This window comes from Paenibacillus sp. P4_E11 (genome assembly GCF_056401635.1).
Window position 1 is genome coordinate 1 of the sequence record NZ_JBFUIX010000039.1, and the last position, 56,613, is coordinate 56,613.

Below are 56,613 nucleotides of genomic sequence, written 5' to 3' on the forward strand. Positions count from 1 at the left end.
GCCTGGCGCCTCGCCCGCGCGTCCCGCGGTCGCGCTCGCACCGCCTCCGCGGCTTGCGCCTGCTGCGCCGCCCGCAGCGTCGCTCCGCCCGGCTGCGCCTCCGCGGCCGCTCTTGCGGCGCCCACCGGCTCCGCCGCCGCCACGGCTGCTGCCGCCAGCGCCGCCACCCGCACGACCGCGTCCAACGCCGCGGTCCGGCCATTCCACCCCGCCGCGACGCTCACCTTGTTCGCCGCCACTGCGCTTACCCCGACCGCGGCCACCACCCCCGCCGCTGACGAAGTTCATCTTGTTCTGACGCGGCTTAATGTCCACCAGCTCGAAATCGATCGTATGCTCCGCCATATTGACGCGGGCGATCCGAATCTTCACGCCATCGCCGATGCGATAAACCTTGGACGTACGCTCCCCAATAAGAGCATGCTGCATTTCATGGTGATGGTAATAATCATCGTGCATGTCGCTCAAGCGGATAAGCCCTTCAACGGTATTATCCAACTCCACGAACATCCCGAAGCTCGTCACGCTGCTAATGATGCCCTCGAATTCTTCGCCCACTTTGTCCAGCATGAATTCAGCTTTCTTCAAGGCATCGGTATCCCGCTCCGCATCTACAGCGACACGTTCACGTTCCGAGGACTGCCGAGCATATTCATCCATCCGGCTTGCCAAATACTCATGTCGCTTGTCACTTAGTGCCCCTTGCTCCAGCACCTCACGCATGACGCGATGGATGATCAAATCCGGGTAGCGGCGAATCGGCGAAGTGAAGTGGGAGTAGAATTCTGCGGCCAGCCCGAAATGTCCCAAGCTGTTGGCGTCATACTTCGCTTGCTTCATCGAACGCAGCATCACCGTACTAATAACAGTCTGCTCCTTGGTGCCACGAATGTCCTCCAGCAAAGTCTGCAACGCTCGCGGTGTCACCGATTTGCCTTTGCCGCCACGCACCGCATAGCCGAAGTTCGTAATAAACTCCATGAAATGCATCAGTTTTTCCGCATCAGGTTCTTCGTGAATCCGGTACAGGAAAGGCACCTTCAACCAATGAAAATGCTCCGCAACCGTCTCATTCGCTGCCAGCATGAATTCCTCAATGATCTGTTCGGCAACGGACCGCTCGCGCTTAATAATATCAATCGGCTTGCCTTGTTCATCCACGATCACTTTGGACTCCTGGAAGTCAAAGTCGATTGCACCACGCTTCATCCGTCTGTTCCTCAGCTTCATGCCGAGCTCTTCCATCAGCTTGAAATCATCGACCAATCCAGCATAACGTTCGAGTAGGTCCGGGTCTTGATCGACCAGGATTTTGCGAACATTCGTATACGTCATCCGTTCCTTCGTCTTGATTACACTGGTGAACACCTCATGCCGTACCACATTCGCATCCGCATCCAGCTCCATCTCGCACGACATCGTAAGTCGATCCACCTGTGGATTCAAGCTACAGATCCCGTTAGACAGCCTATGCGGCAGCATCGGAATGACGCGGTCAACCAAATAAACGCTGCAACCGCGATTGTAAGCTTCCTTATCCAGTTCCGAGCTCTCGCGCACATAATAGCTGACATCGGCAATATGGACGCCTAACAGATAGTTGCCGTTCGGCAGACGCTCCACGTTAACCGCATCATCCAAATCCTTGGCATCTTCGCCATCGATGGTAACGATCGTCTTCCCGCGCAGGTCGCGCCGTCCCACAAGTTCTTCTTCCCGGATCGTGTCAGGCGCTGCATCTGCTTCTGCCAGCACTTCATCGGCGAACGCCTCAGGCAGCTGATACTTGCGAATAATGGATAATATATCGACGCCTGGATCATCCTTATGCCCTAGCACCTCGACCACTTTACCCTCAGCAGCAGCACGCCCCTCTGGGTATGTTACGATATGTACGACAACCTTCTGCCCATCCACAGCCCCGTTAAAAGCGTGAGAAGGCACGAATATGTCTTTCACGATCCGCTTATCATCCGGAATTACGAACGCATACGATTCCAGGCTTTGCAGCGTCCCCACAATTTGCGTATTCGCCCGAGTGACGACCCGTGCCACTTCTCCCTCAAGTCTGCCACCCGCAGCACTCTTGGACGTAAGACGCACGAGAATAATATCTCCGTTCATCGCCCCGTTCATATCATTGGCATGAATATACACATCCGGGTGACCGACTTCTTCTGGCAGCAAGAACCCGAAGCCCTTGGCATGCGCCTGCAGCTTACCCCGTAGTAAATTCATCCGTTCTGGAACGCCGTAACGCTCAGTCCGCGTGCGGATGATCGCCCCTTCATGTTCTAACTGATTGAGCATTTTCAAAAATAACTTATAATCATCGGCGTCCTCTACTTCAAAATGCTTGGCCAGCTCCTGATAAGTCATCGGTTTATAAGCTTTTTCCCGTACAAATTGCAATAATTGCTCGGTTGTTATCATACAATCCCCTTCCACTTCCATAGACTTTCCGTTATTACATTTAGTATTAACCTTTTATTCAGCAAAAATAACCCCAAAGTGACGTGGGGCTACCATACCATGCGACCTGCAACAAAAAACAGCAGGAACAAGCCCTGCTGCATATTTTCTAATATTCACGATTAACTTTTCACCACATAGGCCACGATTAAGGATAAGATGAAGAAAGAAGCAGCAAATCCAATAGTCACACGGGACAGAAGCAGTTCCAATCCACGAGCTTTTGTTTTACCGAAGAGGTGTTCCGCACCGCCGGAGATCGCACCGGACAGCCCTGCACTTTTACCCTTTTGTAAGAGAACGACGGCGATTAAGCCCAGAGAAGCAATCGCAAGCAATATTTTGAAAAATATTAACACAATCCAACCTCCTAAAAACTTGTCGAAGAAAAGTTGCTTCGAAAGCAACAGCGCAGTACGTTACGCAACACATTTCTAAAGCAAAATTTATTATAGCACAGAAAAGGCCGCAATTCAACCAAGCCTACCTGTCAAATTCCATCATTGTGCTCCTCACCGGAACCCGTCTTACTAGCTGGTAAACCTGCTTGCCGACGGGAGTCGTCCTTGCCTGCGAGGATTCGATTTGCGACCCAGGAAGTACCCGATTGCCACCCTTGCGCACAGCAGGGCAATTATCGAGAATAGGATCCCCCAGCCGACAGCCGGAACAACTGTAGACACGGCCAACCCTGTAGCATCGCCAGCCTTACTTGGATTATTAAGTGCCATTACGGTTAACCCGATCGGCCCTACCACAGACTCCTCCAGGGAAACGAAGGCAATGAGCAAGTAATAGGCATGCTGCAGCCACTTAACCGGCAACAACATCACAACCGCGTTGACCACCATGAATCCTGCAATCCACGCCATCCCGTAGCCGTTACGAACGAACAGCGCGAGACTGAGCGCCGCAATGATCGTACATACCATCAACCCCTGAGCGAGCCGCCCCCTGCTATAAGCGTAGAATAGATACACCGAGAACAGAGAAGCCGATACATACCCGGCCATCGCTACCGGTATCATCCGCCATCCGGAGGTAATGTAGGAGTACGTCACTCCGCTATGATCCGCGAACAAATAAATATATAGCACCTTGCCCGAGACAATCAGCGTCACAACGGCATGCCCGAACTCATGGACCATCGTATCCAAGTTGCGAAAAAAAGAAGAGAACGGGATCCAATGATTCAGTATGGCGGACCCGATCAACAACACTATCGTTACCATCCATCTGCTCATTGCGATCCCCTTCTCTCTTAACCTAAGGAAATTTTACAGGTTCTTCAAGTTGTAGAAAGCTTTCTTGCCGCCATATTGAGCCGTGCTGGACAGCTCGTCTTCAATGCGGAGCAATTGGTTGTACTTGGCAACACGGTCCGTACGGGACGGAGCACCTGTCTTGATCTGGCCTGCATTCGTAGCGACCGCGATGTCCGCGATGGTGCTATCTTCGCTCTCACCGGAACGGTGGGAGATGACGGCTGTGTAGCCAGCGCGCTTAGCCATTTCGATAGCATCGAAAGTCTCGGTCAATGTACCAATTTGGTTCACCTTGACGAGAATGGAGTTACCGATACCTTGAGCAATACCTTGGCCCAAACGCTCAGTGTTCGTTACGAACAGGTCGTCGCCCACGAGTTGAACTTTGTTACCCAATTTCTCGGTCAACAGCTTCCAACCTTCCCAATCGTCTTCTGCGCAACCGTCTTCGATGGAGATGATCGGGTAACGGTTCGCCCAATCGGCCAGGAAGTCTACGAACTCAGCCGATGTGAGGGACTTGCCTTCGCCTTCCAGATGGTACTTGCCGTCCTTGTAGAACTCTGTGGAAGCTACGTCCATACCCAGGAATACGTCTACGCCCGGCTTGTAACCCGCACGCTCGATAGCAGAGATAATCGTCGTGATCGCCTCTTCGTTGGAGCTCAGGTTTGGCGCGAATCCGCCTTCGTCACCTACTGCTGTGTTCAAGCCTTTTTCCTTCAGAACGGACTTCAGGTTGTGGAAAATTTCTGCGCCGATGCGAAGCGCTTCTTGGAAGTTCTCCGCTCCAACTGGAAGCACCATGAATTCTTGCACGTCCACGTTGTTGTCGGCATGTGCGCCGCCGTTGATGATGTTCATCATCGGAACAGGAAGCTGCTTCGCATTGAAGCCGCCTAGGTATGTGTAGAGCGGAAGATCAAGCGCGTCAGCCGCTGCACGAGCTACTGCCATGGATACCGCCAGGATTGCGTTCGCGCCAAGCTTCGCTTTGTTCGGCGTTCCGTCGATTTGAATCATTTTGCTGTCGATGCCGACTTGATCCAGTGCGTCCAGTCCAATCACTTCAGGAGCAATGATCTCGTTCACGTTCTCGACTGCTTTCAATACGCCCTTGCCCAGGTAACGGGATTTGTCGCCGTCACGAAGCTCTACGGCTTCATAAGCGCCTGTCGAGGCACCGGATGGCACGATGGCACGGCCTTTGCCGCCGGATTCCAGATACACTTCTACTTCAACTGTCGGATTACCGCGGGAGTCCAGTACTTCGCGTGCATAAACGTCAGAAATAATTGTCATGATTGTTGTAACACTCCTTATTCATATGATGGTTTAGTCTTACGATATGATGGATGTTCCGGTCATTTCTGCCGGCTGCTTCAGTCCAAGCAATTGCAGCATCGTTGGAGCGATGTCAGCCAGAATGCCGTCTTCCCTAAGTGTAACAGAAGAAGCGGTCACAATGAAAGGAACCGGGTTCGTCGTATGTGCTGTGAACGGACGATCCTTATCGTCCAGAACCAGATCCGCATTGCCGTGATCCGCCGTGATAAGCGCTACCCCGCCTTGAGCGAGAACGGCTTCCACCACACGACCCAGGCAAGCATCGGTCGCTTCAACTGCCTTGATCGTCGGTGCCAGCATGCCGGAATGACCGACCATGTCGGGATTGGCGAAGTTCAAGATGATCACATCCTGAGTGCCCGCTTCAATCTCCTTCACCGCTGCTTCCGCTACTTCGTAGGCGCTCATCTCCGGCTGCAGATCGTATGTGGCTACCTTCGGTGAAGGGATCAATATACGTGTCTCACCAGGGAGCTCCGCATCGCGTCCGCCGCTGAAGAAGAACGTGACGTGCGGGTATTTCTCCGTCTCGGCAATCCGTAGCTGCTTCAGCCCGTTCTGCACGAGCACTTCACCGAGCGTATTGTCCAGATTCTTCGGTTTATACGCAACGAATCCGCCTACGGTTTCACTGAACAGGGTCAGACAGACATAGTACAATCCCGTAGGGTGCTGCTCGCCCCGGTCGAAACCGCGGAAATCTTCATTGGTGAATACTTGCGACAACTGAATCGCCCGGTCTGGACGGAAGTTGAAGAAGATCACGGCATCGCCAGTCTGTACGAGCCCTGCCGGTTTGCCATCGGCTCCAACTATAACTGTAGGCATGACGAATTCATCGAACACCGATTTCTCGTAAGATTCGCGAACCGCTTGAATCGGATCCTGGTAGGCAGGCGCGTCGCCATACACCATAGCGCGGTACGACTTCTCCGTACGCTCCCAGCGCTTATCACGGTCCATCGCATAATACCGCCCTTGTATGGTGGCGAATTGTCCGACACCGTTCTCGGCGATATGCTGCTGAACCCGCTCGATGTAACCAATGGCACTGTCCGGCGCTACGTCGCGGCCATCCAGGAAGGCATGAATGTATACTTCCGTTAGTCCTTGGCTCTTCGCCAGGTCCAGCAACGCCAACAGGTGGTCGATGTGGCTATGTACGCCTCCATCGGATAGCAAGCCATACAAATGCAGCTTCTTGCCATTGTTCTTGGCGTACTGAACGGCACCGAGCAGGGTCTCGTTGTTGAAAAAGTCTCGGTCGCGAATCGACTTGGTGATGCGGGTCAAATCCTGATATACGATTCGTCCCGCGCCGATATTCAGATGGCCGACTTCAGAGTTGCCCATCTGACCTTCCGGCAAGCCGACGGCCTCGCCGCATGCCGTTAAGGTTGTGTGCGGGTAAGTCGCCATATACCGGTTATAATTCGGCTTATTCGCTTGGGCCACGGCATTGCCGTGGACTTCCCCGCGAAGACCGAAGCCGTCCAGGATGATCAACGCGACCGGTTTCGGTCTCCCGCTGTTGCTGCTGCTGTTGCTGCTGCTGTTCCCGCTTCCGTTGCCCGTGTTAGTCCCGGCCATCTTAGCGAGCCCCCTCGACCAACTGGATGTACGATGCCGGCTCCAGGCTCGCACCGCCAACCAACGCGCCGTCGATATCCGACTGCGCCATGAACTCGCGCACGTTGTTCGGCTTGACGCTGCCGCCGTACTGGATGCGTACGGCTGCGGCCGCTTCCGCGCCATGCTGCGCGGCAATACGTTCACGGATGTAGCCGATCACTTCGTTCGCGTCATCCGCGGTTGAAGTCTTGCCCGTCCCGATCGCCCAGATGGGCTCGTACGCGACGACGACCTGCGCGGCTTGTGCCGCGGTCAGCCCTTGCAGGGCCGCTTCCGTCTGCACGCGGCACACATCCTTGGTTTTGCCTGCCTCGCGTTCCTCCAGGCTCTCCCCGACGCACACGATTGGCGTCAGGCCGTGCTTGAACGCGGCCAGTACTTTGCGGTTCACGGTTTCGTCCGTGTCCGCGAAGTAAGCTCTGCGCTCGGAGTGGCCGATGATCACATAGTCCACACCAAGGTCCTTCAGCATGCCTCCGCTGATCTCGCCCGTAAACGCACCGTTGTCTTCCCAGTGCATATTCTGTGCACCGACCTTCAACGTAGTGCCTTGTACAGCTTGTACAAGCGCTGGCAAGCTCACGTAGGGCGCGCAGATAACGCTCTCTACGCCGTCTACTTCAGCCGCGCCTTTAGCCGCTTCTACGAACGCTACCGCTTCGGATACCGTCTTGAACATTTTCCAGTTCCCTGCAATAATCGGTTTTCTCATGGGAATGTAATCCCCTTTCCGCACATTAAGTATCGTTATATGGATCGATTATTTATCGTTAAGCGCGACTACGCCTGGTAATACCTTGCCTTCCATGAACTCTAACGAGGCTCCGCCGCCCGTTGAGATATGGTCCATCTTGTCGGCCAGGTGGAATTTCTCTACGGCCGCTGCCGAATCCCCACCGCCAATTACTGTGTAGGCTGCGGTCTTCGCACAAGCTTCTGCCATGGCACGCGTTCCGTTGGCAAATGGCTCTAGCTCGAATACGCCAAGCGGGCCGTTCCAGACGATCAGCTTGGAATTCGCGATCACATCCGAATAAATCTCACGTGTCTTCGGTCCGATATCGAACCCTTCCCAGTCGGCCGGAATTTCGTTGATCGGCACGATGCGTGTATTCGACTTGGCACTGAAATCATCGCCTACAACAATGTCGACCGGAATCAGGAAGTTAACCCCCTTCTCCTTCGCTTTGCGCAGGAATTCAAGAGCTAGGTCGAGCTTCTCGTTATCCACAAGCGACTTGCCAATCTCATAACCTTGCGCCTTCAGGAACGTATAGGACAGCCCGCCGCCGATTAGGATGTTGTCCGCTATGTTCAACAAGTTCTCGATGACGCCGATCTTGTCCTTAACCTTCGAGCCCCCGACAATAGCCGTGAACGGACGATCTGGATCGCGAAGTGCTTTACCCAGCACATCCAGTTCCTTCTCCATCAACAACCCGGATACTGCAGGCAGCTTATGTGCGATTCCTTCTGTCGAAGCATGCGCCCGGTGCGCTGCTCCGAAAGCATCGTTCACATACAAATCCGCTAACTCTGCGAATGCAGCAGCCAGTTCAGGATCGTTCTTCTCTTCACCTGCGTAGAACCGTACATTCTCCAGCAGCAGTACGCCGCCAGCAGGCAACGCCGCCACTTGCGCTTGCACGGCTTCTCCGATCGCTTCGGTCGCACTGATAACCGACTTCCCAAGCAATTCCGACAAGCGAGCAGCTACTGGTATAAGGCGAAGCTCTTCGACAACTTGTCCTTTGGGACGGCCCAAGTGGCTCGCCAGAATGACCTTGGCACCTTTTTCAATCAAGTATTGAATCGTCGGCAATGTTTCCCGGATGCGGGTATCGTCGGTGATCGCGCCATTCTCGAGTGGTACGTTGAAGTCCACGCGGACGAACACCCTTTTACCAGCAACATCTACGTCACGGACACTTTTCTTGTTCATAGGGACCCTCCTGGGTGAAAGTTTGTTCGTTTCTTCGAAACGCTGTAACAGGCAAAGAGGAGAATCGCTTCTCCCCTCATACCCTCTCTATTGTAGAGCTTACAGACCTTTGCTCGCAATGAATGCAGCCAAGTCAACAACGCGGTTCGAGTAACCCCACTCGTTGTCATACCAGGACACTACCTTCACCAGGTTGTCACCCACGACCATCGTGCACAACGAATCGATTGTAGAGGAAGCTGGGTCACCATTGAAGTCGCTGGATACGAGCGGCTCATCGGTGAAGTTCATGATGCCTTTCAGCGGGCCGTTAGCTGCTTCTTGCAGTGCAGCGTTGATGTCTTCTACCGACACGTTAACTTTCAGCTCAGCAACCAGATCCGTAACGGATACGTTCGGAGTAGGCACACGGAATGACATACCGTTCAGCTTGCCCTTCAGCTCAGGCAGTACCAAGGATACCGCTTTGGCTGCGCCAGTCGAGGAAGGAATGATGTTCTCTGCTGCTGCACGAGCGCGGCGAGCGTCTTTGTGAGGCAGGTCAAGCACGCTTTGGTCGTTCGTGTAAGAGTGAACCGTTGTCATCATACCTTTGACGATACCGAACTTGTCGTTCAATACTTTGGCGAAAGGAGCCAGACAGTTCGTCGTACATGAAGCGTTAGAGATTACAGTGTGAGCGGCTGGATCGTACTTGTCTTCGTTCACGCCCATAACAATCGTGATGTCTTCGTTCGTTGCTGGTGCGGAGATGATGACTTTCTTCGCGCCGCCTTTCAAGTGAGCTTCTGCTTTTTCCTTCGCTGTGAAAATCCCTGTGGATTCTACAACAATCTCAACGCCGTATTGGCCCCATGGCAAGTTGCCAGGATCGCGCTCTGCGAATACTTTCACTTCTTTACCATTCACGATCAGGGAGCCTTCACCGGCTTCTACTGTCGCGTCCAGACGGCCATGAGTTGTATCGTATTTCAACAAATGAGCCAGCATGTTCACATCAGTCAAATCGTTGATAGCGACAATCTCTACTTCTGAATTGTTCAGCGCTGCGCGGAACACATTGCGGCCGATGCGGCCAAATCCGTTAATACCTACTTTTACCATGGTTAGTTCCTCCTAGTATTGTGTGTTGTAATCTATTTTCAAAACGCCGGTTAAGGCGTCATGACAACGAAGCTATGGTATAATCTTAAGTACTTCCTGTGCAGCGGCCTCGTCTGTAACGAGAACGTCGTTATGCCCGAATCTCATCACCGCGGCGATCGCCTCACCCTTACTGCGTCCACCTGCTACCGCAATTACGACTTCTGTATTCTGAATATCTTCGAGCCGCAAGCCAACGGTTGGCATCTTATGAACGACCTTACCTTGCCTGTCAAAATAGTAACCGAACGCTTCTGCAAGCGCGCCTTCTAGTTGCAAGCTCGCGATCGTCTGCGGATCAACCTTGCGCCGTTTGGCCATCACCATAGCATCTCCGATTCCGTGAACGACGATGCGACAATGGCGTATGACTTCAACCAGCTCTTGAATGGTCGCATCCTGCATCAGAGATTGATAGGCTTCTTCGCCAAGATGGTCGGGGACGTGCAGCAGCCGGTATTGGCCGCCAGTCTTCTTGGCCATCGTCGAGGCAATCGTATTAGCCTGAAGCTCGACGCTCTCTCCGAGCCCACCACGTGCCGGAACGAATAAGCCGCCCTTGAGCGTAGATGCGCCAGTAAGGAACCCCGCGATCTCTGCTAATGTCGAACCACCCGTTACGGCGATGACATCGTCCTTGGTCGCATACTTGCGAAGTGCTGCTGCACCTGCACGACCGAGCTCCTTCTTAGTGAACACCGAGTGATCCCAATCGCCGGGAACGACTACAACATGATTCAGGCCAAAGCGCTGTTTCAATTGTTCCTCGAGGTCAGACAGCCCGAACAAGTCCTTGATCAGCGGTTCCATATCGTCGAGCAATCTTCGTCCGCTCTCGCTCAGCTTCATGCCTGAGGCCTCAGACTCCAGCAGACCTTGCTCCCTGAGAAAATCGACCTCAGCACGCAGCACCCGCTCCGTCAAATCGAGATTGGCCGCTAACGTGCGACGTCCGATTGAACCGGAAATGTGAATATGGTGCAGAATGGAGTACCGCTTCTTCAACACATCGGTCAAGTCCGGCAAAAGTTGTTTCTGTATGTCGAGGATTTGCCTCATGGCAATCGTCACTCCTGCTTCAGACTTGCTATCGCGAGACATGCATTGGGACTCATTACGTCCCGCATAAACATTTTGTGTCCCGCTTATATTTTCATTATAGTCATATTTACAGACAATTGCAACTCGTTTACGGACCCATTCGGGCCCATTTACAAACTCTTGATTTTTGTTCCGATATACACTATAATAATTTTTGCTGCACAAAAAGTTTATATGATGCGCTCGTGGTCCAAAGGATATGACGTAGGCCTCCGGAGCCTGAGATCGAGGTTCAATTCCTCGCGAGCGCGCCACTTACCTTTTCCATCGATTACATACCCAGACGTCCCGAGAAGATCGGAGACGTTTTTATTTTGAATAACGTTTGACCTTCCTTGACCTTTGACGTTTTTTTCGATATGATGGGTTTAATTCCAATTCAATTTGGAGCATACTTGTTCCATAAAGGAGGCATTGCCATGAGTTTTATTCCAATGGTTGTCGAACCGGATGCACGAGGAGAACGCGCTTACGACATCTACTCCCGTCTGCTGAAGGACCGCATTATTTTTCTAGGTACGCCTGTCAATGATGCCGTGGCGAATGCGATTATTGCGCAATTGCTGTTCTTAGCGGCCCAAGATCCGGATAAAGATATTTCCTTGTACATCAACAGTCCTGGCGGTTCCATAACGGCGGGCATGGCTATCTTCGATACGATGCAATTCATCAAACCCGATGTGTCGACTATCTGCGTAGGTATGGCAGCTTCGATGGGCGCATTCCTGCTCGCAGCCGGCGCCAAAGGCAAACGACACGCTCTGCCTAACAGCGAAGTTATGATCCATCAGCCGCTCGGCGGCGCCGAAGGTCAAGCTAGCGATATCGAGATTCGCGCCAAGCGGATCATCAAGCTGCGCGACAAGCTGAACGGTATTCTTGCGGAACGCACAGGCCAGCCGCTATCTCGGATCGACAAGGACACCGACCGCGACTACTTCATGAGTGCGCAAGAAGCGGTAGAATACGGCTTGATTGATAAGGTCGTTACATCGATTTAATATGTACCCCTGAAGTCAGAAGCTGTTCTCTTTCTAGAGACAGCTTCTTTTTTTGTATGGACAGCAAAAACGCCGTCTGCCCCAAAGGAGACAAACGGCGTATACAACTTCTACTTCACATCATCCAGTGGATAAAAGATCAGGTCCATCGGGAATGCCGACCCTGCCGGTGGAATGAACTCAATATCGAGCGACGGCTCAGTCCCGTCCGTTCGATACAGCACCTGCACGCGATCGAAGGCGGTAACGACCCCAGATGGCGGCGCCAGAACAAACTCACTGTTGAATTTGAACGGGCCTTTGAACGCCCCGCCCCGGGCAAGCAGCAGGACGACCATCTTGCGCGGCTTATCCGCATGGATTTTATACAGAACCCCATAGTTGCCATCCTCGAATACGTTCTCCTTCCGGAACACATCATACCCCGGCTGGAACGGATCACTCTTGTTATCGCCGAATACGAGGCGCGATGGCTTCGTGAACGTACTGGCATCAATATCCCAACGCTTCTCAGACATCGGGAACGTTCCGCGTACATGGCCGTCGAACGGCAGCGGCGCATACAAACTCGGATACAAAGAGGTCGGCGTCTCGATTACCGCATCCATGGCCATGAAGGAGAACTGGATCGGACCGTCCGTCTCGACGTCATAGAATACGTTCACCCCTTGCCCCGGTTGAACATCCGGCATCTGGATATATGCGAGCGTCTGCCCCGCAGGAATCGTCAGCTTCTCGTCAATCTTGTCGTTCAGCATGAACTGTACGGCTGCTTCATGCCCGATCAGATGCGCGTAGATCGAAGGATACACTTCGCCCTTGTTCGTGGTGCGAATGGTAACCGGCTTCGAGCTCGTGTTAGTCGCCATGATCACGAATTGTACCTTCTCGTCCATCCCGTTCATATGGTCTGCATACAATCGACCTTTCCCATTCACTACGTCCTGGTACAAGATCCCCTTGGCCTTGAACGTCTCCGGGCTGTCACTCATGAGCAGCGGCCGACTGCGATCTTCGGTCACTTTCTTCGGAAGCTCGGGAATTTCCAGGAAATGCGCGTACAGCGTCGGCCAATCCGTCTTGATAAACGAGTTCAAGGGAGCTGTATACAGCTGACGATCCAGCTCGGTGACGAACATCGTCTTGTTCTCGATCTCTATATATCGAGAATACACGTCACTAACTAAACCTTTACCATCCGTAACCTTTAATGTGATCAAATGTTTACCCGGCTTATAAAATGCCTCATTATTCCCTGTCCACGTATAGGAGAGACCCTCTGCATCCGGATCGTAGCTCAGATCGATATATTTCACGGGCTCCCCGATCCGATATACCGGCTTCGCGAACGTGAATTGGGCAACAGGCCTGGAATTGCTAGTCGCATCGTTCGTAAGGGCAGGCGGGCGCTTCACGTACATGATTTCGATCTGCTTGGCAGCAGCATTATAGGTATACTTAGCTCCCATGAAATCGTACAGCCATGTGACGCTAACCATCAGCCGCTCATTCACGAGCTTCGCCGCTGAGTCATAAGGGACCGAAACGCCGTTTACCGTCACCGTTTTGTTAGCGGAATCGATCTCTGCCTTCGCTTTGGCCATCCCCATCTCGACCCGATTCGTCTTGCCGTTGTACTTCACATCGAGCCCCATATGCTGTGCCAGGAACATGACGGGCACGAACCACTTGTTGCCTTCCTTCAATGCCGCAGGTGTATCCAGATCGAACTTGTGCCCGTCCACGGTTGCCGTGGGCAAGTCCTCACTTAAGGTAATCGCGATCGTGGTCGCACCAATTCCGGCCGTCGCGCGTGTTGACACGACGTTCAATGTCAACAGCACCGCCACAAGCGCCCACGGTACGACAAGCATCCATTTGCGTAATTTCAATGTTCTCTCCACTCTTTCCATTTTTCTATGTATATGTTCACTTAAATTAAACGCATAGATACCCAAAAGGTTGCACGGTTCGACACGAATACCAAACACCGCTGGAGATCGGTCTCCAGCGGTGTTGGTCAACTATAGATTTAGCGGGAGTCGAATGCGTTGCGCAGTCCGTCTCCGATGAAGTTGAAACACATTATCGTAAGGAATATCATGAAGCCCGGAATAATCGGCACCCATGGCGCCTTAGTCATAATCGTCAAGTTCTGRGCGCTTTGCAGAATGTTCCCCCAGCTCGCGAACGGAGGCTGAATCCCCAGACCCAAGAAGCTCAAACCCGATTCGGCCAAGATCATTCCACCCATTTGCAGGGTTGCCGATACAATAACCGGAGCGAGGGAGTTCGGCAGAATATGCACGAAGATGATACGAATATCGGACATCCCGATCGTGCGGGCCGCGTCCACATACTCCCGGTTTTTGACCGACATGATCTGCCCTCGCAGCAGCCTCGATTTGCCCATCCAACCAAAGGCGATGAACACCACAATGATGTTGAACAAGCTAGGCTTGAACAAGGTTACGACGGCGATGAGCAGAAAGAACTGCGGGAAAGCAAGCATCATATCGACAAACCGCATCAGAATGCTATCCGTCTTGCCGCCATAAAATCCAGCGAGCGAGCCGACGATTACACCGATGATGACGTTGAACAAGACCGAGAAAATCCCGACGGAGAGCGACACCCGAGCACCGTACAGAACACGGCTGAACAAGTCCCGTCCCAAATCGTCAGTCCCGAACCAATGCGCACTGCTCGGGGGCTTCAGCCTTTGCAATAAATCCTGTTCCGCCGGATCATGTGGAGCAATAACCGGGGCAAGAAGTGCCAGTAGGATGAGCGCAACCATGATGATCAAGCCGACAACAGCCATTTTATTCCGCTTAAAACGGCCCCAAGCCCGATATTTGTTCACAACTGTTGCTGTTTGCGCTGTATTGTTGGAAACGGCTACGTTCATCGCTACACCTTCACTTCCTTCTTACTGAAACTGACGCGCGGATCCAATATCCCGATCAATATGTCAGCTACAATGTTACCCAATACGGTTAGAATGGCCCCTAACGTGACCAGTGCAGTAATAATTGGATAGTCCCTCTGGAAGGTCGCCTCAATCAAGAGACGTCCAACCCCCGGAATGCTGAATATCGATTCCAGAATAACGGAGCCCGCGAAGAATCCTGGGATAGCTAGACCGAACAAGGTTGCTAGCGGAATCAGGGCATTACGAAGACCGTGCAGTCCCAAGATGCGACCAGACAGAAGACCCTTCGCTTTGGCCGTACGCATGTAATCCTGATTAATAACTTCCAGCATGCTCGACCGTACATACCGGGTCCAGACTGCCGCTTCCGCGATCGCAATCGTGGCTACCGGCATGATTAGATGCTTGATCCGATCGACAAGACTGAATTCCATATTAATCGTTTGAAGGCCTCCTATCGGCAGCCAACCGAGCTTAACCCCGAATACCATCATCAAGATCAGCGCCAGCCAAAAACCCGGTATAGCAAGACCTATGTTCGAGAATGCAGTCACGGTCTGGTCCAGACGGGAGTTTGCCTTTAATGCGCACAGGATGCCAAGAGGCACGGCAATCAAGAGGGACAGCAGAAAACTGGTAATCGTCAGCAGCAGCGTATTCGGCATGTTTTCCCGGATTAATTTCAAGACCGGCTCGCTCTTATGGAAGGAAGTTCCAAAGTCCCCCTTCATCATTCCGCTAACCCAAATCCAGTACTGTGTATAGATCGGTTTATCCAAGCCAGCCGCTATGATCATATTCTGCTTATCTATTGTCTTGATGGTCGGGTCTTCCAGAAACGCCGATAGCGGGCTCCCTGGTGCCAAATGGATGATCGCAAAGGAGAGAATCGTGATGCCGATCAGGATCGGTATGGCGTTAAGCAAACGCCGCAGCGCATAGAAGACCAACGGATGTCACTTCTTTCTGTACAAAAATTTGCCCAACGTGCGCGAATCTCGAGCGCACGTTGGAAAGTAATTATTTCGTGAAATACCATTTCGCGATTTCCTTCAAGCTGTCGCGGTTCGGGTTGTACCCTTCCAGGTTGGCAGGATACGCCATAACAGTTGTAGGAGAATACATGAAGCTGTACGGCTGGTCTTCGGCGATTAACGCATCGATTTTACCCAACAGCTCTTTACGCTTGTTCAAATCAAATGTCTGCAGGTCTTCGTCGATCAATTTATCCACTTCCGGATTTTTATAAGAAACGGTATTCAGACCCAATTCGATTTCAGAAGAATGCCAGATTCCTTTTGGATTCGGATCGCCGGAGATGCTCCAAGCATAGTAGATCGCTTCGAATTGCTTGCCTTGGAAATTCTTCGTGAAGGCTGAGCTTTCTACGACGCGTGGAGTTGCCTTGATGCCGACTTTTTGCAACTGCTGTTGGATAACGGTTACTGCTTTCTCACGAACCGTGTTCCCTTGGTTCACTTGCAGTTCGAATTCAAAGTTTTTGCCGTTTTTGTCAATAAGTCCGTCGTTGTTCGTATCTTTCCAACCGGCTTCGGCCAACATCTGTTTAGCTTTATCCACGTTGTAGTCGAACTTCGGCACATTGCCATTGAAGGACCAGTAGCTAGGAGCTGTTTGACTGTTGACGATTACGCCCAGACCCTCGGCTACGTTGTCTACGATCCCCTTGCGATCGATCGCCGTCGTCAGCGCTTGACGTACTTTCTTATCCTGGAACAGCGGGTTATTCAGGTTCCAACCTACGAACATATAGCTGGAAGAATTAATCCCTTTTTGCAGCTTGATCTTGCCTGACGTCTTAGCGAACGGTTCGATGGCTCCCAATTGGTCGGCAGGCACACCAATAACGTTAATCTCGCCGGTCTGCAGCTGTGCCATCATGGCATTCGCATTCGGAACGATCTTCGCGGTTACTTTCTCAATAGCAGGCTTTCCACTGTAGAAATTCTCGTTGCGGGTAAAGCGCAAGAATTCGCCTGTCTTCCATTCATCCAGCTTATACGGACCGGAGGTCACTGTAGGTTTTTTGTAGTACTCGGATTTGTCCATGTCTTTGACTGCTACGTCTTTCAGCACGTGCTGAGGCAAAATGTTGTAGATCACGGTATCGATATAGCCAGCAAACGGTTTCTTCCACACGAATTTGACTGTGGCATCGTCCACTTTCACGACTTTATCCAGTTCGGTGAACGTACCTTTCCGTGGTCCTTTGTAATCCGGGTTGATCGGAATGCTGTAAGTGAACACTACATCGTCTGCCGTAACTGGCTTACCATCTGTCCATTTGGCGTCCGTACGGATCTTCATCGTCATCTCTTTCTTGTCTTCAGAAAATGTCGGTTGGCCAACTGCGAGGTCAGGTATGAGCTCTTGCTTCTCATTCAGCTTGTACAGGTAGCTGGATGTCAGCTCGATCACTTCGGATGAAGTAGTCGTAGTAGCCCAGAAACGGATAAAGCCTTGCGGATCGCCCAAGTAAGCGGTGATGATCTCGCCACCGTCTACTTTCTCCTTCTTCGGCGCTGTAGTTGCTGCTGGAGTTGGTTCATTCTTCGAGGTGTTGTCGGATGAACAGCCAGCCAGGAATGCGGTGGCGGTCATCATAGTTGCCAGGGCAACTGTGGTTAACTTGCGGTACGGCTTGTAAGACATGGTTGGTCCCCTTTCGATAATCGCAATGTTTTATATGAAATGGCACGAGGCGGAATGCCCCGGCTCCACTTCTTTGAAGATAGGCTGCTCGATCCGGCAGCGTTCGGTGGCGTGTGGACACCTAGGATGGAACGCACAGCCGGACGGCGGATTGGCAGCATTCGGCACTTCACCGGATAAGACGATCCGCGCGTTCCGATTGCCTACCTCCGGCTCAGGCACGGATGACAGCAGTGCCTGTGTATAAGGATGCTTCGGACTGTTGAACAGCTGATCCCGACTGCCGGACTCTACAATTCGCCCTAGATACATGACGGCGACCCGGTTGGAGATGTGCCGCACGATGCTCAGGTTGTGCGAGATGAACAAGTAGGACACCTTCGTCTTCGCCTGCAGCTCTCCTAGCAGATTGACGATCTGCGCCTGGATCGATACGTCCAGTGCCGATACCGGTTCATCCGCCACGATCAGCTTCGGCTTCAAGGAGATCGCCCGGGCTATCGCGATACGTTGACGCTGCCCGCCCGAGAATTCGTGGGGGTACAGCTTCGAGGCATGCGCGCTTAAGCCTACGGTCTGCAATAGCTCCTCTGCCCGCACCATCGCGTCTCGCCAGCTTAATCCCCCTTGCACGACAAGGGGCTCGGCTACGGCTTTACCAACCGAGATGCGGGGGTTGAGCGATGCATACGGATCCTGGAACACACACTGCATGTCTTTGCGCAGCGGGCGGAATTGGCGTTGGTTCATACGCTCGATGGAAACGCCGTTGAAGCGAATCTCGCCTGCGGTAGAATCAAGCAATCGCAGCGCTAGACGGCCGACGGTTGATTTGCCGCAGCCCGATTCACCAACGATACCCAACGTCTCGCCTTCTCCTACTGTCAGATCCACACCGTCTACAGCTTTGACAAAGCCGTTCTTAGCGCTGTTGCCGATCATGAAATGTTTCTTCAATCCTTTAATCTCAAGAAGCGGAGCACTCACGTCCATATCCTCCTAACCATTTATACCCGGATGCAGCGGACCTGGTGACCAGGTTGAATCTCTCTTAGTTCCGGTAATTTCTCGCGGCATTCTTCCGTAACCATAGGGCAACGGTCTGCGAAGCGGCAGCCCGCTGGAAAATTGCCAGCAGACGGAACCGTTCCCGGGATCGGGACCAGCTTCTCAATGCTGCCATGCATCCGTGGCGTAGACTGCAGCAGTCCCTTCGTATACGGATGCTGAGGAGCGGTGAACAACGTCTTGACGTCCGTCGTCTCTACGATTTGGCCGGCATACATGACTATGACCCGTGTAGCCATCTCGGCCACGACACCCAGATCATGCGTAATGAACAAGACAGACATATCTGACTCTTGGAGCAAGCTGCGGATCATATCCAGCACTTGAGCTTGAATCGTCACGTCTAGAGCGGTCGTAGGCTCATCTGCGATCAGCAGATCAGGCTTGCAAGCCATTGCCATTGCCAGCATCACACGCTGACGCATCCCCCCGGACAAGCGGTGCGGATACTCTTTGCGGATTCGCGCCGGCTCCGGGAAACCAACACGCCGCAACCACTGATCCGCTGTAGAGATCGCTTCCAATCGCGTGATCTTCAAATGTTTCATGACCCCTTCGGTCATCTGCGTACCAATTGTCAGAACGGGATTAAGTGAGGTCATCGGCTCTTGAAAGATCATGGCGATTTGCCGCCCTCTTACCTTAGCCATCTCTCCCCGCTTCAGGCCCACCAGATTGCGACCGCGAAAACGAACCTCTCCTTCGGCAATTTCGCCAGCACGCGGCAAAAGCTGCATAATCGATAGGGAGGTCATACTTTTGCCGCACCCGGATTCTCCGACAAGAGCGACTACTTCGTTAGGACCGATCTGAAAATCGATCCCATCGACAACAGCAAGCTCCTTCTTCTTGTCCTTGAATACGGTTCTGAGCGACTTTACTTCTAAGATTGCATCGGACAAGAGGCTCACCTTCACTCGGAAATAGTAATAAACAATGGAACAAGTCATCTAACGAAATTTACAATATTTTTATTTTAAAGTTTAATAAACAATTTGTCACGTTTTATTTATTTCCATGAAACTTTATTTCTTAGACGCGAAGAAACGTTAATGCGTCCCTACTCAACCGCAATACTGCTTGCACGAAGTAATGTAATAAAGGATTGAAACATAGCAAAACGGCACTATCCTCATGGGATAGTACCGTTTTGCGAACAAATTCAAGCATGTAAACAACGCTTCCCTGAGGAAGCGTCTCTCTTATTGATTCTCCAATTCCTCTTTGCCGACAAGTGCGACCAAAGCGGTTACAGCCTGCTCGGAATCCGAACCTTCTGCACTAATGTGTACTTCCGTACCTGTACTGATTGCCAAGCTCATAATACCCATGATGCTCTTGGCATTCACTTTCTTATCATCCTTCTCCACGAAGATCTCAGAAGAGAATTTGTTCGCCTCTTGTACGAATAATGCTGCCGGTCTGGCGTGGAGCCCTGTTCTGAGCTTAACGACTGCTGGTCGTCTTGTCATTATCGCCTATACCCCCTACATCCATCACTTGTTTCAATAAACACATCTGATTCACAACAAAAGCTACCTCAAATGAAGAAATTTGATGACTTCTTCGAGATGGCTCCGTGAACGAGCTTTTCTTATTATTTTATTATACCATTTTTCATGAATCTGTAAAAGAAAACGTTGGCATTTTCGAATCAGGCTGAGAATTTCTTACTTTTTCCGCTAATTCATCCAACTTTCGCAGCCGATGATTCACCCCAGACTTGCTAACACTGCCCTTGAGCATCTCACCGACCTCTTTCAAATTCATGTCCGAGTGCTGCAAGCGAATCTCTGCTACTTCCCGAAGCTTATCCGGCAAGTTCTCCAGCCCGACTGTCTTCTGCAGCAGCCGTATGTTATCAATCTGCCTAACAGCCGCCCCGATCGTTTTGTTCAGATTAGCCGTCTCACAATTCACAATCCGGTTGACGGAGTTGCGCATATCCTTCATGATTCGGACATCCTCGAACCTTAGCAGAGCCTGGTGCGCCCCAATCAAGCTGAGGAATTGTATAATCTTCTCCCCTTCCTTCATGTAGAGGACGAAGCCTTTCTTGCGTTCGATGCATCGGGCATTCAGATCGTACCGGTTCGCAAGTTGACAGAGCGCCTGGCAGTGTTCCTCGTACATCGAGGCGATCTCCAGATGGTAGGATGAGCCTTCCGGATTGTTGACCGAGCCCCCGGCCATGAAGGCGCCGCGCAGGTAGGCTTTGCGGCAACAGCTGCCGCGAACGATACGCTTGTCAATCCCCGTCGTGAACTGAAACCCTTCGGACACGATGTGCAAGTCCGACAAGATCTCCTGCACTTGCCCTGGCAGACGTACGATGTAGACGTTATTCTTCTTCAGGCGCATCTTCTTCCGCACGAACAGCTCCGTATGAATATCGAACATTTTCTTAATCAAGGAGTAAATCCGTCGGGCTATAGCCGCATTTTCCGTCGAGATGTCCAGGACGATGCGCTGATTCGTCAGCTGCACGGAGCCGTTCATACGGATCAAGGCCGCTAATTCGGCCCGCTCGCAGCATGATTCAGCTTCGATCAAGGTCAACTCTTTCTTCGTCTGGGCTGCAAAGGACAACGGAACTCACCTCTTTCTAACCATCCAACTTTCCACCAATTGATAGATATGATGGCTTAACCTCTCCGCATCATGCCGTAGGTATGTGCGGAACAACACCAGCCGATCGGCGATAACCTTGTACCCCCGCTTGGTCACTTCCTCCAAGTCCAGATGGACGGCCTTCGCCCCTTTTTCTGCATACCTGTCCTGCACTTGAGGCGGGATCTCTCCATTATTGACTATGACATAATCGAATAAATGATGACCGACATGTTCATAAATGGCCTGCAAATGATCACTGACTGAATAATCATCGGTTTCCCCCGGTTGGGTCATCACATTGCAGACGAATATCTTCACGGCTTGCGAGCTCGTCAGCGCCTCGGCCAAGTCATGTACAAGCAGATTCGGCAGGATGCTTGTGAACAAGCTGCCTGGACCGATAAGAATGGCGTCTGCTTCGCGAATCGCTTCCACGGCCTCGCCCAGTGCGGACACGTCGGGCGGCTCGATAAAGACACGCTTGATCTTGCCGCCGGCCTTCGGAATGTTAGACTCGCCCTCCACAATTGTGCCGTCCAGCATCTCAGCCTTCAGCACGATCTGCTGGTCACTGGCCGGCAACACTCGGCCACGCACAGCGAAGACACGGCTCATCTCCTTCACCCCAGTGACGAAGTCCCCGGTAATATCCTTCATCGCGGCCAGGATGAGGTTGCCAAGGCTATGCCCGGCCAAGGCCGAGCCGGCACTGAAGCGATGCTCCAGCATCTTGGCGAGCAGCGGTTCTACATCAGCGAGGGAGATGAGCACATTGCGAATATCACCCGGAGGCGGCATCTGTAGCTCCGAACGCAGAATGCCGGAGCTTCCTCCATCGTCGGCTACGGTGACGATGGCTGTAATGTCGAGCGGCTTCTCCTTCAAGCCGCGCAGCATGACCGAGAGACCGGTCCCACCGCCGATCACAACGATTCGTGGCTTGTCGCTAGAGCTAACCTGCTCCTCCGTCATCGACTCACCTCCGGCTTACGATCTCGATCGGCATCTCGATGACTGACACGTACCGTTTCCGTCTCGCTCGTTCCCAGCCGTTTCCCTAAGTATTCCGCAATTGCGACCGAACGATGCTTCCCTCCGGTACAGCCGATTCCTACGACAACCTGACTCTTGCCTTCCTTGTCGTACTGGGGGATGAGGAATTGCAACATATCGATAAGCTTAATTAGAAACTGCTGCGTCTCTGACCATTTCATTACATAGTCATAGACATCCTGATCCATGCCCGTATTCGGGCGGAGTTGATCAATATAGTGAGGGTTGGGTAGAAACCGGACATCGAAGATCAGATCCGCGTCAATGGGAATGCCATATTTGAATCCGAACGAGATGACGTTAACCGAGATGCCGGAACGACCCATATTCGTGAACCGATCGATAATCCGTTCCTTCAACTCAGCCGGCTTCAAGTTGCTCGTGTCGATAACCTGAGTAGCCATCCCTTTCAGTTCCTCCAACAGTTTCCGCTCCAGACGAATACCGTCGAGCGGCAAGCCTTCTGGAGCAAGCGGATGTCGGCGCCGGCTCTCCTTATATCGCTGAACGAGCAGCGCATCTGTCGCATCCAGGAAGAGGATTTCGTAGGTAATGGTGTAGTCCTCTCGAATGGTACGAAGCGATTCTGAGAGTGACGTGAAGAACTCTCGACCACGCAAATCGATGACAAGCGCCACCTTGCCGATGCGCCCCTTCGACTGGTCTATTAACTCCGCGAATTTGGGAATCAACACTGGCGGCAAATTGTCCACACAGAAGAAACCCAAGTCTTCCAGACTTTGCACAGCAATCGTCTTCCCCGCACCCGACATGCCGGTTATGATAACCAGCTTGGGCGCGGATGAACTTCCGTCCTCCAGATGAACCATACCTCTTCCCCCTCCCCAAAGCTAATTTTCCAACCGATCATACAGATGAGGTTATTCTAGATTCAATCCGGCCGCTCCGACAATCCCCGCATCGTTGCCCAATAGAGCCGGTACAATATCGACACCTTCTGTGAATACAGGCGGTACGTTTAACTTGTAAACCTTACGAATTTCGTCGAACAATATATCACCCGCGCGTGCTACACCACCGCCGATAATGAACCGCTGCGGGTTCAATACGACCGCTACCGCTGCCATCGCTTTGGCCAAATAATGGGCCGCTCGCTTCACGATGCGGATCGAGACTTCGTCTCCGTCCTTCGCGGCATCGAATACAGACTTCGCCGAGATCGTCTCCAGCTCCGATAGCGAGGTCGATTCTCCGCGGCTGACTGCATCCTTGGCCATCCGAATGATGCCGGTTGCCGAAGAGACTGTTTCAACGCAGCCCATCTGGCCGCAGCCGCATTGAATCGCTTCCAGATCGGGAACGACTTTAATATGTCCCAGCTCGGCTGCCATGCCGCGGAACCCTTCCACAATCTTGCCGGTAATAATAATGCCGCCGCCAACGCCGGTTCCGAGCGTGAAGCAGACGAGATGTTGCAAGCCCTTACCTGCTCCGCCCCATGCTTCACCCAGTGCTGCAACGTTGGCATCGTTATTGATTTGTACAGGCAGTCCGAGCCGTTCAGCCAACTCCCGCTTCACAGCCACGTTCTCCCATTTCAAGTTCGGAGCCGCCAGCACGACACCCTCTGCCAGATCAATAAACCCGGCAATACCAGCGCCTACGCCTCCGACCTGATCCCATGTATATGACGAGTCGGATACAATCTGCTTCACATATTGTGCGATTCGATCGAGCACGGCTTGCGGGCCTTCCTCTGCCTCAGTCGGTCCCTCGAAGGTGTGGAGCAAGCTGCCTTCAGCACTACATATCCCCACTTTAATATTCGTACCACCCAAGTCCACGCCGATATAAATCTTTTCCGACATTCCTTTGTCACCCCATATAAAATGTTATGCTTCTGATCCAACTATAAGCCAACCCTATCGGAAGGTCAAGCTGGACAAGGGCTCCCGAGAAGCAGTGGAATCCCCATCAGCCAACAGCCGAAGGGGATTCCCGCTTCCGTTACATTCCGGATCCAGCGTGTGCGATCCCGAATATAACGTCTTATTTATGAACGGATTGGCTCCAGTCGTGAACCGCCTGTCCCTCCAGAAACTTCTCACAATCCAGTGCAGCCATACAGCCACTTCCTGCTGCTGTTATCGCTTGGCGATAACGGTGATCCTGCACGTCTCCACAAGCGAACACGCCTGGAATATTCGTCTCCGATGTGCCTGGCTTGACGATCAGGTAGCCCGCTTCATCGGTTTCCAGCTGTCCGCCTAGGAATCCGGTATTCGGCGTATGTCCAATCGCCACGAAGATGCCGTCAGTCTCAAGCAGTTCTTCTTCGCCTGTCTCGTTATTGCGGACCTTCAAGGCAGTCACGCCCTTCTCACCGGCCACCACCTCAAGCGGCGTCCGATTCAGGCTCCACTTGACCTTCTCGTTGTCGCGCGCCCGATCCTGCATAATCTTCGAAGCTCGCAGCTCAGGACGACGATGGACGAGGCGTACCTCTGAACCGAACCGAGTCAAGAAGTTCGCTTCTTCCATTGCAGAGTCTCCTCCGCCTACTACGATAATCCGCTTCCCGCGGAAGAAAAATCCGTCGCATGTTGCACAAGTACTGACGCCTCGGCCCATATTGGCCTTCTCGCCCTCGATGCCCAGCAGCTTCGCTGAAGCGCCGGTCGAGATAATAAGCGTCTCTGCCTGCAGCTCGTGTCCGCCTTCAAGCTTGAGCGTGAACGGGCGCTTGGACAGGTCGACTTCATTGATCCAGCCTGTACGGAACTCCGCTCCGAAGCGCTCGGCTTGCTTGCGCATATTGTCCATCAACTCAGGCCCCATAATGCCTTCCGGAAACCCTGGGAAGTTCTCGACCTCTGTAGTGGTCGTCAACTGTCCGCCTGGCTCAGGACCTTCAATCACAAGAGGCTTCAGATTCGCACGGGCCAGATAGATGGCGGCCGTCAATCCCGCAGGACCGGTTCCAACTACAATACTAGGGTAGATGCTCATCGGTATATGCTCCTTTGTACGTTTGTATAGAGTTACCCTTGCTCCGATCTAGTGAGCTTGGGGAATATTTCATCCATCTTGGCCTTGAGTCCGCATGCGTCGTCAATCGTCTTCACATGCTTGCTGACGGTCGTAGTAGAGATCCCGTAACGGGCCGCAACTTCATGGTACGAGATTTGTCGACGATGCATCTTGGCGGTCAAGTATTCCAAGGCCGCCGCCCAGCCATCGATCTTGGTGATCTTCGGTACGCTAGGATACATGCGAGTGAGGAACTCCACCCACAAAGTCTCCAGATCGTGCTGTTGGATCATATCATAACGCTTCTCCATCATACGGAGTGCACACTGCATGACTTCTTGCCATTGTTCTTTCCAGATCGGCAGATTCGGAGACCAGGGAGCAGACTCGGTCGTAACTTGCTTCCCTTCCAGCAGAACCTGGATCGGTTCCTTCGCCCGCATACTGCGCAGAACGAACATGGCTACTTTCTTCAAGTACTCGTCTTCCTTCGGATCAAGCAGGAACTCTCTCAGCGCGTCTTCCACTTCACTGTCTGCAATGATCCCGAACGCTTGAATGACCTGCAGCTTCGTATCGGCATCCCCGTGACGGAGCGCCCAGAAGAACGAGGAACGCACAAGCGGGTCCCGTCTCATATGATCGGGAATACCATCTTCTGCAGATTCCAACACCTTGAACTGCTCTTCGAAGGGAAGGTGGTAGTGGTAGCTGATCGGCCTCTTCTCGCCGGCTCTCACTTGCTGAAGCTGATTCAGATAGAAAGGGGCCACCTCTGTACCCGGATCGAGCTTCTCCACAATACGCCACAGCTTCTCCGCTTCCTTATAACGACCGATATGATAAGCCGCAACAGCCGTATAGTGGTACAAACACGGATCGAGTCCCGATTCGACACTCTTCAACAACCGGCGGAACAAGCGAAACGCTGTCTCATGCTCGGACAAAATCCCCATCGTCGTGGCCAGCTTGAATACATGGTCATGATGAAGCGGATACGTCTTCCGAAGCTGACTCAGTAACGGGAGTAATTTGTCCTTCTCCTCGTTATGCTGATAAAAGATCGCGACATTGCACAAGGCGTGCAAATTACCGGGGTCTACCTCAAGCACTTCCCGTATTGTATCCATCGACTTGTCGAATAAGCCCATGTAATAATAAGCCAACGCCAAGTTGTTGCGAGCTGCCAGGAAATCAGGCGTATCGCTCACCAACTTCTCCAGAATACGGACTGCTTCGGAGAACTTCCCTTCCTCCAGCAGTGCCCGAGCCCGATCGTGCTCGAACATGCCTTCCCGGCTCTTAATCGACTTCAGCCGAGTAGGACGGTTCAGCTCATAACTGAGCAGTTCCATCATCTCCTCGGCTTCTTCCAAGTAATGACCGTGCGGGTCATGTTCCAAATAATAAATGAGCGCTTCTTCTGCTTTCTCGTAGTCATCCATATTGGCATAGTTGTTAGCCAAGTAGAAATAACACTCGGTCATAGCAGGATCAATCTGTTCTACAATATGATTTAATATCCGATTCGACTCTTCGAAGTTACCTGTTTCGGAGAGAACACCGGCTAAGTTGCAATGATTGACAGGGTTGTCGGGCTCGTAATCGACAGCCTTGCGAAAGTACTTCAACGCTTTGTCATAGTGGTGTCGATCCAAGGACTGGACAGCTCTTTCGAAAAAGAAAGTGGCATCCATCTGAATCGAGATGACGTTTCGCGGCTTCGCATCGGCCACAGGCTTTTTCTTCGCCATGGTTGTTGACACCTCCAGTGACATACTTCCCTCAAGTATATCACAGTTCATTCCGATAACCTACAGGGAATAGCGCTCAGAAACGCGCTCAAGCCCTTATTAGACGCCACCATATTTGAACAGCGTGCTAATCGAACCGCCTTGCATAATAATGCGAATGGCGTCGGAGAACAAGTGAGCGAGCGACAATACTTTGAACTTATCGCTTACATTGTCCGGCAATGCGATAGAGTCCGTAATGATGATTTCCCGGATGTTCGGGTGGTCCAGTCGTTTCAAGGCAGGGTCTGTGAATACCGGATGTGTAGCACATACGTATGCATCGGCCGCGCCGCGTTCCTTGAGCCCCTCTACGACTTTAATGATCGAACCGCCTGTATCAATCATATCTTCTATAATAATCGGCGTGCGTCCTTCAACGTCACCGATCACGTGCGTGATAACCGCTTCGTTATGAGCGTGGCGCTTCTTGATCATGATGGCGAACGGTGCATTCAAGTTGCTGGCCAAGTTCTCTGCTGTAGCGGCCCGTCCAACGTCTGGCGATACGACGACCGGATTCGGAATGTTCTTGCACCGGATGTAGTCGCTGATCATGTCGGTTGCGGTCAGATGGTTCACCGGGATGTTGAAGAAGCCTTGAATAGCCGGCGCATGAAGGTCAACCGTCATAATCGAGTGAGCACCTGCCGTGGTGAGCAGATCCGCAACCAGCTTGGCCGAGATTGGCTCACGTGGCGAAGCCTTACGCTCTTGTCGCGAATAACCATAATACGGCATAACAATGTTAACCGTCCTGGCAGAAGCCCGTTTGGCGGCATCGATCATAATGAGCAATTCCATCATGTGATCGTTGACAGGGGCAGAGAATGTCTGCACCAAGAACACGTCGCAATTTCGGATCGTCTCCTCGTAGTGGCAATAAATCTCTCCACACTTGAAACGAGAAAGCTTGATCTTGCCAAGTGGCACACCTAATTCTGTGCAAATGGCCCCCGCCAGCTTCGGATTGGACGATCCGCTGAAAATTTTACAATTGTCCGTGTACATGGTTACCCCCTAAATGTTGTGCGAAGTTCGATCCACTCCGCCGGTTAGTGCACTACATTTACAAAAATAAAAAAAATCACATTATCTCAGTTGTCTGATATTCAGGCCAAGTCAGATACGCCGCATACGGCTGTGATGGAGATTTCGCATCGTCGCAGTTTTATTATACCTGTTCGACAATCAAATTCAAAAGAAAACGACATGTTTGTCGAATTTTTGTAACAATCGCCGAATGTATACGTACATTTTGGCGGAAGATGTTGGAGTTTTTACCTGTCACACGTAGATTTCATACGGGCTAGACACCTAAGAAAAGCCCGGCTTATGGCCAGGTCCTTGGTGGTTGTGTTCAGTTTGGCGCGTGGGGAGGGAGTGAACAGGAGGTTCCACCCGCTGTTGAAATCGATTCCTTTGATTGAAATGTTGTGGTGGTTAGGAATCGATTTCAAAGGCGGACGCTTCGCTTCTCCACTCTCCTGCTCACTCCCTTTTTGTTCTGCTTTCCTTCAAGGAGTTTCCTTTGTCCGTACGCTCCGCGTCCGGTTTTTCCGAGTGTAATCTTCTGATACCGGTCCCAAGATGATCCCACGTAATCACAGGACATCCAATATGTTGTAATCAGAATCAATAATTTGAAATTAACATACAGGCTGTTTGTCGATTTTATCGACTAACTCGAGCTTAACTTCCCTCATCCCCGAGAGTTAGTCGATTCTATCGACGAGTTAACCCATCCAACCTACCGTTTCTGACTCCTTCCCAGCCAAGATAACTGAACTCCCTGTTCCCAGGCCATATCAGTTGAAAAAGGATAAACCCCAAAAACTTATAAATTCTTATATGTTAAGAAAAAAACAAACCAGCAGCCGGGTCCTTGGTCGTTGAGTTCAGTTGTGTGCGCGGGGAGGGCATGGGATGAGATTCCGACCGTTGTTGAAATTTAGTTCCGACGGACGCTCCGCTTCTCCACCCCCTCCCACTCCCTCTTTCGTTCTTCTTTCGTATTAGGAGTTACGTCTTCGTACACTCAAGGCGTTACGTCTTCCATGTGGCCTCTTCGAATTCCGAGATGCTGCAATAGTGCAGTTTTTTTATCGACAAGATCTCGATATCGCCCGAACTACAGCTAAAAAGCTGCACTTTCGCAACAATATTGCACTTTCGGATGCAAACAGGTCAAAAATCTTGTACTTTTGCAGGATTCGCTAGAATGATCTCCACAACAATCGCTTTCTGCCTAGTACCAACTTCCCAATCGCGACTGAACCCCATTGCCCTCTTTTTTCCTTTTAAGCCGCTCGCTCTTATTAGTCCTTACTTACGGACACAGAATCCGTTATTCGTCCGTAAAACTTATACTTTCTGGCGTCAAAATAAACCTTTCGCATCCAGCTCCGAAAGGTTTAGAGGGGGTATACGGCCCCTATCTCGCACTCAGCATCCCCTTACGGGATCAATTGCTCGGTCTGGCCGCTGGCTGACGAGGCATAGACCGCCTCAATCGTCTTCTGCAGAACGTAAGCTTGCCGCAGTGTGGTGCGCGGCTCCCGCCCTTCCAGAATGGCTCCGGCGAAGTCCGCCAACACTCGGCACTGCAGCTCGGCGAACGTCTCATCCCCGGACCATACCGTCTCCGGCTCAACTCCGTTAACGTCACTATATCGATACAGAATGACCTCATTGCGAAGACCAGGCACAATCCGGAATTGAATGCTTCCTGCATCCCCGATAATCTGCCAGGCCGCTTCCGAAGGTCCAACCACGTACTCTCCTTGCTCGATTAGAATAACAGGCGCTCCCTCCCCGTCACATGTAATCATGGCAGTCGAGTGCGTCTCGCCGACAGAACCGGGCACGACATGGTCGCTGAACGAATCCTGCAGCGTCCATACGCGGCCATATACGGTGCGGGGTACATGCTTCCATCCGGTAACGCCCAACATGTAATCGAGCACGTATGTGCCCAGGTTGGTGAGATTTCCTCCGCCGTTCAAGGCCGGGTTCAGCCTCCATGCCGGAGGCAGATTGTCCGGGTCCGGCTTCGCCTTGGCCGGCACTAGCCACCGGCACGATATCGTTCGCAGTGTGCCGATCGCGCGCTCATCGAGCAGACGCCGCACCGTCTCGGCGGAATCGGAGAAGCGCAAGCGCGAGGAGCAACAGGCCGCCACGAGTTCACCGGAAGCTTGGAGCAATTGCTCCGCTTCCTTCGCGGTGAGCGCTACCGGTTTCTCCAGCAGCACATGCTTGCCGGCGGCGAAGGCGTGCAGCGCCAGCTTCGTTCGAAATGCTGCCGGTACGGCCAGTAACACCGCATCCACGTCGGCAGCATCAATTAGCGATTCAGCAGAGTCGTACCACGCCGGCACGCCAAACTCCGAAGCTGCAGCCTGAGCGGCCTGCCCGTTCACATCTGCCACCGCTGAAATCTGAATAAGATTTTGACCTTCAGCCGCTTTCAAATAAACACGGCCCATTACTCCGCAGCCTACAATTCCGATTCTTATCTTTCTAGTCATAGTATGTGTCACTCTCTCTCCCTCTCTCTTCAAAACACCGCCTAGGAACCGGTTCGTTCCTTCCTGTAAGTTCCTGGTGTGGCACCCGTAATTTTTTTGAACACTTGAATGAACGTTTTGCTATGCACGAATCCGACCTTCTCGGCGATGACATGGACAGGGAGATCGTCGCCCGCCATGAGCTGAAGCGCTTGCTCGACGCGTACCCCATTCACGTAATCGACGAACTTCACCCCGTACTCCTCCTTGAACAACCGGCTGATCGAACTCGGATGAAGCCGGAACGCTTCACCTAGCATCGACTGCGACAAGTTTGGGTCGAAGTAATGGTCGTCAATATACCGTTTGACTTCCTGTATGACTCCATGATTATTTTTGGAATCCCGCCACAGGCGGATTTGCTCCGAGACAGCTCCAAGCGTCCCCTTCAGGGCTCCACTTATCTCTGCAAGGCTCTCGCCTTCCCTTAAGCTGTTCATCAATCGTCCATTGGCGGTCTGCCACATCCCATCCAGTTCGGCAGGCAAGTCGCTCATCTTATGCTGAATATGGAACAACAGGACGTACAGCAAGTTCCGAACCTGTTCACCGCCGAACAATCGAGTCGTAAGCGCCGCAGACAGTTGGGTCAGTTCATGCTCCCACTCCGTCTCCCCCATCCTCAAGGAACGGCTGATTTCCTCGATTCGCTCCAGCTCCTGAATCAGATCAGGCTCCCCGCCATCCGGCAGGGCGCTAAGCGGAATAAAGCGATTGCTGCCCAGCGACATCTTGTAAGAAATCGCTCTGCGAGCCGTCTGGAATGAGACGGAGACCGCTTCGATCCGGTCGACGGATACCCCGGCAGCTATCGTCACGGTAAAAGGCAGGTGCTGTTCGGTCCACACGCGGAATCGCTCCAACGTGGCAAGCAAGCCGATCTCTGCATCGACGGTCTCCCGCTGCATGACGATGGCGCCTAATTGCTGCTCCGACAACCAGTCGCACGTGAAAGAGTAACCATCCACTTCGAGCGTCTGCACCAGACCACCATGCAATTTAGACAACATCCAATGCCGTTCTTCCTCTGTATATGGCACGCTAATTGCGGCTATGAACCGATCAATATCGACAATGATGGCCGTCGGTCGGCCTATGTCGAGCTGCAGTCCGAACAATTCCTCCTCCCTCTTGGCATGGAAGGACGCTGCATCGAATCGGCCTTCGGCCAGTCTACGGAACTGATGCTCGCGCTTGAACCTCAGGTTCTCTTCATTTTCTTGCTTCAACCGGTTCGAGTGGTTCCATAAATTGTCCAATGCTCGGCCAATCGTCTGGAACTCGTCTCTACGATTTTCTGTTATAGGGTCCATCGGTTTCTTTAACGTAATGTCGCCTACCTGCCTGAGCAAGTTCTGCACCGGACGATAGTGCCGGCGAGTGGCGAGCACGAACCAGAGCAATCCGAAGAAGATGCATACGCTTCCCAGGGAAACCGACACGTACAGCACAGGCTCTGCCCAACTCAGCATGCCCGGCTGCAAGACACCGCTTTCTACCACCCAGTGTGTATACCACATCTCGACGGAAGCCAGCTTCCTTCGTTCCTTCCCATCCTCGTCTGAGCTGATGGTAGATGCGACTATGGCCCCGGTAGCGTCTGTAATCCGCAAATACCCGATGGACGTATCGACCGATTGGCTTAACAGATTTTGCAACGAAGCCACGTCCACTTGGACGACTAGCAGCCCTCTAGTGCGCAGGCTGGAGAGTCGCGCAAGAGATATGATCTCGTGGTTATATGTTGATGTAGCGGATACGATCGTCCGGCGGTCCCCCCAGAGATAGCGGGAGTCGGACGTCATTTTGGCATCGATAAACGCTTTATCCGCGTAACGTTCCAGACTCGCAATGCTAGTAGGCTCAAGAACGGTGCCTTCCTCTGGATTCACCAAATAAAGGGAATGAATGAGCGGAAAGCGCTCTTGCAAGCTCACCAAGGCCCGAGCAGCCTGGTAAGAGGATACATGCATGTCATCCACCGTATCCCCATAATATCCCTGGATATACGGGTCGGAGTTCACAAGAAGGAACATCCCGTCTTCAATACCACGGAGTGATTGTTCCAGCATTTGGGCAGCGTTCTTGGCAACGGTTTCATTCGATTGTATAGAGGATCGTTCGGATAGCTGTCGAACAGTAAGGAACAGGATCAGCAGCAACGTAAGGCCAACCGCCAAAAATACGGGCATATACGAAAATAACATCCGGTAAAACCAATTCCGTTTCACGCTACCCCTCCTTCCTTATTGACTCTATTATTCCCCGCGAGGCCAGTCCCGTCAAGGAATTAATAGCGCTTTCAAAATTGGGGAATGCTGCAAAAACGGTCTATATTCAAGTCGGTTATTCATCCGTTACGCTAACTAAGCAAGAGATGCCGACAACCCGATCGGGTGCTCTCAGTCAGGTTATGGCGTCCATCACTACACTATGCACAGGGGGATGAATATCGAATGATCCAAGTGAAAAGTCCGAAGTGGAAAATGATTACCGCACTAGCGCTTGCTGTCACTGTACTTAGTGCCTGCGGTTCTAATGACGGGGCCAAGAAAGCTGAGCCGACGCCTTCAGGAAAGACTGAAGGAACAACACCATCCGCAAAACCACAGAGAGAGAAATTGAATTTGCGGATCATGATTGACGGCAATCCGAACGCACAGCTTCCAGGCGAGCAAGATGATTTCGTCAAGAAAGTGATTGAGGAGAAGTTCAATGTCAAACTGACCGTCGATTATATGCCAGCTGGTCAAGATTACATTAACAAGCTCAATGCTCAACTCACAGCCAATGATCCACCCGACATGTGGCGCGATGCAACTGGAGACGGCGGACAGAAATACGCCTTGGACGGCATCCTTGGTGAAATTGGTAAATACTTTACTCCCCAAGCTATGCCGAACTACTTCAAATATTGGGTAGATGAGAAGACATTCAACAATTATCAAATTCAGGGCAAAGTATTGCGAGCACCGCTTCCCTATAGCAAAGAATTGTACCGGGCTTGGTACGTCCGCAAAGACTGGCTCGATAAATTGAACTTACAGGTTCCTAAGACGTATGAAGAATACTACAATGTGCTGAAAGCGTTCACGAACAACGACCCGGATGGTAACGGCAAAAAAGACACTTATGGCTTCACAACTGCTGCAGGCGGGGACGGAATTGGGCTCGATTGGCCGGAATATTGGAAAGCTGGGTTGATCTTCGCGTCATTCCTGGAAAACGGCAAATTCATCGATATGCAAACCGATTCGCGTATTGAGCAAGTGTTAACTGATATTTCCAAAGTTATCTCCGATGGCGTTGTTGATCCAGACTGGTTCTTGAACAAAGCCCCTCAGCACACAGACAAGGCTGCTCAAGGCAAAGTCGGGATTGTTCTGGGCGCAAGCAAAGACTTCGCCTATGATTCGAATCCGCAAAGCTTGCAAGCCAAGACGAAGGCGTTGTTCCCGAACGCCAACTGGGTACCGTTCACGCCATTCGGCAAACAGCCGATCCAATCTGGTATCGCTCCAGGGTCCCCGATTCTGTTCCACAAGACCGTTGTGGAAAAATCGCCAGAGAAGGTTACCCGCATTGCGGAAATTCTCGACTGGTTGTCCAGCGAGGAAGGCTATCTTCTTACCCACTATGGGCAAGAAAACAAACACTACACCAAAAACGGCAAGACGATTACTTTGAAACCGGAGGCAATTGTCGCCGATATTACAAAGAAGGGTGACTGGTTGTCGATCTGGGATTTCTTCACACCAGCTACACCGGCTGTATACGGGCTGACCATCATCGATCCGAACATGACCGATCATGACCGTGAAGTCGAGAAGGCACTCGCAGCTATCCCGTCTGCCCCCTACTTGGGCACAAGCTTGATCGCACCAACCGGATTCGACTTGGCTACATTCCGCAAACGTCAACGCGAGCTGCAAGCGAAAGCGATATTCGAGGATAAGTCTGGTAAGAACTGGCCGGCCTATCGCGATGAGTTGATGAACAAGTACGATGGGAAGAAGTTATTCGATGCGTACGATACACAAGTGAAAGCGGCGGGGTTAGGGAAGTAACTGAGACTTCATTCATGAAGCGGAAACATCCGTTCCAAGTGAAAAAGAACCCTTTATGCTCAAACATCTTGTTTGAACCTCCCTTTGGTTATATAAGGGATTCAGCGGTGGGAGGTTCAAGCCAAAACTCGCCAGGGTTCTCTTTTTCACTTTCCACTCCATGATCCGCAATAAATCGCAAAGTCTCTAAATCTGATATGCAAATAATACCAAACCTGAACGGTGAATTTCGCCGGCCAGGTTTTTTGTTTTTCCATTAGATCGTTTTCAAAGTGAAACGGACACAGGATCCGCTATTCACTGCCATAACGCCGGATTTCACCCGCTTACGGACATACGATCCGTTAATGACAGTGAATCCGCTGGAATCGGCTTCATTTAGAGCGAATAACGGCGCCTGTGTCCGTAAGCCTCCATATAAGCATCTCAGAACGGAAATAACGGATCTACGGTCCGAACGTACCACTAAGAAGGAAAGCAGTACAGAAGAGGAAGTAGGTAGGGGGTGGAGAAGCGAAGCGTCCGCCTTTGAAATCATGGCCCACCATAACAAAACTATAATCCAAGGGCCATGATTTCAACCGCGGTCGGAATCTCCTGCCTACTTCCTCCCACGCGCGAAACGGAACTCAACGACCAAGCGACCAGAGGTGCAAAAACTCTGCACGGAAAGATTAACGTGGAGTCAAGATGGCGAACTTCTCCTTCGTAATTCGTCCTTGCAGCGACTCGCCTCGCAGCAACCGGATCCAATCATCGATGACGATCTCACCCAAGCGGCTTCGCCAATAACCAGACAATGCCCCGATGTGAGGGGAACACAATACATTCGGCAGACGGAGCAGCGGGTGATCTGCCGGTAAGGGTTCGTGATCGAACACGTCCAGCGCAGCATGAATTCTCCCGGATTGCAGCTCCTCCAACAGAGCTTCCTCTTGTAGGATAGGCCCTCTTGCTGTATTAACAACCAACGCTCCATTTTGTATCAGATTCAGTTGCTCTCGACCGATCATTCCCTTCGTTTGTTCGGTCAACGTGTTATGCAACGACACAATAGAGCTGCGCTGCAGCAATTCTTCCAGACTGCACCTCTCGATCCCCCATTCCACAGCATCCGCATCCGGACAATTCCTGGAAAACAGTAGAATCTTCACATCAAGTGGCTTTAACAGGCGAATCAATTCACGAGAAATTTCTCCGTACCCGATCAACCCGATCGTCTGACCAAAGATACCCAAGCGGGTTTCCTTAGTCGTGGTCTTCCATTCCCCTTGCTCCATTCGATGCGCGTAACCTCGCAGCTGCCATGTTCCGGCCATCATCAGGGCCATCGCCAGTTCAGCCGTCGAACGGGCTAGCGCATAATTGGCATTGCAGACGATGATTTCATGTTCATGCTCGAATATAGCGGGATCTACAAAGGGAACGACCGTACCGGCAGCATGGCCTACAAACCGGAGTCGCGATGCTTGAGCCAACACTTCGGTTGTTAATTGGGGAGAACCCCAAGACGTGATGACTGCATCGTATGGGGAGATGCGCATGGCCAACTCGTCTGACGTTAACGGCTGTCCTTCAGGCACCCAATCCACTTCCGATACCGCTTCCAGCTTACGGATGGCCTGAGGACTGAATAATGTCTGTTTCAAATCCGGATTGGACACCGTAATTAGAGTACGCAATGAACTAACCTCCTAGGATGTTGTAAACCGGAACATCTCTTCGAATAAGACGAAGTGGCTATCGAGAATTTCATCTGCCGTCAATTTCACACCCGGTGCATCAAGCCCCATGTTCGATTCGAACGTCATGCTCATGCCGCCGCACGTATGATGAAGCGCCGAGGTGAGATTGAATGACGGATTCGGAGGTTTCTCCCCGTCCACTACGACTTGGTTCACTAAGCTAAACGGAAGGCCCTGCTTCTTATAAGCCGCTTCCATACTCTGATTAAATGCCTGCTGCCTCATCTTGATGACGAGAGGGGTATAATAGATCGCCGGGAAGTGGATTTCCGTATCGGCCCCACCATGCAGCAGCATCGAGAAATCGACTGCCTCCCGCTCCGACAATCCGAGTAAAGCACTCGTTTCCCTTGCCATCGGAGCGAAGAAATTGTCATGCATCATATTGATGCCATCATCGTTGAAATACGATCCCAAGAAATCCGATTCCTCCTTGATCGGGTGAACGGCCTTGCAGTCTGGCCATCTGCACAGTGTGCCGTCCTTCCATGAGCCTTGCATGTAATAGACGAACTTCTCGTAAGGCACGTCGATCAGTGTATCGACTGGCAGCCTAGCCCGACCGTCCGGGTTCATGCAAGGGATGAGCAGCAGCCTGAAGTGGTGCGCATTCTCGTACAAATAGTCGTTTCTCTTCCCTCGATAATCGACTCCCGTCTCCAGCAAGTGGATGAGATTCATTACGCCGACGATTCCTTCGAGCTCGCCCCCGTGAATGCCTCCTACAATCAGAAGCACGGGTTTGGCCGACCTTCCTTTCCGCGCGTAATGCTCGGGATTGTCCGCTCCACAAGCCGAACTGTAGTTAGCTCTCCGCCCGAAGCCCTCCTTCTCCCCATACTCCACGGCATAGATGTCTCTCCCACCCGCCGAAGTAGCCAATGTCGTTACGTTCCCCTTGGAAATCGTCGACATCAGCTCCTCTATCTCTTGTAACCTGCTTTTCCAAAACGAAACCGCCATTCTGCCCACGCTCCCTTCTCTAACCACTCATCCTTTCACGGATCCGATCATGACCCCACTCACAAAATACTTTTGAATAAACGGATATACCATAAGGATCGGCAAGGTCCCCACAAGAATGACTGTATATTTGAGCGACTCAGCCACAACCAGGCTATCCCCTACGGAACCCACAACCGAATCCTTGACCTGACCGACCATCACCATATTCCGAATGATCAGTTGAAGCGGATACAAGCTTTCCTTTCGCAAGTAAAGCATAGCGCCGAAGAAACTGTTCCATATGGCTACTGCGTAAAACAACGAAATCGTCATAATCACGGGCTTGGATAGCGGGACGATAATCCTCGTCAAGATACCGAGATCCGACAACCCGTCGATCTTTCCAGACTCCTCAAGCTCTTTCGGAATGCCCTGGAAAAACGTACGCATCACGATCAGATTCCAAGTGGAAACAAGGCCAGGCAACAGCATCGCCCAAATCGTGTTCAACAGACCATAGCTGCGGACAACCAGATATGTGGGGATCATCCCACCTGAGAACAGCATAGTAAAGACGATGAATAGCATGATCGGTTTGCCGAGAACCAGATTTCTTCTGGACAAAGAATAAGCGCCCATCATAGTAACCACTAGCGATAGGGAGGTCCCCAGTGTGACATAAAGGATCGTATTTCTGTATCCTACAAGAATGCGATCGTCCTTGAAGACGGACACATAGGCATCGAGATTAATCCCTTTGGGCCAGAGACCGATTTCGCTGCGGACCACATATTCGGAAGAACTTAACGAAACAGCTGCCATATGAAGAAAAGGGAACAATGCCGCACAAGCAACGCCTGCGAGCAGCAACAGGTTCAAGATGTCGAATAAACTAAAGCGCTTGGTTATGCCCCTTACCATAAGCTCGTGTCTCCTAACTTGCGGCTGATCTGATTCGTCATATACACCAACACAAAACCGATGACGCCCATGAACAAATCGATCGCAGATGCATAGCTCCAGCTTCCCTGAAGAATGCCTAGCCGATACACATAAGTAGCGATAATGTCCGAAGTGTCGTAGGTTGCAGCGTTGGAGAGCAGAAACACCTTCTCAAAGCCAATCTCAAGCACCTTGCCCACCTGCAAAATGAACAAAATGACGATCGCTGGCGCTATGCCGGGTAAAGTGATATGCACCGTCATCTTCCATCTGCCCGCACCGTCCATCCTCGACGCTTCATAGAGCTGGGGGTCAATGGTTGACAGCGCAGCCAAATAAATGATGGAGCCCCAACCGACCTCCTGCCATACATCTGAGCTGACATAGATCGTGCGGAACCAGCCTGCTTCCTGCAAGAAGTTGATCGGTTGAAGCCCGAGAGCCTGAAGGGCTTCATTCACCCACCCCGTACTCGGGGACAATATCATCACGATCATCCCTGAAACGACGACAGTGGATAGAAAATGCGGCATATAGCTAACGGTCTGCACAAATCGTTTGTACACCGCTCCCCGTACTTCATTCAGCAAGAGCGCTAGAATGATAGGGGCAGGGAATCCAAACAACAACTTATAGACGCTGAGTACTACTGTATTCTTGATGATACTGAACGCATCTCGATTGGCGAAGAACAACCTGTAATATTTCAACCCTACCCAGTCGCTCTCCCAAAACCCTTTGAACAAATTATAGTTCTTAAACGATATCGCGATCCCAAACATCGGTACATATTTGAACAACACATAGTAGAGAATGACAGGAACGAGCAGCATGAGGTACGTCCGGTCCCGCTTCAGCTCCCTAATGAAGGTCATCTTCAAGGCTGGTTCTCCTTCCGTAAGGAATCAACCGGCCTGTACAAGCGTGTACACGATGTACAGGGCCCGATGTTTCCCCTCCATGCTAGTTATTTGGCCTTTTGCCGTTCCAACGCCTTCTGGTAAATATCCAGGATCTTGGTTGCACCCTGCTTATTCAGTTCGCTTACAAAGGAATCCCATTGTGTCATTGGGGTCTCCCCGATGATGAATTTAATGACCGAGGTCTCATAATATTTGACCAAGGGATCACTGGTCAATGTGACCGTTTCCATCTCACTTGCCGTAAGGTACGGCAGTGCTTCCGATGTAGGGAAGCTAATCTTGGGCGCTTCGACATAAGCCGTACGTTCATTCTCGGCGATCAGGGACAAGATCGAATCGTAGTTCAACCACCCGTAAGCCCCGGCCGTCATAATCCCTAGATCCTTGCGAATATCGTTGGGCTGCTTATACTCCGGCTTGAACTTGCGCTTGCCGTTCTCCACCGTGTAGGTCTGCCCTTCCTTCCCCCAGCTGAGAATATCCCGGCCTTCCTTCGAGTACAGGAAATCCACATAACGCAAGGCGGCATCGAGATTTTTGGTTTTGGCGGAAATAGCATTACCCACGACTTCGAATGCCCTCGGCAAGTAGGCCTTGCTGCCACTTCCGACAGGTGGCGCCATGTACTGCAGACGCCCCTTGTCCTTCAGCTCGTTGTTCATAATCTCAATCTGCCCGATATATTGCACGGTAATGAACGATTTGTTAGTCGTGATGGCTTGCGTCCATGCTTTATAGTCCATAGAAAGCCAATCCGGCTGGAAGAGAGCTTCTTTATACAACTTGTTCAAATAGGTGATCATTTCTTTGAATGCGGGCTCTTGAGGTCCGTATTTGATCTTCTTGGCGTTCAGATCCTCGTAGAACTGCGGGTAGATACCGAACGAAGGCGCGAATGTATTCAACGTACCCAAGCCGTGTCGGAATACAAGAGGATAACTGTCCGGATACAGCTGCTTCAGTTTCTTCGCGGTTTCATACAGTTCATCCCACGTTTTCGGTTGAGTCAGATTGTGCTTCGTGAAGACGTCCTCACGATTGAACCAGACCAATTGATTGCTTGCCCCTGCACCGTCATTCGGGATGTAGAGCAGCTCTCCTCCCGTCAGCGACTTAATTCGATTGAGCACTTCTGGTTTCTCAGCCAAAAACGCTTTCAAATTGGGCATCTTATCGAGGTGCTTGCCCATATCGATAAAGGCACCCTGCGCTCCATATTTGGAGACATCGAACGGATAGAGGGAGTACACATCAGGCATGTCCCCCGATGCGATCGTAAGCGCCATCGACTCCGGACCGGTTGCGGGCTCCGGCTTAATCGTGATGTTCGTCTTCTCCTTAACCCAGCTCCAGACGGGCCAATCTTGCTTGACCGGCCATCCAGCTTGATTCTCCGTAAACAACCGAATGGTTGCTGGATCGGCTTGCTTGACCGAGGCGGGTGGTGTCGGTGAAGCCGACTTGACTTCCGTTGTAGATTGGGTACTACAGCCCGCGATCAGCCCTGCGACCATCACGCTGACCAGTGTCACGGCCATTCCTTTGTTTGTTTTCATTTGGACTAAACCCTCCCATTTCACGTTTCGCTCATTTTCTCCACAGCAACGCCTCCATGTTCATGAACTCGCTTTCATAAGCATCGTTTGCTGCGGTACCTGTATCATAATGAACGTTACATCCGGTCGCCTATGAACACATTCCAGCATCCTGTTATGATTTTACGGTGATCCGGGAAAAAGACCAGTCTCCGCAAAATAACCTAGCTGAGATATTTACGGTTTTATTTACCATCAATCGTTTCTTTTCCGGAATTCCGTCGGCGTAAGCCCCGTATATTTTTTGAACATCCGATTGAAGGACGTTATGTTCTGGTAACCTACTGCTTTGGCAGCGTCATGGACCTTCATCCGATTGTCAGCCAGAAGGCTTCTCGCCTTCGTGATCCGGGTTTCATTGATATAGTCCACGATGTTCATCCCGGTTTTCTCTTTGAAATAGGAGGACAAATAACCGCTGCTCAGATTCAGTTTTTCCGCCAATACATCCAGATACAGTTCCTCTGCCAAGTGCTCATTCACATAATCAAACACAAACGCAGTAACCGGGTGCTTCTCTTCTTTTTTCTCCCGAACGGCTTCAGCCGATTTCGTCACCCAATCGAGCAACAATTGCTCCAATTCCGCCACCGTTGCACATCGTTGCAGACGTTCTCCCGATTTGCCCAAGATACTCTCCAACCGGACCGGATCAAGACAGCTAGGGATTGTCACACTATGGATCTTGCCAACTACATATTCGGCAAACCGCATCAACGCGGCCGCCGTCAATTCCTTGCTCTGCCACCGGGCAAAAAATCGTTCCAGAAGGGCAACCAGCTGCAGGGTATTGCCTTCTTTCAAATTCGCCGCAAACTCTTTATCTTGATCCGGTGAGAAGCCGACCGTAATAGGTGTCGAAGAACGCTTCCAAATGATTTGCGTCTCATCCCTTAACAGGCGATCTCCAACTCGGTCCTGTGCCTCCTCATAGGCCACTGTCAATTGATCCGAATTGGAATAGATGGAGGTGACCGCAATCGTCATGATGCCGTATTCCCGATCCTGATCGAAACCCTCCTTCATCCGGTTGAGCAATTCGATCAAGCCCTGCATACGATCGGTGAACACGAGACTCAGGATCTGATTCCGTTCAATCTGGAATGTTAGGGCGTCCGGCAGTGTCGGAGTCAGCTTGCTGTCTATGACCAGTTTAAGCTGATACAACCAGTTCTGAATGTCTTCTTGCCTACTTGAATCATTAGGGCACTGTTGGAGGTGGAACAGCACAAAGACGAACGGCTTATTGGAGAAATCCAACTTCATCGCGTGGTGTCCGTGGTTCCGGATCGCTTTCAAATGGTTAATGAACGACACTTGCTTCAGGATGGCTTGACTATCACGAATTTCATTACTGAGGATATCAAACTCCTTGATGTTCGTCCGATAGGAGACTTTGTTGTTCATGTCGCGGATCGATTCGACCACTTTTTTCAACGGATTGTTGATCCGTGCGGCGAACAGGAAGGAGAACACAACACTAAGCACGATTGCAGTCGCCATAATGACGATAAGCGTTATATTCAACCTGGATTCATATTGAATACGTTCTACAGGAACCCGGTAGACATACTGGAATCTGGTCCCCACTCCCTGCTTAACAAAATGATACTTGGCATTCCGAATGAACTCATTGTCTTCATATGTCTTCAGATCGCTATAGGCAAGGAAAGGATCTTGCACAACACTCTTGAAGAGGGTCTGTCCAAGGTCATCGTAGATAATCAAGTCATTATAGAGGCTTTGATGGAATTCCTTATACATCTTAATGGCATCAAGAAAGACGACCATATAGAAATCCTGGTTTTCTTGGTTCTTGAAGATGATCGGAATATACTCACCTAACGCCACAGGACGGTCGCGAAACATCTTATTGGATATTTGGGCAGACGGAAAAACCCGCATGGAGTAGGATTCGGAGAATTGCTGATTCCAAAAATCTAACGGGTATTCTTCACTCGTATAAAACACACGGAACATCGATTCTGCATTCGTGCTCGTCCCTTTTTCCAGAACATACCCGTCATGCTTGGAATAAAAGACGATATTATCGATAAACAGATACGGATTGGCTACCCATGTAGATATTTCTCGCACGATGTTGGGGAAATTGACGTAGTTAGGCGCATTTTTCAGCTTTTGAACTTCTTCGCTCATATAAAAGAAATACATTTGCTTTTTAATTAAGTCCAAGTGCTTCTCATAGTTATCTCTCGTATTTTTGAGAATCAACGTGTTGTACTTGACAACCTCCTGCTTGACATTTCGTTTGGAAACCGTGAATGAGTAGATCGTAAGGGAGGCGAGTAGAAGAATGATGCACAGAAATCCTACAATTAGTCTTAAATAAAGGGAATTGGACCGGTTTCGGATGTAAAGGATCGGCTGTAGATTTTTCATGCAACCCCCCCATTTAAATAAGAATAGTGATTACCTATTTTCTCTGTCTCTTCTTTGGTATTCACATCTTAGCAGACGAATTTTGTAGTGTAAACAGACTGCCTCACCGTCATAGCCCCTTTGTGAATTCGCTTTCAACATTAATGGCCCTTTCGTCTAAAAAAATACCAACTTCCACAAAAGAGCCCAGCTCTAGAAAAACAAAAAACACCTGACCGAACGTTCTTCGGTCAGGTGTATGTGCAAACCTATGACTTGCTCTTGCTTACGTGACGGCGACCGAGCTCGGCCATAATATCGTCCAGCGGTAGACGCGCTTCCCTTAGCAGGACGAGCAGATGGAAGATCAGATCGCTTGACTCGCAGCGCAGCTCGTCGTTATCCCGGTTCTTGGCCGCGATAATAACCTCGGCAGACTCTTCGCCGACTTTCTTCAGAATCTTGTCGATTCCTTTCTCGAACAAGTAGGTCGTATACGCACCTTCTGGACGCTCTGCATCGCGCTGGGCGATGACGCTCTCCAGCTTGGTTAAGATGTCGAATCGACCAGGACGGCCTGGCACCGCGCACACTTCTACATCCGGCGAACCGAGGTTGATGAAGCCGGTCGGGCCTTCGGTAGGTGCACTGCTGTCTTGGTCTTGGGTCGCCGTCTGAACTGCGGACCCACTGACTGTTGCGATCTCGTTGTGGAAACAGCTGTATTTGCCCGTATGGCAAGCCGGACCGATCTGATCGACGAGCACGAGCAGCGTATCGCCGTCGCAATCGTATTTGAGCGACTTCACCTTCTGAATATGGCCCGAGGTCGCACCCTTGTGCCATAATTCGGAGCGCGAGCGGCTCCAATACCAAGTTTCTCCGGACTCGATCGTTCGTGCCAGTGATTCTTCATTCATATAGGCTAGCATAAGTACTTCTTTACTAATCGCGTCCTGCACGACGGCAGGTACCAACCCATTCGCGTCCCAACGAATCGCGGAGCGCCAGTTATCGCTCGGTTGTATCGTCATCGGATTTCAACCCCTTTTTGTCTCAAGTCTTGTTTCACTTGATCAATCGTCAATTCTTTATAGTGAAATATCGTGGCCGCCAGCCCCGCATCCGCCTTGCCTTCGGTAAACACATCATGGAAATGTTCTTCGTTCCCCGCTCCACCTGATGCGATAACCGGAATACGCACTCGCTCCGATACGGCCCGGGTCAGCTTCAGGTCGAAGCCGTCCTTGGTGCCATCGGCATCCATGCTCGTAAGCAGAATCTCGCCCGCTCCAAGACGCTCCACCTCACTCGCCCATTCCAGCGCCTTGATGCCTGTGGCATTGCGTCCGCCGTGTGTGAACACTTCCCATTCGCCCCATGCCTCGTTATACTTGGCATCGATCGCCACGACGATACATTGCGAGCCGAACTTGGCTGCTCCGTCAGCTACTAACCGCGGGTTTTTCACAGCAGCCGTATTAATGCCGATCTTGTCCGCCCCAGCACGCAAGAGACGCTTCATGTCTTCCACACTGGAGATCCCGCCGCCGACCGTGAACGGAATCGTAATCTCGCCCGCTGTCTTCTTGACGACCTCCACCATAGTAGCACGACCTTCTACCGAAGCCGAGATATCCAGGAAGACAAGCTCGTCTGCCCCTTCTCGATCATAGATAGCAGCCAACTCTACCGGGTCTCCGGCATCCCGCAGATTGACGAAGTTCACACCCTTCACTACCCGACCGTCCTTCACATCCAAACAAGGAATAATACGTTTTGCCAGCATATGCTCTCTCTCCCTATCCCAGCCGATTACGCGTTCTGTCCGACCCCGCCTAGACCGGAATCCGATTCTGGACGAACTTCAGATAATTGTCTAGCAGCCTCATTCCGAGCGGACCGCTCTTCTCGGGGTGGAACTGCATGCCGAACACTTGGCCGTGCCCGACGATCGCCGTCACCGGCTGATAATAATCCGTAACGGCTAGCAGATCCGACTGCCGCTCGGGCAACACATGATACGAATGGACGAAGTACACATGTCCTTCCTCCAAGCCATTGAACAATGGATGCGGCTGAAGAAACTGCAGCTTGTTCCAACCCATGTGCGGAACCTTGTAGTCGCCTTGGAAACGAGCAACCCGCCCGGGAAGCAGGTTCAACCCTTCATTCCGACCATGTTCCTCACTCTCAGCGAACAGCAACTGCATACCAAGGCAGATGCCGAGCAACGGCTTGCCGGACTGCGCATAGTAACGGACCGCATCGCCAAGGCCTGTCTCCTGCAGGTTGTGCATCGCATCACCGAATGCGCCAACGCCAGGCAGAATCGCCCCGTCGGCCTGCATCAGCACGCCCTCATCAGACGTCACTACCGCGTCCACCCCAAGGCGCTCCACAGCCTTGCTGACGCTGTGCAGATTGCCCATGCCGTAATCGATAATAGCGATCACGTTAGAGCACTCCCTTCGTGGACGGAACACCGGTCACGCGTGGATCAATCGACGTTGCTTCGTCCAGCGCACGTCCGAGCGCCTTGAAGATCGCCTCCACCATATGATGGGTGTTCTGGCCATAGTGAACAATGACATGCAGCGTAATTCTCGCTTCCAGCGCGAACTTCCACAGGAACTCATGCACGAGCTCGGTTGTGAAGCTGCCGACTTGGTTCGATGGGAATGTAGCTCGGTACTCCAAGTGCGGTCGATTGCTAATGTCGATCGCCACTTGTGCAAGCGCCTCATCCATCGGCACGAACACGTTGGCGTAACGCTTTATACCGCGCTTGTCACCCAGTGCTTCCTTGAGCGCATGACCGAGGCAGATGCCGATATCTTCGGTTGTATGGTGATCATCGATATCGATGTCGCCCTCCGCCTCGACCTTCAGATCGAACTGGCCGTGCTGGGTGAAGAGATCCAGCATATGGTTCAGAAACGGAACGTCGGTACTAATCTCCGAGATGCCGCTCCCGTCTACGTTGAAGTTTAACTTGATGTTCGTTTCGTTAGTCTTGCGGTCGATTCCCGCTGAACGGGATCGGTTCGATTCGGTGGTCATGTTACTTCTTCCCTTCCTTCTCGAGACGAATTTGGATCGCTCTGGCGTGAGCTTCCAGCCCTTCATGCTTGGCAAGCGTAATGATCGCCTCGCCATTCGCCAACAATGCTTCCTTGCTGTAAGAAATGACACTCGATTTCTTCAAGAAATCGTCGACGTTAAGCGGTGACGAGAACCGGGCGGTGCCGTTCGTCGGCAGCACATGATTCGGTCCGGCGAAGTAATCGCCGACCGGCTCCGAGCTGTAGGCGCCGAGGAAGATGGCGCCCGCGTTCTCGATGCGGCCGAGCAGGCCGAATGGCTCGGCGACGAGCAGCTCGAGGTGCTCCGGCGCCAGCCGGTTCACCGTGTCGAGCGCCTCGTCCAGGCTGTCCGCGAGCAGCACGGCGCCGCGGTCGCGGATCGACGCGGCGGCGATGTCGCGTCGCGGCAGTGCTGCGAGCTGGCGCGCGACCTCGGCCGCGACCGCCTCGGCGAGCGGGCGCGACGTCGTCACGCACAGCGCGGACGCCATCTCGTCGTGCTCCGCCTGCGACAGCAGGTCCGCGGCGATGTACGCCGGATCCGCGCTGTCGTCCGCGAGCACGACGATCTCGCTCGGCCCGGCGATCGAGTCGATCGCGACGACGCCGTACACCGCGCGCTTCGCCAGCGCGACGTAGATATTGCCCGGGCCGACAATTTTGTCGACCGGCTTGATGCTGGCGGTGCCGTAGGCGAGCGCGCCCACGGCCTGCGCCCCGCCGACCCGGTACATCTCGCGGATGCCGGCTTCCGCCGCCGCCACGAGGATGTACGGGTCGATGTCGGCTTGGCCGTTGGTCGCCGGCGGCGTCACCATCACAATCTCTGGCACCCCGGCCACTTGGGCGGGGATCGCATTCATAAGCACGGACGACGGATACGCCGCCTTCCCGCCGGGCACGTACAGGCCGACTCGCTTCAGCGGACGGATAATCTGCCCGAGCAGGCTGCCGTCCGGCTGCAGGTCCATCCACGAGGTACGCGCCTGCTTCTCGTGGAAGCGGCGGATGTTCGCCGCCGCCTGACGGAGTGCCGCGACGAACGCCTCGTCTACGCGGCTGTAGGCCGCTTGAATCTCCGCTTCGGTGACGCGGAGCCGCTCCGGTTCGACCCGCACGCGGTCGAACTGCTCACTGAACCGCGCTACGGCCGCATCGCCCTCGGCTTGCACTTGCGCCAGAATCGTGCGCACCGTCTCATTTTGTTCCGCCGTGCCATATTCCACTTCACGTGCCAAGGCGAATTCCTTGGCCGGTATAATGCGCATGTCTACCCCTCCAATCAATTGCTATCGCTACATCCCATCTATCACTCTGGCCGTTCCAAGTGGGTGGAGGTTCAAGCCAAAACTCGCCAGGGTCCTCTTTTTCACTTTCCACTCCTCGGTCCACAATGAATCGACCTCCAACAACCACCGCTACACGCGTCCGCTCACCGGGATCACCTGTTGCAGCCGATCGCACATTTGTTGAATCGCTTCGTTCTTCATCCGGTAACTGACCCGGTTGGCAATGAGCCGACTCGTAATTTCCGCAATCGTCTCCATCTCCACTAGCCCGTTCTCGCGAATCGTATTCCCGGTTTCCACCAGATCAACGATGCGGTCAGCCAAGCCAATCAAGGGAGCCAGTTCCACATTGCCGTTCAGCTTAATAACTTCCACCTGCTGGCCCTTCTCACGGAAGTATTGCGAAGCCACGTTCGGAAACTTGCTGGCAACGCGCGGATTAAGCACCGGTTGCCAGTCGGGCAAGCCAATCACCGAGAATCGGCAGCGCGCGATGCCCAAGTCGATCAGCTCATATACGTTGCGATTCTCTTCCATCAGCACGTCCTTGCCGACTACGCCCAGATCAGCCACGCCATATTCGACATATGTCGGAACGTCCGCCGGCTTCGCGATAATGAATTCCATACCCAACTCATGGGCCGGGATAATAAACTTCCGCGTGTCGTCCAGATCCTCCGGAATCGGGATACCTGCTTGGTGGAACAACCTGCTTATATGTTTGACAATCCGTCCCTTGGGGACCGCCACTTTCAATATATCGCCCATGGAGCGCCGCCTTCCTGTATACACGATTACATGAAATCAATTACATCGTCGTACCGGATACCCTGGTACGTATAGCTTCCATCCTGCCCCAGCTCTACCTTCGCGTTCTCAGCTACACCCTGCACACGCATCGTCTCCACCATTACGCCTTCTCGAGCGCGCATCTCCCGCGCACAATCGAGTGCAGCTTGCAGTTCAGTTGGTGCATACCGAATTAGAATTCGGAAAGGAGCGTCATCCGGTATATCCCCGATCACTTCCATAATCCGATTCGTCTTCAGGGCGAAGCCCGTCGAGGGTGCCGGACGATGGAACTGCTGGAGCAGATTGTCGTACCGTCCCCCGTTGCATACGGGAAATCCGAGATCCGAGGAATATCCTTCGAACGTCATCCCAGTATAGTAAGAGAAGTCTCCGATCATCGTCAGATCAATCAGCACATACTCGCTTACGCCGTAAGCCTTCAGCACGTCCCATACTTCGCACAGATGCTGAATCGCGTCTCGCGCTGTCCGCTCTTGCGTCAGTTGGCGAGCTTGCTCACATATCTCTTCGCCGCCCCGCAGCCGCAAGATGCCTTCAAGTTCACCGCGCACACCATCGGATAGGTCGTATTGACGCAACAACGCTCGATAGCCGACATGATCACGCAATAGCAGTCTATCTTTCAATGCGTTCTGATCATTCTCCCGATCCCGCAGCGTATCCCGGAACAGACCGTTCAGGAATCCTACATGTCCCAACGCAATCTTGAATTTCGGCACGCCCGCTGCCTTCAAGCAAGCAATCGCCAGCGCCACGACTTCGGCATCCGCTTCAGCGGAGGAATCTCCGATCAGCTCCACCCCGGTCTGGAAAAACTCTGCTTCCCGACCTGCTTCCTCCTCGAACGCACGGAACACGTTAGCGTGGTAGGAAAGCCGTAACGGCAGTGGATGATCCTTCAGCAAGGAAGCCGCAACACGCGCGATCGGAGCAGTTATATCGGACCGCAGCACGACAGTCGTCCCCCGTTTGTCTAACAGCTTGAACAGTTTCTTATCGGATGTAGAACTCGCAGCACCGACCGTATCGTAATATTCCAACGTCGGCGTAATAATTTGTCGATATCCCCAACGCTGCATGCAATCCAGCAAATTGGCTTCAATGCGTCTGAGCTTGGTTACCGCTTCTGGCAAATAATCCTTGACGCCGGTCGGCTTTTCGAACACTTTTGGTTTGGACATCCCCATTCACCTCTTCATGACGACTATCTGTCTATTTCAACCGAAACGCTTTATCGCAATAATGTGCTACCATATTACCATGCTACCAAAGTAAAGATATGTGTTAGTTTACCACGTGTCGCTTGAACTCGTCAACGCACAACTCCCTACTGTTCCCTAACAAGCAAACAACCGGAGGCACCGCCCCCGGCCATCTCCTGCTGCTATGATTCCTGATTGTTCGATCCTTCTCTGATGACCCTGAGTGGATTCCCCGCTACAAAACTACCCGCCTCAACGTCCTTGTGCACCACACTACCAGCTCCTACGATCGCGTTATCGCCAATCGTAACCCCTGGCAATACCGTCACGTTCGCGCCGATCATCACATTCGAGCCTATCGTAATGGTTCCTAACCGATATTCCTTGATCAGGTATTCGTGCGTTAATAACGTGGTATTGTAGCCGATGATCGTATTGCTGCCTACATGAATCTTCTCTGGAAAAAAAACATCGACCATCACCATCAGCGCAAAAGCCGTCTGTTCTCCAACCTTCATTCCCAGCACACGACGGTAAATCCAGTTTTTCACCGGCAGCGATGGGCAGTAGCGGGAAATTTGAATGAAGATGAAATTACGCACTGCCTTGAACTTACTGACAGTGCTGTACATTTGCCACAATGCATTCGGTCCATCTACCGGATATTGTTCCGTCTTTCTCAAGGCCGTTCCCTCTTTTATCCTACAATCTCGATTAATTCCCGTATGTCGTGTATCAGATAAGTCGGATCGTACTTACGGAGATGCGCTTCACCCTTCAATGACCAAGCCACAGCTACACTAGCTACACCCGCCTCATGGGCTGCGATAAGATCATACTGACTATCGCCTACCATCAGCGACTCCGTAGCAGACACATTCAGCTGTCCCAGCGCCTTAACGATCATCTCTGGATTCGGTTTGCCCTGCGCTACGTCTTCCACCGTCACAATCGTCTCCATGAATGAGTCCAACCCGCACAGCTTCAGTCCCATCAGTGTTGTCGCCCGCATTTTGTTCGTACATACGCCCATCCGAATTCCTCTTGCTTGGAGCTCCGCCAATGCTTCCCGAACATAAGGGAATTGTGTAACTAGCTCGTCATGCTTGGCCACATTGAACGCTCTATATTTTACAACCAAATCTTCAATCTGCTCAAGTCCGGTGAAAAATTTGATCTGTTCGTACAAGGAGAAGCCCATATGAGGAATAATGTCTTCCCGTGTGTAGACTTTCTTGGTAATGCCTTCCAACGTATGCAGAAACGATTGAATGATCAATTCATTCGTGTCCACGATCGTCCCATCCAAATCGAAGAGAACGGTTGTAATCTTGCCCATGCTGTGTATTCTCCCCTATCCAAGCTAATGTTAAATCCCTTCGCCCGTATCGATAGCAGTGTCACTTACCCGTGTTGAACGAATCGGATCGGCGTACTTCTCACTTGACCATCCTTTGCGTCTTCTCACTACAATCAGCACAATGGCCGCAATAATGATTAGAATAGCCAATAGCTGCGAAATTCTTACGTTTCCATAATCCATTGAACCTGGTTCGAATACGACTGTCATCGGCATCCACAGGGCATCTATGAAGCTCTTGAACCATTCCGGCGCCGTGAAGGCGAGACTGTCTGTCCGAATTCCTTCAATAAAGAATCGACCGATTGAATACCAGATGAAGTAGCTGAAGAACAATTCCCCTGCACGGAGAAACTTTTGTCTTCGCAGTACGAGCAACAAGATCAACCCAACAAGATTCCACATCGATTCATATAGAAACGTAGGATGATAGAACTCCCCCTGTATGTACATCTGATCCACGATAAAATTCGGCAAATGCAGCGAATCCCGAAGAAACGATTCTGTCACCGGACCGCCATGCGCCTCCTGGTTGACGAAGTTCCCCCAGCGACCGATCAGCTGTCCCGCGAGTAGCGACGGTGCACAAATATCGGCAATCCTCCAGAAGTTATAACCTCTGCGCCGGACAAAAATAACGGCCGCTATGATCGCTCCGATTAAGGCTCCATAGATAGCAATACCTCCATGCCAGATCGCGAATATCTCCCACAAATTGTTTTTGTAAGCATCCCACTTGAACGCGACGTAATAGATGCGCGCCCCAACAATCGCCGACGGAACCCCGATCAGTAGTAAATCCATGAAAAATTCCGGCACAATACCGTACCGCTTACCTTCCTGAATCGCAAGCAGTAGGCCGATTAGAGCCGCAGATCCCAGAATGATCCCATACCAGTGAACCGGTATCGGGCCTAGTGAGAAGGCGACCGGATTTAATAAAAAGTGCATAGATTAACTCCTTTCAAATATGCGGACCCAATATTTCCTCCGTCTCTTGAGGTTCCCGCAGACAGCCTTCAATCCCCTTCGTCCAGATCTCCTGCCAGTGTCTCCGTCAACTTATTCGTGAACTGTAGCGCCGCGTTATAGCCCATTCTCTTCAAGCGGAAGTTCATCGCCGCTACCTCAATAATGACGGCCAAGTTTCTACCGGGACGTACTGGAATGGTAACAAGAGGCAGGTCCGTATCGATAACCCGGGTCGTCTCTTCGTCCAAGCCCAACCGATCGTATTCCTTATCTTGTTGCCACGTTTCCAAGCGGATGACGAGCGTAATCTTCTTCACATTACGGATCGCGCCTGCTCCGAATAAAGTCATTACGTTAATGATACCGACTCCACGAATTTCCAACAAATGCTTAATAAGGTCTGGCGCGTTCCCGACGAGTATATTCTCCGCCACTTGACGAATTTCGACCGCATCATCAGCAATAAGCCGGTGCCCTCGCTTGACAAGCTCCAGCGCCGTCTCGCTCTTCCCGATTCCACTTGTCCCTGTGATCAGCATACCAATCCCGTATACGTCCACTAGAACTCCATGAATCGTCGTAGTCGGGGCTAGCTTATTTTCCAAAAAACCCGTTATTCGACTCACTAGAGTCGTCGTCGCCATCGAGGTGCGTAGAACCGGCATCCCGTACTTATCCGCCTCTTCCAGCAGTTCGGTTGGCGCTGTCATGCCCCGAGTTATACAGAAGCAAGGTGTTATTTCCTCCGAGCACATCCGTTGCATCCGGTCTCGGCGCTCTTCGGCTGTGAGCGTCTCGAAGAAGGTCAGCTCCGTCTTACCTAGAATTTGCACACGCTCTCTCGGGTGGTAGGCGAAATACCCAGCCATTTCCAAACCCGGACGGTACAGATCTGCTACGTGAATCAAACGGCTCTGTCCGTCTCCTCCGGCTAACACTTCCAGTTGAAATGCCTGCACGAGATCAGACACCTTCGTCTTTTTCCCCATCATCTAATCCCCTTATGCCAGAACCGGCATTTCTGCATGCGCGGATCCTCTCATATGTCCATTCCCTACTTTATTCCATATAGCCATCGTAACGAAAATACGGAATGAAAGCAACCGTCATACAACCACCCGACATCTGTCGTGCCCTATTCATGACGAGTATGGGTCATTAAAACGCCCCAGAACTAGTAAAGGGCCAGCACTAGGCTGACCCTTCTTCATTCCTGATTAGCTCAAGAATACGTTCTTTTCTGTTTCTTTGTCGAAGATGTGGACCTTGTTCATGTCAACTGCCAACTTCACGCTCATGCCATCCTTGAAGGCTGTGCGGGAGTTCAGACGAGCAACAACCGGGTTTGGTCCGATGCCGTTCAAGTACAGTTGCATTTCGTGACCCAAGTTCTCTACTACTTCGATGTTCCCGTTCACGATGCTGTTCGGGGAACCTTCCAGGAAGATCGGCTCATCGTGAAGATCTTCTGGACGAACTCCGAAGACGACTTCTTTGTTAATGTAGCCTTTTTCCTTGAGCAATTGTGCTTTGCCTTCTGGCAATAATACATCTACGCCACTCGCTTTGAAACGAACTTGACCGTTCGATTCGCTCAAGCTGCCTGTTACAAGGTTCATCGAAGGCGATCCAATGAAAGTTGCAACGTACATGTTAACTGGGAAGTTGTAGATTTCTTCAGGTGTAGCCGCTTGTTGAATGATCCCTTGGTGCATAACAACGATACGATCGCCCATCGTCATAGCTTCTGTTTGGTCATGCGTTACGTAGATGATCGTTGTTTCCAAGCGCTTGTGCAGCTTGTTGATCTCAGCACGCATCTGTACGCGGAGTTTGGCATCCAAGTTGGAGAGAGGTTCGTCCATCAAGAATACTTGTGGATCCCGTACGATAGCGCGTCCCAAGGCGACACGTTGACGTTGGCCCCCGGACAATGCTTTTGGTTTACGGTCGAGCAATACTTCGATATCGAGAATCTTAGCCGCTTGACGAACGCGAGCATCGATTTCAGCTTTCTTGAATTTACGCAATTTCAGACCAAATGCCATGTTCTGATATACGTTCATGTGCGGATATAGGGCATAGGATTGGAACACCATCGCAATGTCGCGGTCTTTAGGAGCTACATCGTTCACAAGGCGGTCGCCAATGTACAGTTCTCCAGAAGAAATTTCCTCCAAGCCAGCGATCATACGGAGAGTTGTGGACTTACCGCAACCGGAAGCACCTACGAGTACCAGGAACTCTTTGTCTTTAATCTCGAGGTTGAAGTCTTTTACTGTGTCTTCTGCAGCGCCTGGATATTTCTTCACGACGTGAGATAAGCGTACACCTGCCATGGATGATTCCCCCTAATAAATTATAAATTAATCTTAGATTTATCTTAACCTACCTCTTACCTTGTGACTATGCACATTGCTCACAAAAAAATTAGTTTCTTTTCGTCACTTTGTACAATAGTAAGGCAATATAGACGAGGACAGCGTGCCGGAAGTTCCGTACCTCCAGACCCGTCTCCTGCTTGAATTTATCCAACCTGTACAGCAACGTATTGCGATGAATGAATAGCCGCTTGGCGGTTTCGCTTACATTGCAATCCAGAGCAAGGAATTGCTCCAGTGTCGTCAACATTTCCAAGTCGAGCAGAGCATCCATTCGTTTCAAGACACGTTCTACAAACTCGACCTTCTCTTCCTCCGGAATCCAATGCAGCAGCTTCTCCATATGAAGCTTCCATGGCAAATGAATATATTCCGTTACATGGTAGGTTTGCCCAAGCGTAATCGCTTCACGGAGCCTGACAACCGTCTGCAGCGTCGACTTCGAAGGTCGAATCGGATAAGACACGGACAGATGGCACTCGCCTACCCATTCACTGGCCAGCATCTCATGCAACCCGTCACAGATCGACTCCAGCGTATCCTCCAACGCTTCTTCTTCCCCGTCGCCTTTCCCCGAGTCGCTTCCCGCTAAGAGCAGCGATTCCGGCACCAGGATCAGCCATTCCTTATCTAGTAACGGCAGTAATACGACATCCCCTTCGAAAAACGACTCCAGCAGCTTCTTCAACTCTTGGTAGCTTGTCTTCCGCTGATCGGAGTAATCCCCATACAATAAGATCGGGATCTTGGACGTGTAGAACGGGAATAAGGAGGCGACGGTCTCCGGCATTTCCCCTTCCGTAATGCCTGCTTCCAGCTCTTGAACGATCCAACTTCGAATAGCGCCCGCTTTCCTTTCATCATCCGATACGGGTGACAGCGATTGCAGCTTCTCCTGCGACCGGTATGCTTCAAGCGTCAGTTCCACCAACTGCTGCTCAGATGGCGTCAACAGCGGCTCGTCTATTACTAACGCATGCACGGAAGCAGCCTCTTTGTATAGGAAGAAGTAGCGAGAATGCTCATGCACAAAGCTTTTGGCGCTGAACACGGGACCTCCTGCAGTCATTCGGTTCCAATCTATAGTGGATAGCGAAGTCAGTCTAACTGCAGTGTTGAGAATTTGCTCCAATTGCTGTTTAATTAGATCCCAGTTGGTCACCTTCATCCCCCCGTCGTTGATCTACTCTTAATCATACACATTTTGAGGAGGGATGAAAACCTTTACCCCCTATCGCAGGCCGTTTCACGCAAAAACAAAAAACCTTCATCCTGTTAGAATGAAGGTCTTGATCACAATGTTGAAAAAATGGTGAGCCATGTAGGACTCGAACCTACGACACCCTGATTAAAAGTCAGGTGCTCTACCAACTGAGCTAATGGCTCATGAATGGATTCATGAGGTGAAAATGGTGGAGGATGATGGATTCGAACCACCGAACTCGTCAGAGAACAGATTTACAGTCTGCTGCGTTTGGCCACTTCGCTAATCCTCCATGGTATTGGTTTCCCCGGTTGTGAGTACCGCTATGCGTTATTCAGCCAAGGAAATACATGGTGGCTCGGGACGGAATCGAACCGCCGACACGAGGATTTTCAGTCCTCTGCTCTACCGACTGAGCTACCGAGCCATGAGTTGTACAGCTCTTACAGACAAAAAAAAATACAGGTACAACATATGCACTACTCTTTCATTTAATATGAGAGAGTTGTCGTGGTATTCGCCATAAAAAGAATGGCGGAGCTGACGGGATTCGAACCCGCGGTCTCCTGCGTGACAGGCAGGCATGTTGGGCCACTACACCACAGCTCCGCAATATAAGGTTGTCCCACGAGGGGAATGAAGATGGTGGAGGCTGAGGGGATCGAACCCCCGACCCTCTGCTTGTAAGGCAGATGCTCTCCCGGCTGAGCTAAGCCTCCGAATACTTGGTAGCGGCGGAGGGACTCGAACCCACGACCTCACGGGTATGAACCGTACGCTCTAGCCAGCTGAGCTACACCGCCAAGAAGATTGTAATTCCATAAAGTTTTACTCATATTGAAGATAAAACTACGGAGAGGAAGGGATTCGAACCCTTGCGKCTGTTACACCCTAACGCTTTAGCAAAGCGCCCCCTTCGGCCTCTTGGGTACCTCTCCATACAGAGATTTTATTCTCTGAAAACTAGATGCGAAAGCGGTAACGAGCCGCGATTGTGTAACTGGTCACTCCGGGTAAGAGTGAATAGGATAAGCCCTCGACCGATTAGTATTCGTCAGCTCCACACATTACTGCGCGTCCACCCCGAACCTATCAACCTCGTCGTCTACAAG

46 protein-coding genes, 8 tRNA genes and 1 rRNA gene are annotated in these 56,613 nt (G+C 51.7%); 3 read left to right on the forward strand and 52 right to left on the reverse strand.

Translation table 11 applies throughout. The features are described from left to right. The 9 genes from rnr to AC1DWB_RS16245 all read right to left on the reverse strand — a co-directional run. The coding region (gene rnr / locus AC1DWB_RS16205; RefSeq protein ID WP_477542121.1) for a ribonuclease R at window positions 1–2,433 on the reverse strand (2,433 nt) is incomplete at its 3' end. 161 nt (window positions 2,434–2,594) lie between these two features. Then, window positions 2,595–2,831: a preprotein translocase subunit SecG gene (gene secG, locus AC1DWB_RS16210; protein ID WP_477542122.1), complete on the reverse strand. Its 237-nt coding sequence runs from the start codon at window positions 2,829–2,831 to the stop codon at window positions 2,595–2,597. A 171-nt stretch (window positions 2,832–3,002) separates the two neighbouring features. Next, entirely contained in the window at window positions 3,003–3,716 is a 714-nt protein-coding gene (locus AC1DWB_RS16215; RefSeq protein ID WP_477542123.1) for a M50 family metallopeptidase, read from the reverse strand. 33 nt (window positions 3,717–3,749) lie between these two features. Continuing rightward, window positions 3,750–5,039 (reverse strand): phosphopyruvate hydratase, encoded by a 1,290-nt coding sequence (gene eno, locus AC1DWB_RS16220; protein ID WP_477542124.1) that lies wholly within the window; start codon window positions 5,037–5,039, stop codon window positions 3,750–3,752. Between the two features lie 39 nt (window positions 5,040–5,078). Then, the gene (gpmI, locus tag AC1DWB_RS16225) at window positions 5,079–6,674 is read right to left on the reverse strand and encodes a 2,3-bisphosphoglycerate-independent phosphoglycerate mutase (RefSeq protein ID WP_477542125.1); all 1,596 of its coding nucleotides are present in this window, start codon (window positions 6,672–6,674) and stop codon (window positions 5,079–5,081) included. Between the two features lies 1 nt (window position 6,675). After that, window positions 6,676–7,428 carry a triose-phosphate isomerase gene (gene tpiA / locus AC1DWB_RS16230; protein ID WP_477542126.1) on the reverse strand — a complete coding sequence of 251 codons (753 nt, stop codon included), beginning with the start codon at window positions 7,426–7,428 and terminating at the stop codon, window positions 6,676–6,678. A 48-nt stretch (window positions 7,429–7,476) separates the two neighbouring features. Beyond that, a complete protein-coding gene (locus AC1DWB_RS16235) occupies window positions 7,477–8,658 on the reverse strand; it encodes a phosphoglycerate kinase (protein WP_477542127.1) in 1,182 nt (393 codons plus the stop codon). Window positions 8,659–8,757: 99 nt separating this feature from the next. Next, window positions 8,758–9,762 carry a type I glyceraldehyde-3-phosphate dehydrogenase gene (gene gap, locus AC1DWB_RS16240; RefSeq protein ID WP_477542128.1) on the reverse strand — a complete coding sequence of 335 codons (1,005 nt, stop codon included), beginning with the start codon at window positions 9,760–9,762 and terminating at the stop codon, window positions 8,758–8,760. A gap of 72 nt (window positions 9,763–9,834) precedes the next feature. Further along, the gene (locus tag AC1DWB_RS16245; protein WP_477542162.1) at window positions 9,835–10,860 is read right to left on the reverse strand and encodes a sugar-binding transcriptional regulator; all 1,026 of its coding nucleotides are present in this window, start codon (window positions 10,858–10,860) and stop codon (window positions 9,835–9,837) included. 221 nt (window positions 10,861–11,081) lie between these two features. On the opposite strand from AC1DWB_RS16245, the gene AC1DWB_RS16250 reads away from it, so the two are divergent. Then, window positions 11,082–11,156, forward strand: a tRNA-Arg gene (locus AC1DWB_RS16250). 165 nt (window positions 11,157–11,321) lie between these two features. Continuing rightward, on the forward strand, window positions 11,322–11,903 hold the full coding sequence (gene clpP / locus AC1DWB_RS16255) for an ATP-dependent Clp endopeptidase proteolytic subunit ClpP (protein ID WP_477542129.1): 582 nt from the start codon (window positions 11,322–11,324) through the stop codon (window positions 11,901–11,903). A gap of 110 nt (window positions 11,904–12,013) precedes the next feature. On the opposite strand, the gene AC1DWB_RS16260 is transcribed toward clpP, so the two are convergent. The 16 genes from AC1DWB_RS16260 to AC1DWB_RS16335 form a co-directional block, all read right to left on the reverse strand. Next, window positions 12,014–13,795: a stalk domain-containing protein gene (locus AC1DWB_RS16260; RefSeq protein ID WP_477542130.1), complete on the reverse strand. Its 1,782-nt coding sequence runs from the start codon at window positions 13,793–13,795 to the stop codon at window positions 12,014–12,016. Between the two features lie 140 nt (window positions 13,796–13,935). Beyond that, window positions 13,936–14,814 (reverse strand): oligopeptide ABC transporter permease, encoded by an 879-nt coding sequence (gene opp4C / locus AC1DWB_RS16265; protein WP_477542131.1) that lies wholly within the window; start codon window positions 14,812–14,814, stop codon window positions 13,936–13,938. 2 nt (window positions 14,815–14,816) lie between these two features. After that, complete coding sequence (locus tag AC1DWB_RS16270; protein ID WP_477542132.1) at window positions 14,817–15,788, reverse strand: ABC transporter permease; 972 nt, start codon at window positions 15,786–15,788, stop codon at window positions 14,817–14,819. Window positions 15,789–15,858: 70 nt separating this feature from the next. Beyond that, the gene (locus AC1DWB_RS16275; RefSeq protein ID WP_477542133.1) at window positions 15,859–17,511 is read right to left on the reverse strand and encodes a peptide-binding protein; all 1,653 of its coding nucleotides are present in this window, start codon (window positions 17,509–17,511) and stop codon (window positions 15,859–15,861) included. Window positions 17,512–17,541: 30 nt separating this feature from the next. Then, a complete protein-coding gene (locus AC1DWB_RS16280; RefSeq protein WP_477542134.1) occupies window positions 17,542–18,498 on the reverse strand; it encodes an ABC transporter ATP-binding protein in 957 nt (318 codons plus the stop codon). 20 nt (window positions 18,499–18,518) lie between these two features. Next, window positions 18,519–19,481: an ABC transporter ATP-binding protein gene (locus AC1DWB_RS16285; protein WP_477542135.1), complete on the reverse strand. Its 963-nt coding sequence runs from the start codon at window positions 19,479–19,481 to the stop codon at window positions 18,519–18,521. Window positions 19,482–19,781: 300 nt separating this feature from the next. Next, a complete protein-coding gene (locus tag AC1DWB_RS16290) occupies window positions 19,782–20,051 on the reverse strand; it encodes an HPr family phosphocarrier protein (RefSeq protein WP_477542136.1) in 270 nt (89 codons plus the stop codon). 145 nt (window positions 20,052–20,196) lie between these two features. Further along, window positions 20,197–21,168, reverse strand: a complete 972-nt coding sequence (whiA, locus tag AC1DWB_RS16295) for a DNA-binding protein WhiA (protein ID WP_477542137.1) — start codon at window positions 21,166–21,168, stop codon at window positions 20,197–20,199. Between the two features lie 6 nt (window positions 21,169–21,174). Beyond that, window positions 21,175–22,164, reverse strand: coding sequence for a gluconeogenesis factor YvcK family protein (locus tag AC1DWB_RS16300; protein WP_477542138.1), 990 nt, complete (start codon window positions 22,162–22,164; stop codon window positions 21,175–21,177). Further along, on the reverse strand, window positions 22,161–23,075 hold the full coding sequence (gene rapZ, locus AC1DWB_RS16305; RefSeq protein ID WP_477542139.1) for an RNase adapter RapZ: 915 nt from the start codon (window positions 23,073–23,075) through the stop codon (window positions 22,161–22,163). The genes AC1DWB_RS16300 and rapZ overlap by 4 nt, the downstream gene beginning before the upstream one ends. 51 nt (window positions 23,076–23,126) lie before the next feature. Then, complete coding sequence (locus AC1DWB_RS16310) at window positions 23,127–24,074, reverse strand: ROK family glucokinase (protein ID WP_477542140.1); 948 nt, start codon at window positions 24,072–24,074, stop codon at window positions 23,127–23,129. A gap of 181 nt (window positions 24,075–24,255) precedes the next feature. Further along, window positions 24,256–25,209: a thioredoxin-disulfide reductase gene (gene trxB, locus AC1DWB_RS16315; RefSeq protein WP_477542163.1), complete on the reverse strand. Its 954-nt coding sequence runs from the start codon at window positions 25,207–25,209 to the stop codon at window positions 24,256–24,258. Window positions 25,210–25,247: 38 nt separating this feature from the next. Then, window positions 25,248–26,990: a tetratricopeptide repeat protein gene (locus AC1DWB_RS16320; protein WP_477542141.1), complete on the reverse strand. Its 1,743-nt coding sequence runs from the start codon at window positions 26,988–26,990 to the stop codon at window positions 25,248–25,250. Window positions 26,991–27,089: 99 nt separating this feature from the next. Then, window positions 27,090–28,040 (reverse strand): ribose-phosphate diphosphokinase, encoded by a 951-nt coding sequence (locus AC1DWB_RS16325; protein ID WP_477542142.1) that lies wholly within the window; start codon window positions 28,038–28,040, stop codon window positions 27,090–27,092. Window positions 28,041–29,485: 1,445 nt separating this feature from the next. Next, entirely contained in the window at window positions 29,486–30,559 is a 1,074-nt protein-coding gene (locus AC1DWB_RS16330; RefSeq protein ID WP_477542143.1) for a Gfo/Idh/MocA family protein, read from the reverse strand. 41 nt (window positions 30,560–30,600) lie between these two features. Then, complete coding sequence (locus AC1DWB_RS16335) at window positions 30,601–32,829, reverse strand: helix-turn-helix domain-containing protein (RefSeq protein WP_477542144.1); 2,229 nt, start codon at window positions 32,827–32,829, stop codon at window positions 30,601–30,603. 225 nt (window positions 32,830–33,054) lie between these two features. Between AC1DWB_RS16335 and AC1DWB_RS16340 the strand changes: the two genes are divergently transcribed. After that, a complete protein-coding gene (locus tag AC1DWB_RS16340; RefSeq protein ID WP_477542145.1) occupies window positions 33,055–34,665 on the forward strand; it encodes a type 2 periplasmic-binding domain-containing protein in 1,611 nt (536 codons plus the stop codon). A 674-nt stretch (window positions 34,666–35,339) separates the two neighbouring features. Here AC1DWB_RS16340 and AC1DWB_RS16345 read toward each other — a convergent pair. From AC1DWB_RS16345 to AC1DWB_RS16475, 27 genes are all read right to left on the reverse strand, one after another. Further along, window positions 35,340–36,347 carry a hydroxyacid dehydrogenase gene (locus AC1DWB_RS16345; RefSeq protein WP_477542146.1) on the reverse strand — a complete coding sequence of 336 codons (1,008 nt, stop codon included), beginning with the start codon at window positions 36,345–36,347 and terminating at the stop codon, window positions 35,340–35,342. A gap of 12 nt (window positions 36,348–36,359) precedes the next feature. Next, on the reverse strand, window positions 36,360–37,373 hold the full coding sequence (locus AC1DWB_RS16350) for a M14 family zinc carboxypeptidase (protein WP_477542147.1): 1,014 nt from the start codon (window positions 37,371–37,373) through the stop codon (window positions 36,360–36,362). Window positions 37,374–37,400: 27 nt separating this feature from the next. Then, window positions 37,401–38,264: a carbohydrate ABC transporter permease gene (locus AC1DWB_RS16355; protein ID WP_477542164.1), complete on the reverse strand. Its 864-nt coding sequence runs from the start codon at window positions 38,262–38,264 to the stop codon at window positions 37,401–37,403. A 5-nt stretch (window positions 38,265–38,269) separates the two neighbouring features. Beyond that, entirely contained in the window at window positions 38,270–39,172 is a 903-nt protein-coding gene (locus tag AC1DWB_RS16360) for an ABC transporter permease (protein WP_477542165.1), read from the reverse strand. A 92-nt stretch (window positions 39,173–39,264) separates the two neighbouring features. Then, window positions 39,265–40,776 carry an extracellular solute-binding protein gene (locus tag AC1DWB_RS16365; RefSeq protein WP_477542148.1) on the reverse strand — a complete coding sequence of 504 codons (1,512 nt, stop codon included), beginning with the start codon at window positions 40,774–40,776 and terminating at the stop codon, window positions 39,265–39,267. Between the two features lie 234 nt (window positions 40,777–41,010). Next, complete coding sequence (locus tag AC1DWB_RS16370) at window positions 41,011–43,215, reverse strand: helix-turn-helix domain-containing protein (RefSeq protein ID WP_477542149.1); 2,205 nt, start codon at window positions 43,213–43,215, stop codon at window positions 41,011–41,013. A 248-nt stretch (window positions 43,216–43,463) separates the two neighbouring features. Then, window positions 43,464–44,228: a phosphoribosyl-AMP cyclohydrolase gene (gene hisI, locus AC1DWB_RS16375; RefSeq protein ID WP_477542150.1), complete on the reverse strand. Its 765-nt coding sequence runs from the start codon at window positions 44,226–44,228 to the stop codon at window positions 43,464–43,466. Next, window positions 44,225–44,983 carry an imidazole glycerol phosphate synthase subunit HisF gene (gene hisF, locus AC1DWB_RS16380; protein ID WP_477542151.1) on the reverse strand — a complete coding sequence of 253 codons (759 nt, stop codon included), beginning with the start codon at window positions 44,981–44,983 and terminating at the stop codon, window positions 44,225–44,227. Before hisF ends, hisI begins: the two co-directional genes overlap by 4 nt. Window positions 44,984–45,032: 49 nt before the next feature. Beyond that, window positions 45,033–45,650, reverse strand: coding sequence for an imidazole glycerol phosphate synthase subunit HisH (gene hisH, locus AC1DWB_RS16385; RefSeq protein WP_477542152.1), 618 nt, complete (start codon window positions 45,648–45,650; stop codon window positions 45,033–45,035). A gap of 1 nt (window position 45,651) precedes the next feature. Beyond that, entirely contained in the window at window positions 45,652–46,257 is a 606-nt protein-coding gene (gene hisB / locus AC1DWB_RS16390) for an imidazoleglycerol-phosphate dehydratase HisB (protein WP_477542153.1), read from the reverse strand. A gap of 1 nt (window position 46,258) precedes the next feature. Continuing rightward, on the reverse strand, window positions 46,259–47,548 hold the full coding sequence (hisD, locus tag AC1DWB_RS16395; protein ID WP_477542154.1) for a histidinol dehydrogenase: 1,290 nt from the start codon (window positions 47,546–47,548) through the stop codon (window positions 46,259–46,261). 150 nt (window positions 47,549–47,698) lie between these two features. Next, complete coding sequence (hisG, locus tag AC1DWB_RS16400; RefSeq protein ID WP_477542155.1) at window positions 47,699–48,337, reverse strand: ATP phosphoribosyltransferase; 639 nt, start codon at window positions 48,335–48,337, stop codon at window positions 47,699–47,701. A gap of 26 nt (window positions 48,338–48,363) precedes the next feature. Then, window positions 48,364–49,563 (reverse strand): ATP phosphoribosyltransferase regulatory subunit, encoded by a 1,200-nt coding sequence (locus AC1DWB_RS16405; protein ID WP_477542156.1) that lies wholly within the window; start codon window positions 49,561–49,563, stop codon window positions 48,364–48,366. Window positions 49,564–49,766: 203 nt separating this feature from the next. After that, entirely contained in the window at window positions 49,767–50,267 is a 501-nt protein-coding gene (locus AC1DWB_RS16410; RefSeq protein ID WP_477542157.1) for an acyltransferase, read from the reverse strand. 14 nt (window positions 50,268–50,281) lie between these two features. Then, window positions 50,282–50,923, reverse strand: coding sequence for a pyrophosphatase PpaX (gene ppaX, locus AC1DWB_RS16415; protein WP_477542158.1), 642 nt, complete (start codon window positions 50,921–50,923; stop codon window positions 50,282–50,284). 30 nt (window positions 50,924–50,953) lie between these two features. After that, the gene (gene lgt, locus AC1DWB_RS16420) at window positions 50,954–51,895 is read right to left on the reverse strand and encodes a prolipoprotein diacylglyceryl transferase (protein WP_477542159.1); all 942 of its coding nucleotides are present in this window, start codon (window positions 51,893–51,895) and stop codon (window positions 50,954–50,956) included. 68 nt (window positions 51,896–51,963) lie between these two features. Continuing rightward, window positions 51,964–52,905 carry an HPr(Ser) kinase/phosphatase gene (gene hprK / locus AC1DWB_RS16425; RefSeq protein WP_477542166.1) on the reverse strand — a complete coding sequence of 314 codons (942 nt, stop codon included), beginning with the start codon at window positions 52,903–52,905 and terminating at the stop codon, window positions 51,964–51,966. 228 nt (window positions 52,906–53,133) lie between these two features. After that, window positions 53,134–54,255, reverse strand: coding sequence for an ABC transporter ATP-binding protein (locus tag AC1DWB_RS16430; RefSeq protein WP_477542160.1), 1,122 nt, complete (start codon window positions 54,253–54,255; stop codon window positions 53,134–53,136). Window positions 54,256–54,346: 91 nt separating this feature from the next. Next, window positions 54,347–55,459: a PucR family transcriptional regulator gene (locus AC1DWB_RS16435; protein WP_477542161.1), complete on the reverse strand. Its 1,113-nt coding sequence runs from the start codon at window positions 55,457–55,459 to the stop codon at window positions 54,347–54,349. 148 nt (window positions 55,460–55,607) lie between these two features. Continuing rightward, window positions 55,608–55,683 (reverse strand) — tRNA-Lys (locus AC1DWB_RS16440). Between the two features lie 24 nt (window positions 55,684–55,707). Further along, window positions 55,708–55,793 (reverse strand) — tRNA-Tyr (locus tag AC1DWB_RS16445). Window positions 55,794–55,852: 59 nt separating this feature from the next. Beyond that, window positions 55,853–55,928, reverse strand: a tRNA-Phe gene (locus AC1DWB_RS16450). A 105-nt stretch (window positions 55,929–56,033) separates the two neighbouring features. After that, window positions 56,034–56,110, reverse strand: a tRNA-Asp gene (locus AC1DWB_RS16455). Between the two features lie 34 nt (window positions 56,111–56,144). Further along, window positions 56,145–56,220: transfer RNA gene (locus AC1DWB_RS16460), tRNA-Val, on the reverse strand. Between the two features lie 7 nt (window positions 56,221–56,227). Next, window positions 56,228–56,304 (reverse strand) — tRNA-Met (locus AC1DWB_RS16465). A 49-nt stretch (window positions 56,305–56,353) separates the two neighbouring features. After that, window positions 56,354–56,439, reverse strand: a tRNA-Ser gene (locus AC1DWB_RS16470). Window positions 56,440–56,525: 86 nt separating this feature from the next. Then, window positions 56,526–56,613 (reverse strand): 23S ribosomal RNA (locus AC1DWB_RS16475); the annotation flags it as partial.

Excerpts from the sequence above, each read along its gene's own strand:
- AC1DWB_RS16215 (WP_477542123.1), bottom strand. The coding sequence starts at position 3,716 with ATGAGCAGATGGATGGTAACGATAGTGTTGTTGATCGGGTCCGCCATA.
- eno (WP_477542124.1), bottom strand. The coding sequence starts at position 5,039 with ATGACAATTATTTCTGACGTTTATGCACGCGAAGTACTGGACTCCCGC.
- gpmI (WP_477542125.1), bottom strand. The coding sequence starts at position 6,674 with ATGGCCGGGACTAACACGGGCAACGGAAGCGGGAACAGCAGCAGCAAC.
- tpiA (WP_477542126.1), bottom strand. The coding sequence starts at position 7,428 with ATGAGAAAACCGATTATTGCAGGGAACTGGAAAATGTTCAAGACGGTA.
- AC1DWB_RS16235 (WP_477542127.1), bottom strand. The coding sequence starts at position 8,658 with ATGAACAAGAAAAGTGTCCGTGACGTAGATGTTGCTGGTAAAAGGGTG.
- gap (WP_477542128.1), bottom strand. The coding sequence starts at position 9,762 with ATGGTAAAAGTAGGTATTAACGGATTTGGCCGCATCGGCCGCAATGTG.
- AC1DWB_RS16245 (WP_477542162.1), bottom strand. The coding sequence starts at position 10,860 with ATGAGGCAAATCCTCGACATACAGAAACAACTTTTGCCGGACTTGACC.
- clpP (WP_477542129.1), top strand. The coding sequence starts at position 11,322 with ATGAGTTTTATTCCAATGGTTGTCGAACCGGATGCACGAGGAGAACGC.
- AC1DWB_RS16275 (WP_477542133.1), bottom strand. The coding sequence starts at position 17,511 with ATGTCTTACAAGCCGTACCGCAAGTTAACCACAGTTGCCCTGGCAACT.
- AC1DWB_RS16290 (WP_477542136.1), bottom strand. The coding sequence starts at position 20,051 with ATGACAAGACGACCAGCAGTCGTTAAGCTCAGAACAGGGCTCCACGCC.
- AC1DWB_RS16300 (WP_477542138.1), bottom strand. The coding sequence starts at position 22,164 with ATGACGGAGGAGCAGGTTAGCTCTAGCGACAAGCCACGAATCGTTGTG.
- rapZ (WP_477542139.1), bottom strand. The coding sequence starts at position 23,075 with ATGGTTCATCTGGAGGACGGAAGTTCATCCGCGCCCAAGCTGGTTATC.
- AC1DWB_RS16310 (WP_477542140.1), bottom strand. The coding sequence starts at position 24,074 with ATGTCGGAAAAGATTTATATCGGCGTGGACTTGGGTGGTACGAATATT.
- AC1DWB_RS16320 (WP_477542141.1), bottom strand. The coding sequence starts at position 26,990 with ATGGCGAAGAAAAAGCCTGTGGCCGATGCGAAGCCGCGAAACGTCATC.
- AC1DWB_RS16325 (WP_477542142.1), bottom strand. The coding sequence starts at position 28,040 with ATGTACACGGACAATTGTAAAATTTTCAGCGGATCGTCCAATCCGAAG.
- AC1DWB_RS16330 (WP_477542143.1), bottom strand. The coding sequence starts at position 30,559 with ATGACTAGAAAGATAAGAATCGGAATTGTAGGCTGCGGAGTAATGGGC.
- AC1DWB_RS16340 (WP_477542145.1), top strand. The coding sequence starts at position 33,055 with ATGATCCAAGTGAAAAGTCCGAAGTGGAAAATGATTACCGCACTAGCG.
- AC1DWB_RS16350 (WP_477542147.1), bottom strand. The coding sequence starts at position 37,373 with ATGGCGGTTTCGTTTTGGAAAAGCAGGTTACAAGAGATAGAGGAGCTG.
- AC1DWB_RS16360 (WP_477542165.1), bottom strand. The coding sequence starts at position 39,172 with ATGACCTTCATTAGGGAGCTGAAGCGGGACCGGACGTACCTCATGCTG.
- AC1DWB_RS16365 (WP_477542148.1), bottom strand. The coding sequence starts at position 40,776 with ATGAAAACAAACAAAGGAATGGCCGTGACACTGGTCAGCGTGATGGTC.
- AC1DWB_RS16370 (WP_477542149.1), bottom strand. The coding sequence starts at position 43,215 with ATGAAAAATCTACAGCCGATCCTTTACATCCGAAACCGGTCCAATTCC.
- hisI (WP_477542150.1), bottom strand. The coding sequence starts at position 44,228 with ATGACGATACAACCGAGCGATAACTGGCGCTCCGCGATTCGTTGGGAC.
- hisF (WP_477542151.1), bottom strand. The coding sequence starts at position 44,983 with ATGCTGGCAAAACGTATTATTCCTTGTTTGGATGTGAAGGACGGTCGG.
- hisB (WP_477542153.1), bottom strand. The coding sequence starts at position 46,257 with ATGACCACCGAATCGAACCGATCCCGTTCAGCGGGAATCGACCGCAAG.
- hisD (WP_477542154.1), bottom strand. The coding sequence starts at position 47,548 with ATGCGCATTATACCGGCCAAGGAATTCGCCTTGGCACGTGAAGTGGAA.
- hisG (WP_477542155.1), bottom strand. The coding sequence starts at position 48,337 with ATGGGCGATATATTGAAAGTGGCGGTCCCCAAGGGACGGATTGTCAAA.
- AC1DWB_RS16405 (WP_477542156.1), bottom strand. The coding sequence starts at position 49,563 with ATGTCCAAACCAAAAGTGTTCGAAAAGCCGACCGGCGTCAAGGATTAT.
- ppaX (WP_477542158.1), bottom strand. The coding sequence starts at position 50,923 with ATGGGCAAGATTACAACCGTTCTCTTCGATTTGGATGGGACGATCGTG.
- lgt (WP_477542159.1), bottom strand. The coding sequence starts at position 51,895 with ATGCACTTTTTATTAAATCCGGTCGCCTTCTCACTAGGCCCGATACCG.
- hprK (WP_477542166.1), bottom strand. The coding sequence starts at position 52,905 with ATGGGGAAAAAGACGAAGGTGTCTGATCTCGTGCAGGCATTTCAACTG.
- AC1DWB_RS16430 (WP_477542160.1), bottom strand. The coding sequence starts at position 54,255 with ATGGCAGGTGTACGCTTATCTCACGTCGTGAAGAAATATCCAGGCGCT.